This is a genomic window from Streptomyces sp. AK08-02 (assembly GCF_033795085.1).
In the GTDB taxonomy this organism is placed as follows: Bacteria; Actinomycetota; Actinomycetes; order Streptomycetales; family Streptomycetaceae; genus Streptomyces; species Streptomyces echiniscabiei.
Map to the genome: position 1 here is coordinate 1 of NZ_JARAZV010000033.1, position 57,671 is coordinate 57,671.

At 69.1% G+C, this 57,671-nt stretch carries 47 protein-coding genes and 2 tRNA genes (1 of these 49 running past the window's edge); 18 read left to right on the forward strand and 31 right to left on the reverse strand.

All coding sequences use genetic code 11. The annotated features are described in order from the left end of the window. Window positions 1-120 precede the first annotated feature (120 nt). From PV734_RS43835 to PV734_RS43885, 11 genes are all read right to left on the reverse strand, one after another. Window positions 121-2,073: a TIGR03960 family B12-binding radical SAM protein gene (locus PV734_RS43835; RefSeq protein ID WP_319294849.1), complete on the reverse strand. Its 1,953-nt coding sequence runs from the start codon at window positions 2,071-2,073 to the stop codon at window positions 121-123. Window positions 2,074-2,181: 108 nt separating this feature from the next. Continuing rightward, window positions 2,182-3,684 (reverse strand): CYTH and CHAD domain-containing protein, encoded by a 1,503-nt coding sequence (locus tag PV734_RS43840; protein ID WP_319294850.1) that lies wholly within the window; start codon window positions 3,682-3,684, stop codon window positions 2,182-2,184. 148 nt (window positions 3,685-3,832) lie between these two features. Next, window positions 3,833-5,032: a rod shape-determining protein RodA gene (rodA, locus tag PV734_RS43845; RefSeq protein ID WP_319089982.1), complete on the reverse strand. Its 1,200-nt coding sequence runs from the start codon at window positions 5,030-5,032 to the stop codon at window positions 3,833-3,835. After that, the gene (gene mrdA / locus PV734_RS43850) at window positions 5,029-7,278 is read right to left on the reverse strand and encodes a penicillin-binding protein 2 (protein WP_319294851.1); all 2,250 of its coding nucleotides are present in this window, start codon (window positions 7,276-7,278) and stop codon (window positions 5,029-5,031) included. The genes rodA and mrdA overlap by 4 nt, the downstream gene beginning before the upstream one ends. Window positions 7,279-7,385: 107 nt before the next feature. Further along, window positions 7,386-8,057, reverse strand: a complete 672-nt coding sequence (gene mreD / locus PV734_RS43855) for a rod shape-determining protein MreD (RefSeq protein ID WP_006375955.1) — start codon at window positions 8,055-8,057, stop codon at window positions 7,386-7,388. Window positions 8,058-8,071: 14 nt separating this feature from the next. Further along, entirely contained in the window at window positions 8,072-9,016 is a 945-nt protein-coding gene (mreC, locus tag PV734_RS43860) for a rod shape-determining protein MreC (RefSeq protein ID WP_319089984.1), read from the reverse strand. A 163-nt stretch (window positions 9,017-9,179) separates the two neighbouring features. Next, the gene (locus tag PV734_RS43865) at window positions 9,180-10,199 is read right to left on the reverse strand and encodes a rod shape-determining protein (RefSeq protein WP_006375952.1); all 1,020 of its coding nucleotides are present in this window, start codon (window positions 10,197-10,199) and stop codon (window positions 9,180-9,182) included. Between the two features lie 327 nt (window positions 10,200-10,526). Further along, on the reverse strand, window positions 10,527-10,940 hold the full coding sequence (gene ndk / locus PV734_RS43870; protein WP_006375945.1) for a nucleoside-diphosphate kinase: 414 nt from the start codon (window positions 10,938-10,940) through the stop codon (window positions 10,527-10,529). A gap of 67 nt (window positions 10,941-11,007) precedes the next feature. Beyond that, entirely contained in the window at window positions 11,008-11,370 is a 363-nt protein-coding gene (locus PV734_RS43875) for a DUF4233 domain-containing protein (protein WP_319089985.1), read from the reverse strand. 6 nt (window positions 11,371-11,376) lie between these two features. After that, window positions 11,377-12,861 carry a bifunctional tetrahydrofolate synthase/dihydrofolate synthase gene (folC, locus tag PV734_RS43880; RefSeq protein WP_319294852.1) on the reverse strand — a complete coding sequence of 495 codons (1,485 nt, stop codon included), beginning with the start codon at window positions 12,859-12,861 and terminating at the stop codon, window positions 11,377-11,379. 174 nt (window positions 12,862-13,035) lie between these two features. Continuing rightward, window positions 13,036-15,660, reverse strand: a complete 2,625-nt coding sequence (locus tag PV734_RS43885) for a valine--tRNA ligase (RefSeq protein ID WP_319294853.1) — start codon at window positions 15,658-15,660, stop codon at window positions 13,036-13,038. A gap of 136 nt (window positions 15,661-15,796) precedes the next feature. Here PV734_RS43885 and PV734_RS43890 point away from each other — a divergent pair, with 136 nt between their 5' ends. Beyond that, window positions 15,797-16,759, forward strand: a complete 963-nt coding sequence (locus PV734_RS43890; RefSeq protein WP_319089988.1) for a hypothetical protein — start codon at window positions 15,797-15,799, stop codon at window positions 16,757-16,759. Between the two features lie 94 nt (window positions 16,760-16,853). On the opposite strand, the gene clpX is transcribed toward PV734_RS43890, so the two are convergent. From clpX to PV734_RS43915, 5 genes are all read right to left on the reverse strand, one after another. After that, window positions 16,854-18,140 carry an ATP-dependent Clp protease ATP-binding subunit ClpX gene (gene clpX / locus PV734_RS43895; protein ID WP_319089989.1) on the reverse strand — a complete coding sequence of 429 codons (1,287 nt, stop codon included), beginning with the start codon at window positions 18,138-18,140 and terminating at the stop codon, window positions 16,854-16,856. Between the two features lie 194 nt (window positions 18,141-18,334). Beyond that, complete coding sequence (locus PV734_RS43900; RefSeq protein ID WP_319089990.1) at window positions 18,335-19,033, reverse strand: ATP-dependent Clp protease proteolytic subunit; 699 nt, start codon at window positions 19,031-19,033, stop codon at window positions 18,335-18,337. A 50-nt stretch (window positions 19,034-19,083) separates the two neighbouring features. Next, window positions 19,084-19,692 (reverse strand): ATP-dependent Clp protease proteolytic subunit, encoded by a 609-nt coding sequence (locus tag PV734_RS43905; RefSeq protein WP_319090669.1) that lies wholly within the window; start codon window positions 19,690-19,692, stop codon window positions 19,084-19,086. A gap of 442 nt (window positions 19,693-20,134) precedes the next feature. Further along, window positions 20,135-21,541, reverse strand: a complete 1,407-nt coding sequence (tig, locus tag PV734_RS43910; protein ID WP_319294854.1) for a trigger factor — start codon at window positions 21,539-21,541, stop codon at window positions 20,135-20,137. Between the two features lie 212 nt (window positions 21,542-21,753). Next, window positions 21,754-21,830 (reverse strand) — tRNA-Pro (locus tag PV734_RS43915). 140 nt (window positions 21,831-21,970) lie between these two features. Here PV734_RS43915 and PV734_RS43920 point away from each other — a divergent pair. Next, window positions 21,971-22,041, forward strand: a tRNA-Gly gene (locus tag PV734_RS43920). Between the two features lie 99 nt (window positions 22,042-22,140). Here the strand turns inward: PV734_RS43920 and PV734_RS43925 are convergent. The 3 genes from PV734_RS43925 to PV734_RS43935 form a co-directional block, all read right to left on the reverse strand. Continuing rightward, window positions 22,141-22,335 (reverse strand): hypothetical protein, encoded by a 195-nt coding sequence (locus PV734_RS43925; protein ID WP_006383514.1) that lies wholly within the window; start codon window positions 22,333-22,335, stop codon window positions 22,141-22,143. Window positions 22,336-22,510: 175 nt separating this feature from the next. Then, window positions 22,511-23,032: an HD domain-containing protein gene (locus PV734_RS43930; protein ID WP_319089992.1), complete on the reverse strand. Its 522-nt coding sequence runs from the start codon at window positions 23,030-23,032 to the stop codon at window positions 22,511-22,513. A gap of 118 nt (window positions 23,033-23,150) precedes the next feature. Next, window positions 23,151-24,329, reverse strand: coding sequence for a PP2C family protein-serine/threonine phosphatase (locus PV734_RS43935; RefSeq protein ID WP_319089993.1), 1,179 nt, complete (start codon window positions 24,327-24,329; stop codon window positions 23,151-23,153). Between the two features lie 162 nt (window positions 24,330-24,491). On the opposite strand from PV734_RS43935, the gene PV734_RS43940 reads away from it, so the two are divergent. Then, complete coding sequence (locus PV734_RS43940; protein WP_319294855.1) at window positions 24,492-25,742, forward strand: GNAT family N-acetyltransferase; 1,251 nt, start codon at window positions 24,492-24,494, stop codon at window positions 25,740-25,742. Between the two features lie 31 nt (window positions 25,743-25,773). Here the strand turns inward: PV734_RS43940 and PV734_RS43945 are convergent, their stop codons facing one another. Beyond that, on the reverse strand, window positions 25,774-26,583 hold the full coding sequence (locus PV734_RS43945; protein WP_319089995.1) for an Fpg/Nei family DNA glycosylase: 810 nt from the start codon (window positions 26,581-26,583) through the stop codon (window positions 25,774-25,776). Between the two features lie 158 nt (window positions 26,584-26,741). Then, complete coding sequence (locus PV734_RS43950; protein WP_319089996.1) at window positions 26,742-27,227, reverse strand: ribose-5-phosphate isomerase; 486 nt, start codon at window positions 27,225-27,227, stop codon at window positions 26,742-26,744. Between the two features lie 212 nt (window positions 27,228-27,439). Here PV734_RS43950 and PV734_RS43955 point away from each other — a divergent pair, with 212 nt between their 5' ends. Then, a complete protein-coding gene (locus tag PV734_RS43955; RefSeq protein WP_319089997.1) occupies window positions 27,440-28,894 on the forward strand; it encodes an amino acid permease in 1,455 nt (484 codons plus the stop codon). 111 nt (window positions 28,895-29,005) lie between these two features. On the opposite strand, the gene PV734_RS43960 is transcribed toward PV734_RS43955, so the two are convergent. Further along, window positions 29,006-30,889, reverse strand: a complete 1,884-nt coding sequence (locus PV734_RS43960; protein WP_415924377.1) for a protein kinase domain-containing protein — start codon at window positions 30,887-30,889, stop codon at window positions 29,006-29,008. A 230-nt stretch (window positions 30,890-31,119) separates the two neighbouring features. Here PV734_RS43960 and PV734_RS43965 point away from each other — a divergent pair, with 230 nt between their 5' ends. Then, window positions 31,120-31,842: a hypothetical protein gene (locus tag PV734_RS43965; RefSeq protein WP_319090670.1), complete on the forward strand. Its 723-nt coding sequence runs from the start codon at window positions 31,120-31,122 to the stop codon at window positions 31,840-31,842. 139 nt (window positions 31,843-31,981) lie between these two features. Here the strand turns inward: PV734_RS43965 and PV734_RS43970 are convergent, their stop codons facing one another. Beyond that, on the reverse strand, window positions 31,982-32,560 hold the full coding sequence (locus tag PV734_RS43970) for a biotin transporter BioY (RefSeq protein WP_319089999.1): 579 nt from the start codon (window positions 32,558-32,560) through the stop codon (window positions 31,982-31,984). Window positions 32,561-33,066: 506 nt separating this feature from the next. On the opposite strand from PV734_RS43970, the gene PV734_RS43975 reads away from it, so the two are divergent. The 8 genes from PV734_RS43975 (at window position 33,067) to PV734_RS44010 (ending at window position 40,948) form a co-directional block, all read left to right on the forward strand. Then, complete coding sequence (locus PV734_RS43975; RefSeq protein ID WP_319294857.1) at window positions 33,067-34,269, forward strand: ROK family transcriptional regulator; 1,203 nt, start codon at window positions 33,067-33,069, stop codon at window positions 34,267-34,269. Between the two features lie 318 nt (window positions 34,270-34,587). Continuing rightward, window positions 34,588-35,655, forward strand: coding sequence for an ABC transporter substrate-binding protein (locus PV734_RS43980; protein ID WP_319090001.1), 1,068 nt, complete (start codon window positions 34,588-34,590; stop codon window positions 35,653-35,655). A 5-nt stretch (window positions 35,656-35,660) separates the two neighbouring features. Then, window positions 35,661-36,569 (forward strand): ABC transporter permease, encoded by a 909-nt coding sequence (locus PV734_RS43985; protein WP_319090002.1) that lies wholly within the window; start codon window positions 35,661-35,663, stop codon window positions 36,567-36,569. Then, complete coding sequence (locus PV734_RS43990) at window positions 36,545-37,264, forward strand: ABC transporter ATP-binding protein (protein ID WP_319090003.1); 720 nt, start codon at window positions 36,545-36,547, stop codon at window positions 37,262-37,264. Before PV734_RS43985 ends, PV734_RS43990 begins: the two co-directional genes overlap by 25 nt. A 142-nt stretch (window positions 37,265-37,406) precedes the next feature. Further along, window positions 37,407-38,753, forward strand: a complete 1,347-nt coding sequence (locus tag PV734_RS43995) for an LLM class flavin-dependent oxidoreductase (protein ID WP_319294858.1) — start codon at window positions 37,407-37,409, stop codon at window positions 38,751-38,753. A 22-nt stretch (window positions 38,754-38,775) separates the two neighbouring features. Further along, the gene (locus tag PV734_RS44000) at window positions 38,776-39,675 is read left to right on the forward strand and encodes a TauD/TfdA family dioxygenase (RefSeq protein WP_319294860.1); all 900 of its coding nucleotides are present in this window, start codon (window positions 38,776-38,778) and stop codon (window positions 39,673-39,675) included. 147 nt (window positions 39,676-39,822) lie between these two features. Continuing rightward, the gene (locus PV734_RS44005) at window positions 39,823-40,464 is read left to right on the forward strand and encodes a superoxide dismutase (protein WP_319294862.1); all 642 of its coding nucleotides are present in this window, start codon (window positions 39,823-39,825) and stop codon (window positions 40,462-40,464) included. Window positions 40,465-40,696: 232 nt separating this feature from the next. Then, window positions 40,697-40,948 (forward strand): hypothetical protein, encoded by a 252-nt coding sequence (locus PV734_RS44010; protein WP_319090007.1) that lies wholly within the window; start codon window positions 40,697-40,699, stop codon window positions 40,946-40,948. Between the two features lie 13 nt (window positions 40,949-40,961). Here PV734_RS44010 and PV734_RS44015 read toward each other — a convergent pair whose 3' ends face one another. Continuing rightward, the gene (locus PV734_RS44015) at window positions 40,962-41,618 is read right to left on the reverse strand and encodes a DsbA family protein (RefSeq protein WP_319294863.1); all 657 of its coding nucleotides are present in this window, start codon (window positions 41,616-41,618) and stop codon (window positions 40,962-40,964) included. A 137-nt stretch (window positions 41,619-41,755) separates the two neighbouring features. On the opposite strand from PV734_RS44015, the gene pepN (PV734_RS44020) reads away from it, so the two are divergent. Both pepN (PV734_RS44020) and PV734_RS44025 read left to right on the forward strand, forming a co-directional pair. Continuing rightward, a complete protein-coding gene (pepN, locus tag PV734_RS44020; protein ID WP_319294864.1) occupies window positions 41,756-44,353 on the forward strand; it encodes an aminopeptidase N in 2,598 nt (865 codons plus the stop codon). A 348-nt stretch (window positions 44,354-44,701) separates the two neighbouring features. Next, window positions 44,702-45,772 carry a hypothetical protein gene (locus PV734_RS44025; protein WP_319294866.1) on the forward strand — a complete coding sequence of 357 codons (1,071 nt, stop codon included), beginning with the start codon at window positions 44,702-44,704 and terminating at the stop codon, window positions 45,770-45,772. 101 nt (window positions 45,773-45,873) lie between these two features. Here PV734_RS44025 and PV734_RS44030 read toward each other — a convergent pair whose 3' ends face one another. The 3 genes from PV734_RS44030 to PV734_RS44040 form a co-directional block, all read right to left on the reverse strand. Then, complete coding sequence (locus PV734_RS44030; protein WP_319294868.1) at window positions 45,874-47,022, reverse strand: serine hydrolase domain-containing protein; 1,149 nt, start codon at window positions 47,020-47,022, stop codon at window positions 45,874-45,876. Between the two features lie 158 nt (window positions 47,023-47,180). Beyond that, entirely contained in the window at window positions 47,181-48,950 is a 1,770-nt protein-coding gene (locus tag PV734_RS44035; RefSeq protein ID WP_319294870.1) for a TIGR03767 family metallophosphoesterase, read from the reverse strand. A 231-nt stretch (window positions 48,951-49,181) separates the two neighbouring features. Next, window positions 49,182-49,640, reverse strand: a complete 459-nt coding sequence (locus PV734_RS44040; protein ID WP_319090013.1) for an NUDIX hydrolase — start codon at window positions 49,638-49,640, stop codon at window positions 49,182-49,184. A 392-nt stretch (window positions 49,641-50,032) separates the two neighbouring features. On the opposite strand from PV734_RS44040, the gene PV734_RS44045 reads away from it, so the two are divergent. After that, on the forward strand, window positions 50,033-53,353 hold the full coding sequence (locus PV734_RS44045; RefSeq protein ID WP_319294872.1) for a S8 family serine peptidase: 3,321 nt from the start codon (window positions 50,033-50,035) through the stop codon (window positions 53,351-53,353). A gap of 81 nt (window positions 53,354-53,434) precedes the next feature. Here PV734_RS44045 and PV734_RS44050 read toward each other — a convergent pair whose 3' ends face one another. Next, window positions 53,435-54,256 (reverse strand): hypothetical protein, encoded by an 822-nt coding sequence (locus PV734_RS44050; protein WP_319294874.1) that lies wholly within the window; start codon window positions 54,254-54,256, stop codon window positions 53,435-53,437. Between the two features lies 1 nt (window position 54,257). Next, the gene (locus PV734_RS44055; protein ID WP_319090016.1) at window positions 54,258-54,794 is read right to left on the reverse strand and encodes a sigma-70 family RNA polymerase sigma factor; all 537 of its coding nucleotides are present in this window, start codon (window positions 54,792-54,794) and stop codon (window positions 54,258-54,260) included. Window positions 54,795-55,137: 343 nt separating this feature from the next. Here PV734_RS44055 and PV734_RS44060 point away from each other — a divergent pair, with 343 nt between their 5' ends. Beyond that, a complete protein-coding gene (locus PV734_RS44060) occupies window positions 55,138-56,157 on the forward strand; it encodes an aspartate-semialdehyde dehydrogenase (protein WP_319090017.1) in 1,020 nt (339 codons plus the stop codon). A 91-nt stretch (window positions 56,158-56,248) separates the two neighbouring features. Here the strand turns inward: PV734_RS44060 and PV734_RS44065 are convergent, their stop codons facing one another. Together PV734_RS44065 and PV734_RS44070 are read right to left on the reverse strand one after the other, a co-directional pair. Further along, window positions 56,249-56,596, reverse strand: a complete 348-nt coding sequence (locus PV734_RS44065) for a type II toxin-antitoxin system PemK/MazF family toxin (RefSeq protein ID WP_319090018.1) — start codon at window positions 56,594-56,596, stop codon at window positions 56,249-56,251. Continuing rightward, entirely contained in the window at window positions 56,583-56,813 is a 231-nt protein-coding gene (locus PV734_RS44070) for a ribbon-helix-helix domain-containing protein (RefSeq protein WP_319090019.1), read from the reverse strand. The genes PV734_RS44065 and PV734_RS44070 overlap by 14 nt, the downstream gene beginning before the upstream one ends. Window positions 56,814-57,074: 261 nt before the next feature. Between PV734_RS44070 and pepN (PV734_RS44075) the strand changes: the two genes are divergently transcribed. Then, window positions 57,075-57,671, forward strand: the 5' end (the start) of a protein-coding gene (gene pepN, locus PV734_RS44075; RefSeq protein ID WP_319294876.1) for an aminopeptidase N. The gene runs 1,986 nt beyond the window's last position; 597 of the gene's 2,583 nt are visible here — the first part of the coding sequence; it begins with the start codon at window positions 57,075-57,077; its stop codon lies off the right edge, out of view.

Consider the following 57,671-nt stretch of genomic DNA (forward strand, 5'->3'; position numbering starts at 1 on the left):
CAACGCGTCAACGTGCTGTTCGCGATGCTCCGCGACGGCACGTTCTACGAACCCAGAACCCCACGCCTCGCTTGACCAAAGACATAGAGGCACCCCCCCCCGGCACCTCACTCACTTCAGTCAGTGCACGTGCCCGCCGGCCGCAGCGCCCTGCTTGACCGTCAACGGCAGCAACTTCTTGCCCGTAGGTCCGATTTGGATAGAAGTGTCCATCTGCGGGCACACCCCACAGTCGAAGCACGGAGTCCACCGGCAGTCCTCGACCTCTGTCTCGTCGAGGGAGTCCTGCCAGTCCTCCCACAGCCAGTCCTTGTCGAGGCCCGAGTCGAGGTGGTCCCACGGGAGGACCTCCTCGTAGGTGCGTTCGCGCGTCGTGTACCAGTCGACGTCGACACCGAAGTCGGGCAGCGTCTTCTCCGCGCAGGCCATCCAGCGGTCGTACGAGAAGTGCTCGCGCCAGCCGTCGAAGCGGCCGCCGTCCTCGTACACCGCGCGGATCACCGCGCCGATGCGCCGGTCGCCCCGGGACAGCAGGCCCTCGACGATGCCGGGCTTGCCGTCGTGGTAGCGGAAGCCGATCGAGCGGCCGTACTTCTTGTCGCCGCGGATCTTGTCCCGGAGCTTCGTCAGGCGGGCGTCCGTCTCCTCGGCGGAGAGCTGCGGGGCCCACTGGAACGGGGTGTGCGGCTTGGGCACGAAGCCGCCGATCGAGACCGTGCAGCGGATGTCGTTCTGGCCGGAGACCCTGCGGCCCTCGGCGATCACGTTCGTCGCCATGTCGGCGATCTGGAGGACGTCCTCGTCGGTCTCCGTCGGCAGGCCGACCATGAAGTACAGCTTCACCTGGCGCCAGCCGTTGCCGTACGCCGTGGAGACCGTCCGGATGAGGTCCTCCTCGGACACCATCTTGTTGATGACCTTGCGCATGCGCTCGCTGCCGCCCTCGGGCGCGAACGTCAGACCGGACCTGCGGCCGTTCCTGGTCAGCTCGTTGGCGAGGTCCACGTTGAAGGCGTCCACGCGGGTGGAGGGGAGCGACAGACCGATCTTGTCCTCGGTGTAGCGGTCCGCGAGACCCTTCGCGATGTCGCCGATCTCCGAGTGGTCGGCCGAGGAGAGGGAGAGGAGGCCGACCTCCTCGAAGCCCGTCGCCTTCAGGCCGCGGTCGACCATCTCGCCGATGCCCGTGATGGAGCGTTCACGGACCGGGCGGGTGATCATGCCCGCCTGGCAGAAGCGGCAGCCACGTGTGCAGCCGCGGAAGATCTCGACCGACATGCGCTCGTGGACGGTCTCCGCGAGCGGGACCAGGGGCTGCTTGGGGTAGGGCCACTCGTCCAGGTCCATGACCGTGTGCTTGGACACCCGCCACGGGACTCCGGACCGGTTGGGTACGACGCGGGCGATCCGGCCGTCCGCCAGGTACTCCACGTCGTAGAACCCCGGGATGTACACGGACCCCGTCTTGGCCAGCCGGAGCAGGACCTCCTCGCGACCGCCCGGACGGCCCTCCGCCTTCCAGGCGCGGATGATGTCCGTCATGTCGAGGACGGCCTGCTCGCCGTCGCCGATGATCACCGCGTCGATGAAGTCCGCGATCGGCTCGGGGTTGAAGGCCGCGTGGCCGCCGGCCAGCACGATCGGGTCGTCCAGGCCGCGGTCCTTGGCCTCCAGCGGGATGCCCGCCAGGTCCAGGGCCGTCAGCATGTTCGTGTAGCCCAGCTCGGTGGAGAAGGACAGCCCGAACACGTCGAAGCCCTTCACGGGCCGGTGGCTGTCCACGGTGAACTGCGGGACATTGTGCTCCCGCATGAGCGCCTCAAGGTCCGGCCAGACGCTGTACGTACGCTCGGCGAGGACGCCCTCGCGCTCGTTCAGCACCTCGTAGAGGATCATGACGCCCTGGTTGGGCAGCCCGACCTCGTACGCGTCCGGGTACATGAGCGCCCAGCGGACGTCACAGTCCTCCCAGGGCTTGACCGTGGAGTTGAGCTCGCCGCCCACGTACTGGATCGGCTTCTGCACATGCGGGAGCAGGGCTTCGAGCTGCGGGAAAACCGACTCGGCAGACATCGCGGCGTTACCTTCGTGAGCTGACGGGGGATGACCACCAAGCGTAACCCGCCCGGAGGACTCCCCCGCCCGCGTGAAAACCGGCACCGAACCCGTGCGAACCGGGTGCTAGACCTCCATCGCGGCCCGAATCGTCCGCCACTCGCCGGGCAGCGCCTCCTCCACCCTCGCGGCCCGCCGCTCCTCACGCCCGTACAGCAGCCCGTACGTGAAGGTGTTCTCCCCCGCCGCGTGCGCCACGGCGGACAGCTCGCCCAGCGTGACGCGGACCATGACGCTGTCCTGGTGGTCGCCGAGCAGGCTCTGGAGGGACTTCATCGACTTGGTGAGCGCCTTTGCCGGACCGCCCAGGGCGGGGGTGGCCGCCTCGGCGGCGTAGCGGGTGCGTTTGGCCTTCTTGCGGGCCTCGTGCAGCCCGAGGTCGCGGTCGGCGCCGGGCGGCTGCTCCAGGGCCTCCTCGACCAGCGCGGCCACCTTCGCGAAGTCCTTTCGTACGGCCTTGGCGAGCCCCTTGTCGGGCTTCTTCGCCGCCGCCTTGAGGACCGGCGGGTCGGCGACCACGGCGTCCAGGGTGTCGAGGAGCGTCAGATAGCGCGGGGAGTCCAGCACGCCGAGCAGTCGGCGGCGCGCTCCGCCGTGCTCGGCCCTGGACCAGGTGCCCAGCCGGTCCCGGACGGGCCCGTGGAGGAGAGTGGGGGCCAGATCGTCGAGGGCCTCGCTCAGCCGTTCGGCAAGGACCTCCTGGTCACGGCCGACGCCCAGTTCGCCGGCGAGCCACTTCAGCTCGTCACCGATGGGGTCGGTGACCTTCCGGTCGAGGATCCCGGGGAACGACCTGAACGTGCTGCGCAGCCGGCGGGTGGCGACCCGCATGTCGTGCACCGCCTCCTCGGCGTCCTGACGCACGGCCGGGTCGAGGTCGAGGACGGCGTCCCGCTGGGCACGGACATAGGCGAGGACGTGGTCGCCGGCGGTGACGGGTTCGGCGGGTTCGTCCTTCGGCCGGGGCTGCCCGCCCTTGGTCTCCGCCAGTGCCCTGGCCAGCTTCGACGCGGACTTCGAGGGCCGTACGCCCGCCTTGCGGAGGCGTTTCTCCACCTTGTCCAGGACGCGCTGGTCCTCGCCGTCGGCGAGCTCGACCTCGATCTCGGTCCACTGGGCGGTGCCCTCACCGCCGAACAGCCGCTCCGCCCGTACGGTGTCCACGCCGACCTCGGCGAGCCGGCGGCCGTTGGTGTCGACGAGGTCGCGCAGGTCGCGGGTGGAGCGCAGCCGCACCACCGGCACGAGCCGGCCCTCTCGGACTCGGGCGCGGACCAGCCCTGTCAGTTCGTCGGGGACGGTGTCGGAGAGCGGGACCTGGATCTCGTCCCGTACGCCTGGGGCGACCGGGAGTTTCAGGTGCCAGCCGGCGTCGGAGCCGCCGGTGCGGCGGCGGAGCGTGATCGAGGCCGCGGCCAGCCGTAGGTCGGAGGTGTCGTAGTAGGTCGCGTCGAGTTCCGCGGTGCCCTTGTCGAGGACTTCCGCGACTCCGGCGACGCCGGTCAGGTCGGGCAGTCCGCTGTCGTCGGATTCATATTTCCGCTCGATTTCCCGCTTTGTGTCCGCCATGAATCGAATCTAGTCACGATCCGCCGCCGACGGCAGCCCCAGGACCCAGGTGCGCACGGGCGCCCTTCAGGGGCGCGGGGAACTGCGCGCCCAGCCACAACGGCGCCGCACCGCACCGACTGCGCCTCACCGCCGATCCCGCGGAGCGCTACGCCGACATCGGCCGCTCCACCCTGATCGACTGCAACAGCCCCACCGCCACCCACACGGCGAACATCGACGATCCTCCGTACGACACGAAGGGCAGTGGCAGACCGGCGACCGGCATGATCCCCAGGGTCATCCCGATGTTCTCGAACGCCTGGAAGGCGAACCACGCGATGATCCCGGCGGCGACGATCGTGCCGTACAGCTCGGTCGTCTCGCGGGCGATGCGGCAGGCGCGCCACAGGACGACGCCCAGGAGCAGGATGATCAGGCCCGCGCCGACGAAGCCCAGTTCCTCCCCCGCGACCGTGAACACGAAGTCGGTCTGCTGCTCCGGGACGAACTGGCCCGTGGTCTGGGAGCCGTGGAACAGGCCGGTGCCGGTGAGGCCGCCGGAGCCGATCGCGATGCGCGCCTGGTTGGTGTTGTAGCCGACGCCGGACGGGTCGAGTTCGGGGTTGGCGAAGGCGGCGAAGCGGTTGATCTGGTACTCGTCCAGGACGCCGAGCTGCCAGATCAGGACCGCGCCGAGGGCGCCCGCGCCGAGCAGGCCGAAGATCCAGCGGTTGGAGGCGCCGGAGGCGAGCAGCACGCCGAGCACGATGATGACCATGACCATGACCGACCCGAGGTCGGGCATCAGCATGACGATCGCCATCGGTACGGCTGCCAGGCCCAGCGCCTGGAGGACTGTGCGGTGGTCGGGGTAGGGCTTGTCGCCCGCGTCGACCCGGGCGGCCAGGAGCATGGCCATGCCCAGGATGATCGTGATCTTCACGAACTCCGAGGGCTGGAGCGAGAAGCCGCCGCCGAACACGATCCACGCGTGGGCGCCGTTGACGGTCGCGCCGAGCGGGGTCAGCACCATGAGGATCAGGAGGACGGAAAGGCCGTACAGGATCGGCACCGCGGTGCGCAGGTTGCGGTGGCCGAGCCAGACCGTGCCGATCATCAGACAGAACCCGATGCCGGTGTTCATGAGGTGCCGGATCAGGAAGTAGTACTGGTCGCCCTGGTTGATCTCGGTGCGGTTGCGGGTCGCCGAGTAGACCAGGATCGCGCCCATGAAGGACAGGGCGAGCGCGGACAGCAGTATCGGCCAGTCCAGCCTGCGGGCCAGCGAGTCGCGGGCCAGCAGGCGGGACAGGGACGAGCGTTCGGGGCCGTAGCCGGAGACGGAGAAGGTGTTCGCGCCGGTCATGTCGTCGTCCTCCGCGTACTGCGCTTACCGGGCCTGCGCCTGCGGTGGGCTCGGTCGGTGCCCGTGCGTTCGGACGCGACCGTGGCCGGCGGGAGCTGACCGCCCGCGAGCGCGAGCGTCTCCTCGGTGGCCTCCTTCGGCGGCACGTACGGCTTGATCTTCGGGGCGTCGATCGAGCCGTCCGACTCGATCTTGGGGAGGCCCTTCTGCGGGGTGGGCAGCAGCGCCTTCCTGTTGTCGATCTTGCCGTCCGGGGAGACGCCGTACAGAGCCTCGTATATCTTGCGGACGGCCGGGCCGGAGGCTCCGGAGCCCGTACCACCCTGGGAGATCGTCATGACGATCGTGTAGTCCTTGGTGTACGTCGCGAACCACGAGGTGGTCTGCTTGCCGTAGACCTCGGCGGTACCCGTCTTGGCGTGCATCGGGATCTTGTCCTGCGGCCAGCCGCCGAACCGCCAGGCCGCCGAACCGCGGGTGACGACGCCTTCGAAGGCACCGTTCATGTCCTTCAGCGTCGCCGGGGTGACCGGCAGCCTGCCGTGCGACTTGGGCGCGATCGCCTGTACGGACTTGCCGTCGGCGCTGACGATGGCCTTGCCGACGGTCGGGTCGTAGAGGGTGCCGCCGTTGGAGATCGCCGAGTAGATCGTCGCCATCTGTATCGGCGTGACGAGGATGTCGCCCTGTCCGATCGAGTAGTTGACGGAGTCACCGGCGCGCATGAGGTTGCCTTCGAGGCAGTTCTCGTACGCGATCTGCTGGGCGTAGGAGCCGCCCTTCTTGCCGTACTTGCACCAGGAGGCCTTGTTGGCCTTCCAGTAGTCCTGCTTCCACTTGCGGTCGGGGACGCGGCCGGCGACCTCGTTGGGCAGGTCGATGCCGGTCACGGCGCCGAGGCCGAACTTGTGGGCGGTGGTGTAGAACCAGTTCTTCGCGGTCTTCTTCGGCTTCAGACCGCCGTCCTTGACCCACTCCTGGTGGGCGAGGCGGTAGAAGACGGTGTCGCAGGAGACCTCGATGGCGCGGCCGAGGCTGATCGGGCCGTACCCCTTAGACTCGTAGTTCTTGAAGACCTGGCCACCGATCGAGTACGAGCTGGAGCAGTCGTAGTTTCCGTCGAAGGGGTAGCCGGCGTCGACGGCGGCGGCGGTGGAGATGGCCTTGAAGATCGAGCCGGGGGCCGCCTGGCCCTGGATCGCCCGGTTGAGCAGCGGGTAGTTGCTGTTCTTGCCGGTCAGCTTGGCGTAGTCCTTGGCGGAGATGCCGCCGACCCAGGCGTTCGGGTCGTAGGTCGGGTTGGACGCCATGGCGACGACCCGGCCCGTCTTGGCCTCCATGACGACGACCGCGCCCGCGTCGGCCTTGTAGTTCTCGCCGGTGTTGTCGTCGTGCTCCCGGCGGGCCAGCTTCATCGCGTGGTTCAGCTCGTACTCGGCGACCCGCTGGACGCGGGCGTCGATGCTGGTGACGAGGTTGGAGCCGGACTGGGCCGGGTCCGCCTCGGCGGTGCCGATGACGCGGCCGAGGTTGTCGACCTCGTAGCGGGTGACGCCGGCCTTGCCGCGCAGTTCCTTGTCGTACTCCCGCTCGAGACCGGACCGGCCGACCTGGTCGGAGCGGAGGTAGGGCGAGTCGGTGTCCCGCGCCTTGGTGATCTCCTCGTCGGTGACCGGGGAGAGGTAGCCGAGGACCTGGGCGGTGTTGGACCCGCCGGGGCCGGCGTAGCGGCGCACGGCCGCGGGTTCGGCGGTGATGCCGGGGAAGTCCTCGGAGCGCTCGCGGATCTGGAGCGCCTGGCGGGCGGTGGCCTCGTCGGTGATGGGGATCGGCTGGTACGGCGAGCCGTTCCAGCAGGGCTGCGGCGTCTTGGCGTCGCACAGCCGGACCTTGTCCTTGACCTCCTTGGGCTTCAGGCCCAGGACCCCGGCGAGCTTGGTGAGGACGGCGTCACCGTCGTCCTTCATCTTCAGCAGGTCGGTGCGGGAGGCGGAGACGACGAGACGTGTCTCGTTGTCCGCGATCGGCACCCCGCGCGCGTCGAGGATCGAGCCGCGTACGGCGGGCTGCACGACCTGCTGTACGTGGTTGCCGGACGCCTCCTTGGCGTAGGCGTCCCCCTCGCGGATCTGGAGGTACCACAGGCGGCCCCCGAGGGTGCCGAGGAGGGAGAGGACGAGGATCTGGATGACGACGAGACGGATCTGGACGCGTGGCGTCCGGCCGGTCTCGGGAATGTTGGTCACTGGTGCTGCCTCCGCCTCTCAGTGCGCGTGCGGGACGCGGACGTACGAGGCATACGAGTACACGAGCAAGCTGTGGGCGTGGGTGTCGGGGTTCGACCGACGGGCGTTCACAGGCGCTTGACCCCCTTGATGCGGCCGGCGCGGGCCGCCTTCGAGCGGGCGGCCTTCACCTTCAGGCCGCCGCGCTGGCTGCCGATGCGCAGGCCGGTGCCGGAGGACAGCCAGCCGGAGGAGATGTCGGTCTTCTTGGCCGCGGAGTTGGCCTCGGCCAGCGGGTCGTTCTCCGCTCTGCGGGCCAGGAACATGATGCCGGGGACCACGAAGGGCGCGAGCAGCAGGTCGTACAGCGCGGCTGTGAACAGCAGGCTGGGGAGGCCGACATGGCGGGCCGCGGTGTCGCCGACGAGGGCGCCGACACCGGCGTAGAGGAGGGTGGTGCCGACGGCGGCGGCGACCACGACGGCCATCGGCCCGGTGGCCGACTTGAGCCGGCCGTTCTCGGGTTTGACGAGACCGGCCAGATAGCCGACGAGACACAGCACGAGGGCGTAGCGGCCGGCCGCGTGGTCGGCGGGCGGGGCGAGGTCGGCGAGGAGTCCGGCGCCGAAGCCGACGAGGGCGCCGCCGACATGGCCGTACACCAGGGCGAGGCCGAGGACGGTCAGCAGCAGCAGGTCGGGGACGGCGCCCGGGAGGTGGAGGCGGGCGAGGACGCTCACCTGGATCACCATGGCGACGACCACCAGGGTGGTGGAGAGGAGCATCCGGTTGAAACGCATGCAGAGTTCAGCTCCTACTGCTCTTGCTGGTATTGGCCGTCGGCCGCCGACGGGGACGGTGTCACCGTCACGGTGACCGTCGGCGTGGGGGTCGGTCTCGGCTTGGCCGGGAGGACGGTGTCGCGCGGGTCGGTGCGCGGGGCCTCGACGACGACACCGACGATGTCGAGCTTGGTGAAGCCGACGAACGGCGTGACGTAGATCGTGCGGGTCAGGTCGCCGCCGGACGGATCGACCCGGGACACGAAGCCGACGGGGACGCCGGGCACGAACGGCTTGTCGGCCTGCGAGCCGAAGGTGACCAGCCGGTCGCCCTTGCTGACCTTGGCCTTGCCGTTGAGGAGCTGGACGCGCAGCGGCCGGTCGCCCTGCCCGGAGGCGAAGCCCAGTTCGTCGCTGCCCTCCATCCGCGTTCCCACGGTGAAGTCCGGGTCGTTGGCGAGGAGCACGGTCGAGGTGCCGGGGCCGACGGTGGTGACACGGCCGACGAGTCCGTCCCCGTTGAGGACGGTCATGTCGCGCTTGACGCCGTCGTTGGCGCCGATGTCGATGGTGACCGTCCAGGAGAAGCCCTGGGCCGCTCCTATGGCGATGACCTCGGCGCCCTTGATGCCGTACTGGCCGGCGCCGGCCGTCTTGAGCATCTTGTCGAGCTGGCCGAGGCGGCTGCGGTTGCGGTCGTCGCTGCCGAGGCGGGCCTTGAGCGCCGCGTTCTCCTTCTCCAGCGTGGCGAGCCGGTCGTGGCGGTCACCGGAGTCGCGTACCGCCGAGACGGCGTCGCCGACCGGGTCGACCACGGTGGCCACCCCGTCCTCGACCGGGCCGAAGACGGCTGCCGCGGCCTGCCGGGCACCGTCGACCGGTGAGTCCTCCCCACCGCGGATGTCCACCGTGATCAGCGCGAACGCGATGGCGATCAGCAGCACCAGGAGCAGCCGGCTCTCTCGTGTGTCCCTCACGTGCGGCGGCGTGCCTTCCTCAAGAGAGTTTTTTCGGGGCAGAAGAGTTCGGAAAAGAAAGGAGTTGGGGCAAGAAGAGTTGTTTGGGGGAGCTTATGCCTCTATACCAACGATCCGCCGCACGAGAGGGGATCATCTCGTACGGCGGAATCGAAGAGTTACGTCATCTGCGCGGCGACGCGTCCAGCACCTGCTGGAGCGCCTCGAACTCCTCCACGCACTTGCCGGAGCCGAGCGCCACGCTGTCCAGCGGGTCCTCGGCGATGTGGATGGGCATGCCGGTCTCACGGCGCAGCCGTTCGTCGAGTCCGCGGAGCAGGGCCCCGCCACCGGTCAGAACGATGCCGCGGTCCATGATGTCGCCGGACAGCTCGGGCGGGCACTTGTCGAGGGTGGTCTTCACGGCGTCGACGATCGCGTTGACCGGTTCCTCGATCGCCTTGCGTACTTCGGCCGCGGAGATCACGACCGTCTTGGGCAGGCCGGAGACAAGGTCCCGGCCTCGGATTTCGGTGTGTTCGTCAGCGTCGAGGTCGTACGCCGAACCGATCGTGATCTTGATCTGTTCGGCAGTCCGCTCACCCAGCAGGAGCGAGTACTCCTTCTTGATGTGCTGGATGATCGAGCTGTCCAGCTCGTCACCCGCGACACGGATGGACTGGGCGGTGACGATGCCGCCGAGGGAGATGACCGCGACCTCCGTGGTGCCGCCGCCGATGTCCACCACCATGTTGCCCGTGGCCTCGTGGACCGGCAGGCCGGAGCCGATGGCCGCGGCCATGGGCTCCTCGATGATGTGCACCTGGCGCGCGCCGGCCTGGGACGAGGCCTCGATGACGGCACGGCGCTCGACGCCCGTGATGCCCGAGGGCACACAGACGACGACACGGGGACGGGCGAGATACCGCCGCTTGTGAATCTTCAGAATGAAGTAGCGGAGCATCCGCTCGGTGATCTCGAAGTCGGCGATGACGCCGTCCTTGAGCGGGCGCACGGCAACGATGTTGCCGGGCGTCCGACCGATCATCTTCTTCGCTTCCGATCCGACCGCGAGAATGCCACCGGTGTTGGTGTTGATCGCGACGACGGACGGCTCGTTGAGTACGATCCCGCGACCCCTGACGTACACCAGCGTGTTGGCGGTCCCGAGGTCGACAGCCATGTCACGGCCGATGAACGACATTGAGTTCCCCATCAGGATTCGACTGGCCTTCCCAAGTGAAGCGTGTGATGGCTCTGGTTCGGGACGGCGAAGTGGGTGCGGTGACGAACAGGCTTGCAAGGCTTACATCGTAGTCGCGCCTGCACGAACACCACGCGAGGGTCTTCGCCATTGTCAGCATGCGATGTGCCGTCTCGCTTCTGGAGACGAGCGTTCGGGGGTAGGCGTTCCCCCGATCGGCGCGCATATGCCGCAGGACGGCCGGTTTTCGGCGGCCGTCCCAGGTCAGACATCCGTCAGACATCCGGGTGAGGTGACGATCCCTCAGTCGGCGGTTCGGGCCTCGGGTCAGTCGCGGCCGGGGAAGAAGATCTTCAGCTCGCGCTCGGCGGACTCCTCGGAGTCGGAGGCGTGGATCAGGTTCTCGCGCACGATCACGCCGTAGTCGCCGCGGATGGAACCGGGGGCGGCGGCGATCGGGTCGGTGGGTCCGGCGAGCGCGCGCACACCCTCGATGACCCGCTCGCCCTCGACGACGAGCGCGACGACGGGGCCGGAGGCCATGAACTCGACGAGCGGCTCGTAGAAGACCTTGCCCTTGTGTTCGCCGTAGTGCTGCTCCAGCGTCTCCTGGTCCAGCGTACGCAGCTCCAGCGCGGTGATCCGCCAGCCGGCCTTGCGCTCGATCCGGCCGATGATCTCGCCGGTCAGGCCGCGACGGACGGCGTCGGGCTTGAGCAGGACGAGGGTGCGCTGAGTCACGAGGGTGGCTCCATTCGGGTCACGTGTGTGCGGTGGTCAGAGGCTACAGGGCCGGTCCGGGCGGGAGTCACGCAGCGTCAGGGCTGGTGCCGGTCGGCTGGGCCTGCGCTGCGAATCTCGCCTTCGCCTCGTCGATCTTCCGGCCGTAGTGCACGGACGCCCACCACAGCGCGGCGAACATCGCGCCCATGAAGAACATGGTCGGCATGATGAAGCCGGACCCGATGAGCGCGATCTGCAGGGCCCAGCCGAGCTGCACCCCGCCGGGCCGGGTGATCACACCGCAGAGCAGCACACACAGCAGCATGGCGATGCCGCTGACCGTCCACACCGTCGACATGGACAGGTCGGGGTCCTTCATGGCGACGAGACCGGCGAAGCCGATCAGGAAGACCTCGCCGATGAGGGTGGAGGCGCAGAGCGTACGCACGGCGGATCAGCCCCTTCCCAGGAGCAGTCGGGCCTCGCCGACGGTGATGACGGAGCCGGTGACGAGCACACCGCCGCCCGAGAACTCCCCGTCCTCCTCGGCGAGGGTGATGGCGGCCTCCAGGGCGTCGTCGAGACGCGGCTCGACCTGGACCCGGTCGTCGCCGAAGACCTCGACGGCGATGGCGGCGAGTTCGTCGGCGTCCATCGCGCGATGGCTCGTGTTCTGCGTGATCACGACCTCCGCGAAGACCGGCTCGAAGGCCTCCAGCAGCCCACGTACGTTCTTGTCCGCGCTCGCCCCGACCACGCCGATGAGCCGGCTGAAGTCGAAGGCCTCCCCCACGGCCTCGGCCGTGGCCCGGGCGCCCGCCGGGTTGTGCGCGGCGTCGAGTACGACGGTGGGCGAGCGCCGTACGATCTCCAGCCGCCCCGGGGACGTCACCGCGGCGAACGCCTTGCGCACGGTCTCGGTGTCGAGGGGTTCCGGCCGCTGGGTGCCGACGCCGAAGAACGCCTCGACGGCGGCGAGGGCGACGGCCGCGTTGTGGGCCTGGTAGCCGCCGTGCAGGGGCAGGAAGATCCCCTCGTACTCCCCGCCGAGCCCGCGCAGCGTCAGCATCTGCCCGCCGACGGCGACCTGCCTGCTGACGACCCCGAACTCCAGCCCTTCCCTGGCCACCGTGGCGTCGACCTCGACGGCCCTCTTCAGCAGCACCTGGGCCGCGTCGACGGGCTGCTGGGCGAGGATGACGGTGGCGTCCTGCTTGATGATCCCGCCCTTCTCGACGGCGATCTCACCAGGGGTCTCGCCGAGCCGGTCGGTGTGGTCGAGGTCGATGGGCGTCACGACGGCCACGTCACCGTCGATGACGTTGGTGGCGTCCCAGCTGCCCCCCATCCCGACCTCGACGACGGCGACATCGACCGGGGCGTCCGCGAAGGCGGCGTACGCCATGCCGGTCAGGATCTCGAAGAAGGAGAGCCGGTACTCCTGCTGGGCGTCGACCATGTCGACGTACGCCTTGATGTCGTCGTACGTCTCGACGAACCGCTCGGCGGCGATCGGCACGCCGTCCAGGCTGATGCGCTCGGTGACCGACTGGACGTGCGGGGAGGTGTACCGGCCGGTGCGCAGGTCGAAGGCGCCGAGAAGGGCCTCGATCATGCGGGCGGTGGACGTCTTGCCGTTGGTGCCGGTGATGTGGATCGAGGGGTACGCGCGCTGCGGCTCCCCCAGCACGTCCATCAGGGCGGCGATACGGCTGACGCTGGGCTCCAGCTTGGTCTCGCCCCAGCGGGTGGCGAGGTCCGCCTCGACGGTGCGCAGCGCCTTGTCGACCTCGGGGTCCCGGGGTCGGCCCGGCAGGTCCGTGTCCGGGGCCTGGCCCTGGGTGCGGAGGGTGCGGCTGCCGGCCTCGATGACCGCGAGGTCGGGGTCGCGGTCGGTCTCGGCGTCGATGATGTCGTCGAAGGGGTTGGTGTCGCTCACGGGGGTCAGTCTACGGAGGGGGACTGACAGGGTGCCTACGGAGTGGGGTGGTGGAGGGTTCGTTGGCGGGTGCGGGTGCGTTGTGGCTGGTCGCGCAGTTCCCCGCGCCCCTGTAGGGCGCGACAGGCCCCCAGGGATCGAAGTCCCCGGGGGCCTGTCGCCGTACGAACCCTCTTACGCCTGGGGCAAGCCCTCCAACTGGGTCTGGATGCGGGCCATGTCCTCGTCGGCCTTGGCCAGGCGGCCGCGGATCTTGTCGACCACGTTGTCCGGGGCCTTTGCCAGGAAGGCCTCGTTGCCGAGCTTGGCCTCGGCCTGCTGCCGTTCCTTCTCCGCCGCCGCCAGGTCCTTCGCCAGGCGCTTGCGCTCGGCCTCGACGTCGATCGTGCCGGAGAGGTCGAGGGCGACCGTGGCGCCGGCGACCGGGAGGGTCGCGGTGGCGTGGAAGCCGTCCTCCTCGGGCTGGAGGCGGAGGAGCTGGCGGATGGCCGCCTCGTGCGCGGCGAGCGCGGTGCCGTCGAGGGTGAGGCGAGCCGGGACCTTCTGGCCGTCCTTCAGGCCCTGGTCCTTGCGGAACCGGCGGACCTCGGTGACGACCCGCTGGACCAGCGCGATCTCCTGCTCGGCGGCCTCGTCGCGGAAGCCGCTGTCCTTGGGCCAGTCGGCGGTGACGAGGGTCTCGCCGCCGGTCAGCGTCGTCCACAGGGTCTCGGTGACGAACGGGACGATGGGGTGCAGGACCCGCAGCATCACGTCGAGGACCTCGCCGAGGACCCGGCCGGAGACCTTGGCCTGCTCGCCGCCCGCGAAGAACGTGGTCTTCGACAGCTCGACGTACCAGTCGAAGACCTCGTCCCACGCGAAGTGGTAGAGGGACTCACTGAGCTTGGCGAACTGGTAGTCGTCGTAGAACGCGTCGATCTCGGCCACGGTCTTGTTCAGCCGGGACAGGATCCAGCGGTCCGTCGCCGACAGCCGCTCCACGGGCGGGAGTTCGCCCTCGACGGTGGCGCCGTTCATCAGGGCGAAGCGGGTGGCGTTCCAGATCTTGTTGGTGAAGTTCCGGGACGCCTGGACCCAGTCCTCGCCGATCGGGACGTCCGCGCCCGGGTTGGCGCCCTTGGCCAGGGTGAAGCGGACGGCGTCCGAGCCGTACGCGTCCATCCAGTCGAGGGGGTCCACCGCGTTGGGGTTGGACTTCGACATCTTCTTGCCGAACTCGTCACGGACGAGGCCGGTCAACGCGATGGTGTGGAACGGGGCTTCGCCGTCCATCGCGTAGAGGCCGAACATCATCATCCGGGCGACCCAGAAGAAGATGATGTCGTGGCCGGTGAGCAGGACATCGGTCTTGTAGAACTTCTCCAGGTCCGGGGTCTGTTCCGGCCATCCGAGGGTGGAGAAGGGCCACAGGCCGGAGGAGAACCAGGTGTCGAGGACGTCCTCGTCCTGCGTCCAGCCCTCGCCGGTCGGCGTCTCGTCGTCGGGTCCGACGCAGACGACCTGGCCCTCGGGGCCGTACCAGACCGGAATCCGGTGGCCCCACCACAGCTGGCGCGAGATGCACCAGTCGTGCATGTTGTCGACCCAGTCGAAGTAGCGCTTCGACATGTCCTGCGGGTGGATCGTGACCTGGCCGTCACGGACCGCGTCACCGGCCGCCTTGGCGAGCGGCTCGACCTTGACCCACCACTGCATCGACAGCCGGGGCTCGACGGTCGTCTTGCAGCGTGAGCAGTGGCCGACCGAGTGGACGTACGGCCGCTTCTCGGCGACGATCCGGCCCTGCTCGCGCAGCGCGTTGACGATCGTGGAGCGGGCCTCGAAACGGTCCAGGCCCTGGAAGGGGCCGTGGACGGTGATGATGCCGCGCTCGTCCATGACCGTCAGCGACTCCAGGCCGTGGCGCTGGCCGATGGCGAAGTCGTTGGGGTCGTGGGCGGGGGTCACCTTGACCGCGCCGGTGCCGAACTCGGGGTCGACGTGCGTGTCCGCGACGACCGGGATGGTGCGGTTGGTCAGCGGCAGCTTGATCCGCCTGCCGACGAGATGCGCGTACCGCTCGTCGTCCGGGTGGACCGCGACCGCGGTGTCACCGAGCATGGTCTCGGCGCGGGTCGTCGCGACGACGAGGGTGTCCTCGCCCTCGCCGTACTTGATGGAGACGAGCTCGCCGTCGTCGTCCTGGTAGTCGACCTCGATGTCCGAGATGGCCGTCAGACAGCGCGGACACCAGTTGATGATCCGCTCGGCGCGGTAGATCAGCTCGTCGTCGAAGAGCCGCTTGAAGATCGTCTGGACTGCCTTGGACAGCCCCTCGTCCATGGTGAAGCGCTCACGCGACCAGTCGACGCCGTCGCCGAGGCGACGCATCTGGCCCAGGATCCTGCCGCCGTACTCCTCCTTCCACTGCCAGACCCGCTCGACGAACTCCTCGCGCCCCAGGTCGTGCCGCGACTTGCCCTCCTCGGCAAGCTGCTGCTCGACCTTGTTCTGGGTGGCGATGCCGGCGTGGTCCATGCCGGGGAGCCAGAGCGACTCGTAGCCCTGCATGCGCTTGCGGCGGGTGAGGGCGTCCATGAGCGTGTGCTGGAAGGCGTGGCCCAGGTGGAGGGAGCCGGTGACGTTCGGCGGCGGGATGACGATGGTGTAGGCGGGCTTGTCGCTCTTCGCGTCGGCGGCGAAGTAACCCCGGTCCACCCAGCGCTCGTACAGCTTCCCCTCTACCTCGGCCGGCGCGTACTGGGTCGGCAGTTCGGTGATGGGCGCTGTTGGCTGCTGCTGAGCGTTCTCGGTCACCCGGTCAGTTTAGAGGCGTCACCGCCGTGTCCCGAAACACGTTTCTTTCGTAACGGTGGCACACCCGGGGCAACTCGGACTCCTGGCCTGCGCGAGGATGTCAGGAACACATAAGTATCTGGAGGGGAACCCAGAGATGAGCCACAACCAGCCGGGCCCGTACGACGGACCGCCGCAGCAGCCCGGACCGTACGGGCAGCCGGCCCAGCCGGGCCCTTACGGTCAGCCTCCGCAGGCACCTCCGGGTCCTCCGACGGCTCCCCAGCCGGGCTACGGCTACCCGCAGCAGACGCCTCCGCCGCAGCCTGGCTACGGCTATCCGCAGCAGGCTCCCCCGCAGCCCGGTTACGGCTATCCGCAGCAGCCCGACGCCTACGGCCAGCAGCCGCCGTACGGCCAGGCCCCCTACGGGGTTCCGCAGCCGCCGGCGCCGGGCGGGGGCAAGAAGAAGACGGGGATCGTCATCGGGGCGGTGGCTGTAGTGGCCGCCGTCGCCGTGGGGGCGTACTTCGTGCTGAGCGGCGGTTCGAGCGGCGGCTCCGACATCGCCGACGACGGCGCGCACAAGCTGACGGCGCCGGCGACGGTGCTCGACGGCGAGTACAAGAAGAGCGGGAACTCCGAGAGCGACGGGTTGACCGCGGACGAGATCAAGGACGCCGAGTCCTGGGGGGTGCAGAACCCCAAGGACGTCAGCGCCATGTACGCCTCGGGCGAGGGTCTCACCGCCAAGAACGTGATGTTCTCCGGCGTGTACGGCACCATCGACGACCCGGAGAAGGTCGTCGACGCGATGTTCGCCCAGATGAAGGCGGAGTCGACGAAGAGCGGGTCCGCCGACGACGGCAAACTCGTCGGCAGCCCGCAGGAGTTCACGCCGGCCGGGTTCGACAACGGCGTCATGAAGTGCCAGGAGATCGAGACCTCCGAGTCCGGCAAGACGACGAAGATGCCGTTCTGCATCTGGGGCGACCACAGCACCCTCAGCTACGTCCTGACGTACGACCTCGCAGCCCTGACCGTGGGCAAGTCCGCCACGATGGAGGAGGCGGCCGAGTTCGCCGCCAAGCTCCGCAAGGAAGTGCGCGTCAAGGCCTGACACGCCTCGGCGGCGACGTCAACTGCGGAGGGGCCCCGGTCTGTTGACCGGGGCCCCTCCGCAGTTCTGTCAATTCCCTTGTACCGCCCTGCCGTTACGCCGTCTTCTGCTCGCCCGGGCCGCGGCCGCGCGCGTCCCTCGGGATCAGGGTGGGGTTCACGTTCTTCAGGACGACGTCCACCGTGATGACGACGCGGGCCACGTCCTTGCGGGACGGGACCTCGTACATCACCGCCTGGAGGACCTCCTCCATGATGGCGCGCAGGCCGCGCGCGCCGGTCTGGCGCAGGATCGCCTGGTCGGCGATGGCCTCCAGGGCCTCGCGCTCGAAGTCCAGCTCCACGCCGTCGAGTTCGAAGAGGCGCTGGTACTGCTTGACGAGGGCGTTGCGCGGCTCCACCAGGATCTGGAGGAGGGCCTCACGGTCGAGGTTGTGGACCGAGGTGATGACGGGGAGGCGGCCGATGAACTCGGGGATCATGCCGAACTTCACCAGGTCCTCGGGCATGACGTCCTCGAAGCGGTCCTTCGCCTCCAGCTCCTTCTTGGAGCGGATCGTGGCGCCGAAGCCGATGCCCTTGGCACCCGCGCGGGACTCGACGAGCTTCTCCAGGCCCGCGAAGGCACCGCCCACGATGAACAGGACGTTCGTCGTGTCGATCTGGATGAACTCCTGGTGCGGGTGCTTGCGTCCGCCCTGCGGCGGGACGGAGGCCGTCGTGCCTTCGAGGATCTTCAGCAGTGCCTGCTGGACCCCCTCGCCGGACACGTCACGCGTGATCGACGGGTTTTCACTCTTCCGCGCGACCTTGTCGATCTCGTCGATGTAGATGATCCCGGTCTCGGCCTTCTTGACGTCGTAGTCCGCCGCCTGGATCAGCTTCAACAGGATGTTCTCGACGTCCTCGCCGACATACCCGGCCTCCGTCAGCGCCGTCGCGTCGGCGATGGCGAACGGGACGTTCAGCATGCGCGCCAGGGTCTGCGCGAGGAGGGTCTTGCCGGAGCCCGTGGGGCCCAGCAGCAGGATGTTCGACTTCGCCAACTCGATGGCGTCGTCACGGCTCTGACCACCGCCGTTCTCACCGGCCTGGACCCGCTTGTAGTGGTTGTACACCGCGACGGACAGGGCCTTCTTGGCCGACTCCTGACCGACTACGTACCCCTCGAGGAACTCGTAGATCTCGCGAGGCTTGGGGAGTTCCTCCCACCGGACCTCACTCGTCTCGGCGAGCTCTTCCTCGATGATCTCGTTGCAGAGATCGATGCACTCGTCGCAGATGTATACACCGGGGCCTGCGATGAGCTTCTTGACCTGCTTCTGGCTCTTGCCACAGAACGAGCACTTGAGCAGATCGCCGCCGTCACCGATGCGTGCCACGGTGTGCTTCCCCTTCGCCTGGGAGACGCCTACGTACAGCGGCTCCTGGTGCTGCCTTATGTCGACGGTACCTTGCCGGGCCCCTCGTTCGGGCCCCCCTTGGCACGGTTCACTTCGACGTGCGCCGAGTCGAACCGTGCCAAGGGGCGGCAGACGATACAGCTTCTCCGCCTACCAGTACGCCTACGAGTACGTCAGCGGACGCTGGCGTTGTTCATCTTCCGGGTGGAAATGATCTGGTCGATCAGTCCGTACGACAGCGCGTCCTCGGCCGTGAGGATCTTGTCGCGCTCGATGTCCTCGCGGATCTTCTCGATCGGCGTGGTGGAGTGCTTGGCCAGCATGTCCTCCAGCTGGGCACGCATCCGGAGGATCTCGTTGGCCGCGATCTCCAGGTCGGAGACCTGCCCGCGACCGGTCTCGCTGTACGGCTGGTGGATCAGCACGCGCGCGTTGGGCAGCGCCATACGCTTGCCCGGCGTACCGGCCGCGAGGAGGATCGCGGCGGCGGAGGCCGCCTGGCCCATGCAGACCGTCTGGACGTCCGGCTTCACGAACTGCATCGTGTCGTAGATCGCGGTGAGCGCCGTGAAGGAGCCGCCGGGGCTGTTGATGTAGACCGAGATGTCCCGGTCGGGGTCCATCGACTCCAGGCACAGCAGCTGCGCCATGACGTCGTTGGCGGAGGCGTCGTCGATCTGCACGCCGAGGAAGATCACACGCTCCTCGAAGAGCTTCGCGTACGGGTCGTACTCACGCACGCCCTGCGAGGTGCGCTCGACGAAGCGCGGGATGACGTAGCGGGATTCGGCGATGGGGCCGGTGTACTCCGCCTGGGCGGCCTGGGCGGCCCTCGTGCGGTCGTAGAGGCCGCTGCCGGGGAAGTCGTTCACGGTGTCTCCTGAAAGGGGCTTAGGCGGGGGCTGGAGGGCGTTGAGGGCACTTACACCCCCGTGCCGCCGCCGCCCGGGATGCCTGCGGCCGTGGCGATGACGTCGTCGATGAGGCCGTACGCCTTGGCCTCCTCGGGGTCGAACCAGCGGTCGCGGTCCGAGTCCCGGGTGACCTGCTCGACGGTCTGGCCCGTGTGCTGCGACGTGAGCTCGGCCATACGCTTCTTGGTGTGCAGCAGCCGCTCGGCGTGGATCTTGATGTCCGAGGCCGAACCCGCGAGGCCCGCGGAGGGCTGGTGGATCAGGATCTCGGCGTTCGGCAGGGCGAAGCGCTTGCCGGGCGTACCCGCGCTGAGCAGGAACTGGCCCATGGAGGCGGCGAGACCCATGGCGATGGTCACCACGTCGTTCTTGATGAACTGCATGGTGTCGTAGATCGCCATGCCGGCCGTGATCGAGCCACCGGGGCTGTTGATGTAGAGGTTGATGTCCTTGTCCGGGTCAGCCGCCGCGAGGAGCAGCAGCTGCGCGGTGATCTTGTTCGCGATGTCGTCGTCGACCGGCTGGCCGAGGAAGATGATCCGCTCGTTGAGCAGCCGGTTGTAGACCTGGTCGCCGAGGCCACCGCCGATGGAAGGCTCGCCGGCGGCGGAAGGCATCAGATTCGTCACGTCGTGTCCACCTGCTCGTCTTACGACGGCGCCGGGCCGTCTCACGTGTTCTGCCGGGGCGTGAAGCCGTCCGACGGTTGTCGGGGACTCCCCTGCCCTCGCTCTCATGGACCCTAACGCGCGGGTCCCTCCGGGGAATCCCGGGAAGGGAACTGTTCGCTGTGAGCGCATGTGCTCCGCGGGGTTGAGCAGGGTTTCCGGTCAGCGTCGGCTGTGCGGTGAGCGGGGTCTCGGCGAGCGTCACGGGGCTGTGCCCCGGGCCCCCTGGTGCTTCTCGCCGTGGCTCCGCCGGGAGTGGGTCGCCTGCGGCCCGTGGGGGCTTGTCGCGCAGTTCCCCGCGCCCCTTCAGGGCACGGACAGGCCCCCGGGGATCGAAGTTCCCCGGGGGCCTGTCCAGCTGCTTACGTGTGATTCAGAGGTGCCGTGGCTGTCAGGCCTCGGGCTTGTCCTCGGTGGCCTCGGTCTCGGCCTCGGCCTCGACGGCCGGGGTCTCCTCGGAGGAGGCCTCCGTGGTCTCGTCCTCTTCCTCGTCGTCGAGGTCGATGATCTCGCCGTTGGTGTCCTTGACCGTGGCGGCCTCGACGACGACCGCGAGGGCCTTGCCGCGGGCGACCTCGCCGACCAGCATCGGGACCTGACCGCCCTCGACGACCGCCTGGGCGAACTGGTCGGGGGACATGCCGGAGGAGGCCGCGCGCCGCATGAGGTGCTCGGTGAGCTCCTCCTGGTTGACGTTCAGCTTCTCCTTGTTGACCAGCTCGTCGAGGACGAACTGGGTCTTGATGCCCTTGACCGCGGCTTCCTTGGTCTCGGTGTCGAACTCCTCGGCCGTCTTGCCCTGGATCTCGAGGTACTTCTCGAGGTCGAGGCCCATCTGACCGAGCTGGTGGTGCTCCAGGTTGTGCTTGCGGGTGTTGACCTCTTCCTCGAGAAGCTTCTCGGGGACGGGCACCTCGACGAGCTCCAGCAGCTTCTCCAGGACGCGCTCCTGGGCCTGCGTGGCCTGGTCGTACTGCTTCATGTTCTCGAGGCGCTTGCGGCTGTCCGCGCGCAGCTCCTCCAGGGTGTCGAACTCGGAGGCGAGCTGGGCGAACTCGTCGTCCAGGGCCGGGAGTTCACGGGCGGCGACCTGGGTGACCCTGACGGTGACCTCGGCCTCCTTGCCGGCCGCCGAGCCGCCCTTGAGCTCGGAGGTGAAGGTGGCCTCGCCACCGGCCTCCACGCCCGTCACGGCCTCGTCGACGCCGTCCAGCAGCTCGCCGGAGCCGATGGTGTAGGACAGGCCGTTCGCGATGCCGTCCTCCAGCACCTCGCCGTCGACCTTGGCCTCCAGGTCCAGCGTCACGACGTCGCCGTCCGCGGCGGCACGCTCGACCGGGGAGGTGGAGGCGAAGCGCTCACGGAGCTGCTCCACCGACTTGTCGATGTCCTCCTCGGTGACCTCGATCGCGTCGACCTCGACCTCGATGCCGGAGTAGTCCGGGATCTCGATGGTCGGGCGGACGTCGACCTCGGCGGTGAAGTTCAGCGTCTCGCCGTCCTTCAACTCCGTGATGTCGACCTCGGGCTGGCCCAGGACGTTGAGCTCGGCCTCGTTGACCGCTTCGGTGTAGAACTTCGGGAGCGCGTCGTTGACCGCCTCCTCCAGGACCGCACCGCGGCCGAACCGCTGGTCGATGATGCGCGCCGGGATCTTGCCCTTCCGGAAGCCCTTCACCGTGACCTGCTGGTTGATCTTCTTGTACGCCGCGTCGAGGCTGTCCTTGAGCTCCTCGAAGGGCACCTCGATGCTGAGCCGAACCCGGGTCGGGTTCAGGGTCTCCACGGCGCTCTTCACGGTTCGGTCTCCTTGGGGGCTGACTTCTTGGGGTTCTGCTGCGGGTTCTGCTGATTGTCCTGTTGTCGGACGCGGCGGAGCCTCAGCGGATTCGCGGCCCTTGAGGGACGTAAACAACGCAGACACACGGGCGCGCAGTCTGCATAGTAGCCGCAGGCGGTACACGCCCCAAAAGGTGATCTTGAAGACGATGCTGCCGGTGGTCCGGCACGTGGTCGGGGTGGCGGGATTTGAACCCACGGCCTTCCGCTCCCAAAGCGGACGCGCTACCAAGCTGCGCCACACCCCGTCTGGTGCGACACGTAGGGTACATGCCCGCAGGCCCCGGGGTTGCCGCATTTCAGGACTGGAAACGCGGTGTGCGTCGAGGGGCCCCGAACCGCTACGATGGTTTCTGTGCCGCGGTCAGCTGACCTGCGGCGCACCTGTGCGGGCGTAGCTCAATGGTAGAGCCCTAGTCTTCCAAACTAGCTACGCGGGTTCGATTCCCGTCGCCCGCTCTGTTCTCGCCGCCGGCCCGGTTCCCTGGAACCGGGCCGGTCGCGTTTTCTCGCCGGCGGTCGGCCCCTGTGGCCGCACGGCCCGGCCGGGCCGCCTGGTCAGAACTGGATCTCGTTGATCGTGTCCGCTATCGAGTTCAGGAAGCGTTGGATGTCGTCGGCCATGCCCGTCGAGGCGAGGAAGAAGCCGAAGAGGATGGCGACGACCGCCGGACCCGCCTTGATCGTGCCTCCGCGAATCAGCACCACCAGGATGATTCCCAACATCAGCACCACTGACAACGAAATGGCCACACTGATCACACCCTATGGTCGGTTCGCACTACCGGCCCAGGGATGCTTTCCCTCGCACCCCCGCCAGATCCATCGTGCCACCAACGAGGCCGCCGTATGCGGCCGGTGACGCATCATCGGTCCCACCGGATCGTTTTGTCGCCATAGATAAACAAAGGGCACAGAAATGTGTTCCTTATGGGTGCTTGCGCTGATATTCACCTCTCTGGAGGCCGAGAAGTGTCCGCATCCTGGCGTATTTCCGGGTGAGGCGATCACGGGTCGGGGCGTCCAGGGCCGACAGGCGGGCCGGGTCCGCGTTGTGCGCGAGGTCCGACTCCTTGACCAGCAGCGCGCCCGGGGTGTCGAGGACGCGCCTGGCGTACGCCTCGGGGGTCTCCCCCGCGCGCTTGGTGACGGCCAGCACGATGTCCTTCGTACGGCGGGTCAACGCGGCCTCCTCCAGGTCGCGTTCGGCCAGCGCGTCGTCCTCCACGGCGTCGTGCAGCCAGGCCGCCGCGATCTGTTCGTCGTCACCCCCACGCGCGCGTACGCCCTCCGCCACGGCCTGGAGGTGCTCCACGTAGGGGCGGCCCGCCTTGTCCGTCTGCGCCGCGTGCGCCGCGCGGGCCATGGCCTCTACCTCGGCCAGGGTCAGGGGAGTTGGGGAGGTCGGGGAGATCGGAGGGGTCGGGGGGTGCGCGTGGGTTTCGTTCATCCGGCCAGTCTGGGGCTCGGCGCGGGTTTTCGGTCGCTCCGGTGGGCGTCCGGGATCGTTCGGTAGAGCGAGTGTTGGTGATTCCTTGACGTCATCTTGACCGTGGAGGAGGGGCGGGTCAGATCGTCGCCTGGGCTGTGGGGCCCTCTCGGCAGACGAGCAGGAGGGCCCTGTCGTCGTTGACGTCCTTGGCGACCGCCTCGATGAGGTGCCAGGCCGCACCGTGGAAGCCGCCGGCCACGTAGCGGTCGGCCTCGCCGGTCAGGCGGTCGATGCCCTCGACGATGTCCCGTTCCGACGTCTCCACCAGACCGTCCGTGAACAGCATCAGGACGTCTCCCGGGCGCAGCGATCCCTTCACGGGGTCGAACTGGGCTCCGTCGTACACGCCCAACAGCGGTCCCTCCGCCGCCTTTTCCTCCCAGCGGCCGGTGCCCGCGCTGAGCTGGAGGCCCGGCGGGTGGCCGGCCGAGAAGAGTTCGTAGTCGCCGGAGTCCAGGTCCAGGACCAGGTGGATCGAGGTCGCGAAGCCCTCGTCCCAGTCCTGGCGGAGGAGGTAGCCGTTCGCCGCCGGGAGGAAGGCGTGGGGCGGGAGGGAACCCAGGAGGCCGCCGAAGGCTCCGGAGAGGAGCAGGGCTCGGGAGCCCGCGTCCATGCCCTTGCCGGAGACGTCCGTCAGGACGACCTCCATCGTGCGGCCGCCGTTCGTACGGGCCGCCACCACGAAGTCGCCCGAGAACGACTGGCCGCCCGCCGGACGCAGCGCCATCTCCCGGTGCCAGCCCTGCGGCAGCTGCGGCAACTTGCTCTGGACGCGGATGCGTTCACGCAGGTCGAACAGCATCGTGCCGCCGCGCCGCCAGGGGACGCCCACTCTGCTGCGGAACTGGGCGATCAGCAGGCCGAAGAATCCGCAGGCCGCCACGACGAGGACCACACCCGGGGTGACCCTGGAGGGGCCCTCCGTGTACGGGCCCAGTTTCACCGACTCCACGATCAGTGCCGTCGCCGCCGCCCCGTACAGGCCCAGCAGGCTGGCCGGGCGCAGAAGGAGACCGCCGGCGACGATCGGGAGGACGAGCAGGGCCGGGGAGCACCACACCGAGTTGGCGAGGGTCATGGCCGCGATGACCGGGATCATGATGAGCAGTCCGGCGAGCGCGATCCAGTCCGAACCGTCGCCCCGGAAGTAGTCCACGGCGGATCTGCGCAGGCCGGTGCGGACCCGGTGAGCCTGCTTCTTCAACCGGGCCGTGAACGTCTCGGCCTCCGCGCGCCGCTCTCGTCCTGCTGCCATTAGTTCGGGACCCTATCCATCGGACCAGCTGCTTGGCACGGGAGGTCCCACTTGTCCCCCGTCCGAGCTTCAACTTCACAGTGAAACCCACCGAGGGCCGGTCCGAGGCCCCGAGGGGAAAATTCCCTCGCTCGTCCCGCATCGCCCTGGTACTCATGGTCCATGACGACCTCCAGGACCTCCGGCACGACCGACCTGCGGGTACTGTGGCCCGAAGACTGGGATCAGTGGTACGACAACCTGATCCGTGCCTTCGGTGGGGTGCCGGAGTCCGCCGAGGAACGGGAGTTGTGGAGATCACTCACCGAGTACGACCGCTCTGTCGGTGCCTGGGACGGTGACACGTGTGTGGGCAGTGCGGGTGCCTTCACTTTCCGGGTAACCGTACCGGGTGGTGCGTCCGTGCGGGCCGCGGGCGTCACGATGGTCGGCGTGGCCGGCACGCACCGTAGGCGCGGGGTGCTGACGTCGATGATGCGGCGGCAGCTGGACGACGTACGGAGCTGGGGCGAGCCGCTGGCCGTGCTCACGGCGTCCGAGCCCGCCATCTACGGGCGGTTCGGGTACGGGGCCGCCACCCACTCGCTGACCTTCGAGATCGACACGACGCGGGTACGCCTGGAGGCGCCGGCCGGCGCCGATGACGTACGGCTGCGGTACGCCGTACCGACCGAGGCCCTCGACGTCTGCGAGGCGGTGTACGCGCGGCGGGTGCCGGAGCGGCCCGGGATGCTGGCGCGGATGCCCGGCTGGGAGCGGGTCATGGTGCTCGACCCGGAGAGCGAGCGGGACGGCGCGTCGCCGTTGCAGTGCGTGGTCGCCGAGCGGGGCACGGAGGTTGTGGGGTTCGCGCGGTTCCGGATCAAGCCCGACTGGGACGTCACCGGTTCCAACAGCGCGGTCGTCGTCGAAGACGTGGAGGCGCTCGACGCCGCTGCCCAGGGCGCGCTGTGGCGGTTCCTGTTCGACATCGACCTGACGTCGAAGATCGTCTCGCGTGGGCGGCCGGTCGAGGAGCCGTGGCATCACATGGTGACGGACATCCGGCGGTGCGCGCTGCGCAGACGGGACGCGCTGTACGTACGACTGGTGGACGTGGGGGCCGCGTTGGAGGCCCGGACGTATCAGACGCCCGTGGATGTCGTGCTCGATGTCGAGGACGCGTTCTGTCCGTGGAACTCCGGGCGGTGGCGGCTGACGGGCGACACCAAGGGAGCCGTGTGCCGGCGTACGGAGGATGCGGCTGATCTCGCCTTGTCCGTACGGGAGTTGGGGGCCGCGTATCTGGGCGGGGTGCCGTTGGCCGGGCTGGCGGCTGCCGGGCGGGTGCGGGAGCTTCGGCAGGGTGCGTTGGCCGAGGCCTCGGTGGCGTTCGGGTCGGCGGTGGAGCCCTGGTTGTCCCACGGGTTCTGACTCCCGCGTCCCGGCGTCCGGTTGGGTGTTTTCAGCCTCGCTGGCAGGTGGGGCACCAGAAGAGGTTGCGGGCGGCGAGGTCGGCGGTGCGGATCTCGCCGCCGCAGAGGTGGCAGGGCAGGTTGGCCCTGCGGTAGACGTAGACCTCGCCGCCGTGGTCGTCGACGCGCGGCGGGCGGCCCATCGCCTCCGGGGTGTGTTCCGGGCGGACGGTGTCGATGCGGTTGTTGCGTACGCCCTCGCGCATGAGGGCGACCAGGTCCTTCCAGAGGGCGTCCCACTCGGCCGGTGTGATGTCCCTGCCGGGGCGGTACGGGTCGATGCCGTGCCGGAACAGGACCTCGGCCCGGTAGACGTTCCCCACGCCCGCGATGAGCTTCTGGTCCATGAGCAGGGCGGCGATGGTCGTCCGACTGCGGCTGACGCGGGTGTACGCGGCCTGGTGGTCGGCGTCCGGGCGGAGAGGGTCGGGGCCCAGGCGGTCGTGTATCGCCTGCTTCTCGGTGTCCGTGATGAGCGCGCAGGTGGTGGGACCTCGGAGGTCCACGTACGAGGTGCTGTTGGCGAGGCGCAGGCGGACGGTGTCCGTGGGCGGCGGGGCGGGGGCGTCGCCGAAGTCGACCTTGCCGAAGAGGCCGAGGTGGATGTGGACCCAGTCGGCTTCACGGAAGCGGAGGAAGAGGTGTTTGCCGTGGGCGTCGGCGGTGGTGAGGGGGGCGCCGGTGAGGAGGGCTGCCGCGTCGGTGAACTTGCCCTGCGGGCTGCTTACGGTGGCGGGTCTTCCTGCGAAGTGGGCGGCGTAGTCCTGGGCCAGGCGGTGGATCGTGTGCCCTTCCGGCACGCGCGGCTTCCTTTCGTGGTTTTTTGCCCACCCGCCCGCCCGTCTCGGTCTGTCGAGTAGGCGCCGTCGTTCTGGGGGCTGTGCCCCCAGACCCCCCGTCGGCCTGGACGGCCTCGTCCTCAAACGCCGGACGGGCTGAGAGGGGGCGGGGCCGGACCCTAGCTCTGCGGGTGGTGGGGCGGGATCTCCGGGAGTTCGCCCGTCGTCTCGTACGCCGTCAGCATGTCGATGCGGCGGATGTGGCGGGTGTCCTCCGAGAACGGCGTCGCCAGGAAGGTCTCCACGAACTTCGTCGCCTCGTCCTGCGTGTGCATGCGGGAGCCCACCGCGACCACGTTGGCGTTGTTGTGCTGGCGGCCCAGCGACGCGGTCTCCTCGCTCCAGGCCAGCGCCGCGCGCACGCCCTTCACCTTGTTCGCCGCGATCTGCTCGCCGTTGCCGGAGCCGCCGATCACGATGCCGAGGGCGTCGGGGTCCGCCGCCGTGCGCTCCGCGGCGCGGAGGCAGAAGGGCGGGTAGTCGTCGACGGCGTCATAGATGTGGGGGCCGCAGTCCACGGGGTCGTGGCCGGCCTCCCTGAGCCACTCGACGAGGTGGTTCTTGAGTTCGAAGCCCGCATGGTCGGAGCCGAGATACACGCGCATGGTCCGAGTGTGACATGTCTGTTTCGGGGAAGCAGCGCCGGGGGCTGATCTCGAAATCCTATGGCAATCCTGCGAAACCTCAAGAAAACCTCAAGTAACGATTTGGATTCAAAGGTACAAGAATCTCTACGCCTCCGATTCACTGGACCGAATGTTTACGCCGTCCCCACCGGCGCGCTAACCCCGTTCACCCGGCGCAAAGGAATTCCCCCATGACCTCGCAGCCGCCCTCCGGTCTTCAGGCCGGGCTCAAGAACCGACATCTCTCGATGATCGCCATCGGCGGTGTCATCGGCGCCGGACTCTTCGTCGGGTCCAGCTCCGGTATCCGTACCGCCGGGCCGGGCATCCTTCTCTCCTACGCTCTCGTCGGCACGCTCGTCGTGCTGGTGATGCGGATGCTCGGTGAGATGTCCGCCGCCAATCCGACCTCCGGCTCGTTCTCCGCGCACGCTGACCGGGCGCTCGGGCGCTGGGCCGGGTTCTCCATCGGCTGGCTGTACTGGTTCTTCTGGGTCGTCGTGCTCGCCGTCGAGGCGACCGCCGGAGCCACGATCCTCGAAGGGTGGATTCCCGCCGTACCGCAGTGGGCCTGGGCGCTCATCGTGATGATGGTGCTGACCGCGACCAACCTCGTCTCGGTCGGTTCCTACGGCGAGTTCGAGTTCTGGTTCGCCGGTATCAAGGTCGTCGCCATCAGCGCCTTCGTCGTCATCGGAGCCCTCGCCGTGTTCGGCGTGCTGCCCGGGGTCGACAGCGACAAGGCCGGGATCGGCAATCTGACCGACCACGGTGGGTTCCTGCCCAACGGGCCCGGAGCCATCCTCACCGGCGTGCTGCTCGTCGTCTTCTCCTTCATGGGGAGCGAGATCGCCACGCTGGCCGCCGGTGAGTCCGAGGACCCGCAGCGGGCCGTCACCAAGTCCACCAACAGCATCATCTGGCGTGTCGGCGTCTTCTATCTCGGGTCGATCTTCGTCGTCGTCACCCTGCTGCCCTGGAACGATCCCTCGATCAAGGAGAAGGGCTCGTACGTCGCCGCCCTCGACTCCCTGGGTATCGCCCACGCCGGTCAGATCATGAACTTCATCGTGCTGACCTCGGTGCTGTCCTGCCTCAACTCCGGCCTCTACACGGCCTCCCGCATGGCGTTCTCGCTCGGGCAGCGAGGTGACGCGCCCAAGGCGTTCGCTCGGACCACGTCCCGTGGTGTGCCGCTCGCGGCGATCGTCGCCTCTGTGGTCTTCGGCTTCGTCGCCGTCTTCTTCAACTACCGGTTCCCCGACTCGGTCTTCCTCTTCCTCGTCAACTCCTCCGGCGCCGTCGCCCTGTTCGTCTGGCTGGTCATCTGCTTCTCGCAGCTGCGCATGCGGAAGATCATCGAGCGTGAGTCCCCCGAGAAGCTCGTCGTGCGGATGTGGCTGTACCCGTATCTGACCTGGGCGACCGCCGCCCTCATCGTGTTCGTCCTCGGCTACATGCTCACCGACACCGAGCACGACGGCCGCGAGACCGTACTGCTCTCGCTGCTGGTCGCGGCCGTTGTGCTCGTCATCGCCGTCGTCCGGCAGAAGACCGGGCGCGGATCCGTGGTCGTCGACGGTGGCCGGGACACGAGCGTCGTCGATGACGGCGACGATGCCGAGGACGTCGTCAAGGTCGGCTAGCCAGGCCGACCAGGCAGGCAGACCGGGCAGGCAGACCAGTCAGGTCAGCCGGTCCGGTCGGCTGGTTCCGCGGTGGTCTCGCGGTGGTCTCGCGTTGGGTGAAGGGGTCGTTCACAGCACTGTGAACGACCCCTTCACCCGTTCGTACGTCCGTACCGCCTGATCCTCGATCTCCGGGTGGTACCAGGTGCTGATCTGGTAGGACTTCCCCTCCACGTCGAAGCCGAGCAGCCTGGCGTGCCAGGGGGTGCCGTCCAGGGTGAAGGTGTACTCCCAGACCACGGCCGGGTGATCCTGGTACGTCGTCTCCCCCAGGCTGATCTTCGTGTAGTCCTGGCCCTGGCGGGCGTTGCGTTCCGACTGCTCCCAGGTGGCCAGCAACTCGCCGCGTGCCAGGGAGGACTTGGCGAGGAGTTCCTGCCGGCCGTCGGGGGACGTGTAGTGCACCTCGGCGCCCGTCTTCACGTCCCGACGCCAGCCCCTGGGCGGCGCCCACGCGTAGCCGCCCGCCTCCTCGTGCGCGCCGGGCGGCAGGCTGCGCGGGCGGGAGGTGCCCTCGACGGTGGGCTCGGGAGAGGTCTCGGGGGAGGTCCGGGTGGGGGTGGCGGGCTGCGAGGTCGGCGGCGGAGGCGAGGGTGAGCGTGCGGACGACGACCCGGGAGTCGCTGTGTTCTTGTCGTCGGGTGAGCCTGCCGTCGCCGCCAGGACCAAGCCCACCACCGCCCCCACGGTGACCACCCCCGCGGCCAGCATCCCCAGACGGCGGCGACCGTGGGACTGCGGGGGGTGCGGGGGCTGTTCCGCCGGTCGTTTCTCCGTCAACGCCTGCGCCTGTGCTTGGGCCCGCGACTGTGTCGCCGTCACCGTCTGCGTCTTGGCTCGGATCAGTGGGACCCCGGCGCTGCGCGTGGGGATCGCCGAACCGGCCTCGGACCGTATCTCGGAGGGGACTTCGGTGGAGGCGTTGGACGCCTCGGGGGGCGGGGTTCCCAGGACCGGGGTGGCGATCGTACGCGCGACGGGTATCGCGTCCATCGGCGACGCGGGCTCGGGTTCCCGCCACTCCCGCTCCCCTTCCCGCTCCGGTTCCTGTTCCTCCGGTGACTGTTCCCAGGGCTCTCGCACGGCCCGTACGAGGGAGGCGTCCAGGTATGCGGGGGTCGGCGCATCCGCGGGCGCCCGTACGGGAGTTGGGGGCTCTGCCGATGACCGCGTCTCCGGTGTCTCCGGTTCCTCGGGAGGTTCCGGGAACGCCACCGGCCTCAGTGCCCGCTCAACGTCCTCCAGTGCGGGCCTGGCCGACGGTTCCTTCTCCAGGAGGGCGGCCAGGATGTCGTGCAACGGGCCTGCTGCGGCGGGGAGTTCGGGGTCCTCGTACAGGACCGCGTGCAGGGTCGCCAGGGTGGTTTCGCGGGAGAACGGGGAGCGGCCTCCCAGCGCCGCGCAGAGTGTCGCGCCGAGGGACCACACGTCGGACGGCGGGCCCTGGTACTGGCCCGACACCCGCTCCGGTGCCATGTAGTCGGGGGATCCCACGAGCATCCCGACCATGGTGAGGGCCTTCGCGTCCTGGATGGCGGCGATGCCGAAGTCGGTGAGGACGACCCGGCCCTCGCGTCGTTCCACGATGACGTTGCCCGGTTTGATGTCGCGGTGCAGTACGCCCCCGGCATGCACCTGGCGCAGCGCCGAGACCAGGCTGAGGCCGAGGCGAGCCGTGTCACCCGGGCCCAACGGGCCGTCCGCGACCAGCAGTTGTTCGAGGGAGCGGCCGTCGACCAGTTCCATGACGATCCACAGCCGCTCACCCTCGTCCACGACGTCGTACACCCGCACGACGTTCGGGTGGTCGATCCGGGCCGCCGCCCTGGCCTCGCGGAGCGTGCGTTCGCGACGGGTACGGGTGTCCTCCGCGTCGAGTCCGTCGATGCGCATTTCCTTGACCGCGACCGGCCTGTCGAGCATTTCGTCGACGGCCCGCCACACCCGCCCCATTCCCCCCTGACCGATACTTTCGACCAGCCGATATCGGCCCGTCACCACCAGCCCCGGAACTCCGCCGCCCATATTCCCCGGCAATCCCCTGCACCCCCTCAACGCACGCCCCACCAGAACCACAATGGTCACACTTCGTGCCGTACCAGCATAGTGGCGAGAAATCTTGTGGTACCTCTTCATGGACCGCGAATTCAGGCGCGGTCCAGGGGGATCCAAGGGGGACGAACATGAGTTCTGGTCGCACGACGGTCATCACGGGATCGCTGCTCACGGCATCTTTCTCGGCCGTGATGATCCTTTCCTTCGCCGCCGGCGCGGATGACCAGGGGCCCGGAAGCAGCAAGGGGGGAAAGGCCGTTGACGCGGCGCCGACAGGCGTCAGGTTGACCACACAGTTGCCGGAAAGTATCTCGGTCGACAACAGTTCGAAAGAAACGGCGCTCACCGCCACCGTGAAGAACGAGGGGAGCAAGGAAAGCGGTGACATCAGGCTTTTGGTCGTGGGATTCGACGGCCTGACGGTCAAGAACGTTCAGGGCTGTTCGGAAATCGCCGAAGGAGATCTACCGGAGGGATCGAACAGCGGTTTCAGTTGCGCCGTCGGAAATCTCGCGGCCGGCAAGTCGAAGTCGTACGACGTCGACGCGACGTTCGATCTGGGCAAGACCGGCAAGATCTGTCTGCCCGTCCAGACCGCCGACGGGTCGAAGACGTTCTGGCAGCAGGGCCCGGTCCCGTTCGGCACGACCAACCCCTCGCCGAACGCCCCGGCCACGCCGTTGCTGCTCGGCACCGACAACAAGCCGGTGGCGCCCGGCGGCGACGAACTGCCGAGGACCGGCCCCGCACGCGAGCTGCTTCCGCTCGGCGCGGTGGGCGCGGCGCTGCTGTCCGCCGGGGCGGCGGGCATGTGGTGGTCGCAGCGGCGGCCTCAGCAACCGCAGGGCTGATCGTCGGGCTCTGACCCGTGAACGGGTCGAGCGGCTGGAACGGGTGAGGGGAGGGAGCGCGGAGTCCGCGCTCCCTCCCCTCACCAACTCCCGGATTTTATCCCGGAATCCTTCGGAATCGCTCGGACTGTCTATCGGATCAGTCCTTGTCGACGAGCTTCCAGGCCGTCGGCAGGATGCCCATCGCCAGGGCCGCCTTCAGGGCGTCGCCGATCAGGAACGGTGTGAGGCCGGCGGCGATCGCCGCGCTCATGCTCATGTCGGCGGCCAGCGCGAGGTACGGGACGCCGATCGCGTAGATGATCGCCTCGCCGAGGAGCATCGCGCCCGCCATGCGCGGCATCGAGCGGTCCGCGCCACGGCGGGCCAGCGCGCCCACGGCGGCGGACGCGAGCATCATGCCGAGGATGTAGCCGAAGGACACCGAGGTGCCCGAGCCGCCCTCCGCGAACCACGGCACGCCGGCCAGACCGGCCAGGGCGTAGACGACGAGGGCGGCGAGGCCGCGGCCGGCGCCGAGCGCGGTGCCGACCAGCAGCGCGGCGAAGGTCTGCCCGGTCACCGGTACCGGCGAGCCGGGCACGGGGACGGCGATCTGGGCGGCGATCCCGGTGAGCGCGGCACCGCCGAGCACGAGCGCGGCGTCCCGGACGCGGGAGGCGGGGAGCAGGTCGGCGAGGACCTGGCCGGGGCGGGCGGGGGCGACGGCGGTTGCCATGGGGACTCCGCGAGGATGTGGGCGGCAAGGGACATCGCGACGCTATCCCAGCGTCCTCGGGCCGATCACCGTCAGCGCTCGACAAAGGGGGCGGCGACGGCTTGGTGGGCTCCCGACAAACGGTGGTTGTTACACCCGGTACGGCGTGATGCCCGTCACGGTGGTGAGGTGGCATGGGCTACGGAGGCACGGAGGGGGCCCTCTGTAGGTTTCCACCAAACGGGCCGCCGCGTGGAGACGGCGCCGGACGGGTGCCGTCTCGCCCGTCGGTCGCCGTCTGGGCAGGGGCGGGCCGTTTTGCTAGCTTCGGGTTCATGGTCGCCCAGTCCCGGTACTTCTCGTCGCGTCGCTATGTCGACCTGCGACGCGTGGGCACGGCCACCTGTCGCCGCCCCGGGTGAGGCGGCTCCGGCGCGTCTCGCTCCACAGGACTCCCGAGCCTTCACGGCTCCCCAAGCCCTCATGAGTCGGCGCAGTGTCGGACCCGTTCCCCGAGGATGATCGCCATGCCCCGTGCCTCGGCACCCACCCTTAGCTCTCCTTCCCACCTCTCGTCGCGGGTGCCTCGTGCCGCCGATTCCGATCGGCGCAGGACGAGCGCGAGTGTCGTCCTGCGGTCCGTGCTGGAGCACGGGCCCGTGGCGCGCAGCACCATCGCCCGGCTGACCGGGCTGTCGCCGGCGTCGGTGACGGACTACTGCGCGCGGTTCACGGAACTCGGTCTGATCCGCGAGGAGGCAGCGCCCCGGCGGTCGAACGGGGTGGGGCGCCCGCACGTCCCCGTCGTCCTGGACGCCTCGCGGTTCGTGGTCGCCGGGGTGCATGTGGCCGTGCCGTACACGACGGTGGCGCTGCTGGATCTGCGCGGCCGGGTGGTCGCCCGGCGTGAGCTGAAGCACGAGCACACCGATCCGGGGTGGGTGCTGGCACGCGCAGCGGACGGGCTGAGGGCGCTGTTGGACGACCTGCCCGGCTGCCGGGCCCTCGGTGTCGGCGTGGCGGTGGGCGGCTGGGTGGACCGGGAGTCCGGGACCGTCGTCGAGCACCCCATGCTGGGCTGGCGGGACGTGGCGGTGCGGGAGCTGCTCGGTGCCCGCACCGGGCTGCCGGTCCATGTGGACGGACACGCGCGGGCGTTGGTCAACGCTGAACGGCTGTTCGGGCCGGCGCGGGGCAGCGGAAGCGTGCTGCATCTGTTCGTCGGCAACATGGTCGACGCGGCGTTCGCGACCAACGACGAGGTGCACCACGGGCCGCGCTCCCGGGCCGGCGACATCGCCCATCTGCCGGTGCCGGGCGGTACGGAGGCCTGCGAGTGCGGGCGTACGGGCTGCCTGCAGGCCGAGTTGAGCGAGCGGACGCTGTGCCGACGGGGCTGGGAGGCGGGCATCGGCAACGGCACGAACCCCATGCATGTGGTCGCTGCGGCGGCCGAGGGTGATCCGGTCGCCGTAGGGCTGCTGGTGCGGCGGGCGGGTGCCGTGGGGCGGGCCGCGCGACTGCTGCTCGACGTGCTGAATCCGGAGGCGGTGGTCGTGACCGAGGTCGGGATCATCCACCGCGAGGACTGCCTCGCCGCGCTGCGCGAAGGGGTCGGCGCCGACCGCGCGGCCTCTGTCGTGCCGACGAGTTTCCCGGATTCGGTGCTCGCGGTGGCCGGCGGTTCGGTCGCGCTCGATGTGCTGTACCGGGATCCACTCGCCGCTTGACCTCAGGCTATTTAATTCAGAAACTCCGAATGTTGACAGGGACCACGGATGACCTGGAACATCTTCCTCATGAGCCCTTTCGTGAGCTGTCGCACCCTCTGTTGCTGACACGTCGCCACTGTTGCTGACACGTTGCCACGTGTGAAGCGCTCATTTCTTCCGAGCTTCGCGCTTTCCGCGCCCGCTGTTCCAGCTGTGCCCGCTGCTCTCGCCGGCCCGCTGCGTGCTCTGCCCTTTTGCGTGAATTCTGTTTCCGTGGCCCTGTCGTGCCCTGAATTCCGCATGCGTTCCAGCCTTCCGAACTCACGGAGTCCTCCCATGCCTTCTTCTCCCGTGCCGGGTGTCGACCGACGGCTCTTCCTCACGTCCCTGTTCGGCGCCGCCGCCGGCATCGCCGGGTTGAGCGGCTGCGCCAACAGCAGTGCCGCCGCCGACAGCAAGGGCGCCTCGACCGCCGCGCTCGCCGACAGGGTCCCGTCCGGTACGAGCCTGAAGATCTCCTCGTATTCGGGTACCCAGCAACTCCAGTTCAAGCTGGGCAAATTGGGGGAGCTGCCTTTCAAGGTGTCGAGTTGGGAGAACATCTCCGCCGGTCCCGATGTCATCAACGCCTTCCGCTCGGGTTCCCTCGACCTCGCCAACAACGCGGGAATTCCACCGATCCAGGCGCACTTCCAGGGTTTCGACGCGAAGATCGTCGCGATCAACATCACCCGTAAGCCGAACTATCTCTTCGCGACCAAGCCCGGCAGCGACATTCGTACGGTCGCGGACTTCAAGGGCAGGAAACTCGCCTTCTCTCAGGGGCAGGCCCAAGGCGTCGTCCTTCTGCGGGCGTTGGAGAAGGCGGGGCTCGCGTACGACGACGTGAAGCTCGTCCCGCTGACCAGCAACCAGTTCTTCACCGCCCTGCAGTCGGGCCAGGTGGACATCGCGCCGCTGGCCATCGCCCAGGCGCCCGCGTATTTCCAGCAGTACGGAGGCAAGGGTGCCCGCAGCATCGACACGGACGTGGTCGACCTGCTCAGCGTGCTGTGGGCGCCGGTATCCGTGCTGAACGACCCCGCGAAGTCCGCCGCCGTCGCCGCGTACATCCCGTACTGGGCCAAGGGCCTGGTGTGGGCGTACGAGAACCCCGACAGCTGGAACGAGGAGTTCTACGTCAAGACGCAGAACCTGACCCTCCCGCAGGCCCAGGCGATCACCAAGCTCGCCAACAAGCCTCTGTTCCCGCCGAGTTGGGCCGAGGCCGTCAAGTGGGAACAGGAGACCGCCGATCTGCTCGCCCAGGGAGGCTTCGTGAAGAAGTTCGACGTGAGCTCGCTCTTCGACCACCGCTTCGAGGGCATCGCGGCGAAGTCCGTGGCCGCGGAGTACCGGAGGTGACCGCCGTGACCACCAGCGCCTCCACCGCGGCCGATGCCGCCCCGCCCGAGGCCAACGCGTCCACGTCATCCGTATCGTCCGCCACGACGGCTACGGCCGCCACATCCGTCGAGGAGGCCGGCGGCCAGGTTCGCAGGCGCCGCCGGCTCTCCCCCGGCAAGCGGCTGCCCGGCGCTCCGCTCATCGGCCCGGCCCTCGTCATCGCCCTGTGGGCCGGTGCCTCCGCCGCCGGACAGCTCGACCCGGCCGCGATCCCGGCGCCCTGGACCGTGCTCAGGACCGGTGGACGGCTGTGGACCGACGGGACCCTGCCGTCCGACATCCTGACCTCCCTGCGTCGGGCCGCCTCCGGCTTCGCGATCGGGCTGGTCGGCGGCGTCCTTCTCGCCCTGGCCGCCGGTCTCAGCCGGGTCGGCGAGGCGCTGATCGACGGGACGGTCCAGCTCAACCGGGCGATCCCGGCCCTCGGGCTGATCCCGCTGTTCATCCTCTGGCTGGGCATCGGCGAGACGTTCAAGATCGCGATCATCGCCATCGTCGTCTACATCCCGATCTACCTCAACACCCATGCCGCGCTGTCCGGTATTGACAGCCGCTTCGTCGAACTCGCCGAGGTGCAGGGCCTGTCGAGGTTCCAGTTCGTGCGGCAGATCGTCGTTCCCGGTGCGCTGCCCGGATTCTTCGTGGGACTCCGGCTCGGCGTCACCGGCTCCTGGCTCGGCCTGGTCGTCCTGGAGCAGATCAACGCCACCAGCGGACTCGGCTACATGATGTTCCAGGCCCAGAACTACGGCCAGAGCGACGTCATCCTCGTCGGCCTGGTCATCTACGGCATCTTCGGCCTGGCCTCCGACAGCGCGGTCCGTCTCATCGAACGGAGGGTGCTGTCATGGCGACGCACACTGAGCAACTGACGACCCGGTCCGCCGTCCGACTCCGGGGCCTCACACGGTCGTTCGGCGGGCGCAAGGTCCTCGACGGTATCGACCTCGACATCCCGGCCGGTCAGTTCACGGCCCTGCTCGGACACAGCGGCTCCGGCAAGAGCACGCTGCTGCGGGCGGTCGCCGGCCTCGATCACGAGGTCGAGGGCAGCGGTCAACTCACCGCACCCGAGCGGGTGTCGGTGGTCTTCCAGGACTCGCGGCTGCTGCCCTGGCGCCGGGTGCTGGACAACGTACTGCTTGGAACGGACGGCAAAGAGGCGGCGACGAAGGGCCGGGAGGCCCTCGCGGAGGTGGGGCTGAAAGGCCGCGAACGCGCCTGGCCCAGCGAGTTGTCCGGCGGGGAGGCGCAGCGTGCGGCGCTGGCCCGGTCGTTGGTCCGGGAGCCCGAACTGCTCCTCGCCGACGAGCCGTTCGGCGCGCTGGACGCGCTCACGCGGATCAGGATGCACGGTCTGCTGCGGGAGCTGTGGGAGCGGCACCGGCCGTCCGTTCTCCTCGTCACGCACGACGTGGACGAGGCGGTCGCTCTCGCCGAGCGGGTGCTGGTGCTGGAGGAGGGGCGGATCGGGCTCGACCTGGAGATCGACCGGGAGGCGGCGGCGCGTGGTGAGTACCGGGGGTTGTTGCTCGGGGCGCTGGGTGTGACGGAGGACGTCCGGTGAACGTCCGTCGGCGTGACCGTCTGCTGGGGGCTGCCACCCCCAGGCCCCCGCTTCGGCCCTGAAGGGGCCTCGTCCTCAAACGCCGGACGGGCTGGATTGCCCGGGCCGGCGACGAAAAGCCGCTGCAAGCAAAGGAACCACCATGGCCCGCCAACTCCACCTCAACGCCTTCCTCATGACCACCGGCCATCACGAAGCCTCGTGGCGGCTACCCGAAAGCGACCCGTACGCGCACGTCGAGTTGGACCACTACGTACGGCTGGCCCGGATCGCCGAGCGCGGGACCTTCGACTCGTTGTTCCTGGCCGACAGCCCCCAGTTGTGGGGCAGTGTGGCCCAGCGCCCCGCGGGTGCCCTGGAGCCGCTCACCCTGCTGACGGCCCTGGCCACGGCGACCACGCACATCGGTCTGATCGCGACCGCCTCCACGTCCTACAACTCCCCCTACAACCTGGCCCGCAAGTTCGCCTCTCTCGACATCATCAGCGGGGGCCGGGCGGGCTGGAACATCGTCACCACCGCCGGTGCCGAGGCCGCCCGTAACTTCGGGCTCGACGCGGAACCCGCCCACGCCCAGCGGTACGCCCGGGCCGCCGAGTTCCTCGATGTCGCCCTCAAGCTCTGGGACAGCTGGGAGGACGACGCGATCGTCGCCGACAAGGCCACCGGCGTCTGGGGCGACGACGCGAAGGTCCATCCGCCGCGCCACCGGGGGACGTACTTCAGCGTCGAGGGCGCCCTCAACGTGCCGCGTTCGCCGCAGGGTTACCCGGTGCTGGTGCAGGCGGGGTCGAGCGAGGACGGCAAGGCGTTCGCGGCCCGGTACGCGGAAGCCGTGTTCACCGCCCAGCAGACCATCGAGGACGCGCAGGCCTTCTACGCCGACCTCAAGTCCCGTACTGCGGCGGGTGGTCGGGACCCGGACCACATCAAGGTGCTGCCCGGCATCGTCCCGGTGCTCGGCTCCACGGAGGCCGAGGCGCTGGCCAACGAGCAGGTACTGGAGGACCACATCGTGTACGCGCACGGCGTGGGCAACCTGGAGAACCTGCTCAAACTGCCCGCCGGAACACTGGAGTTGGACGCTCAGCTGCCGGCCGACCTGCCGCCCGAGAGCGCGATCGAGGGCGCCAAGAGCCGCTACACGCTCGTCGTCGAGCTGGCCCGGCGCGAGCGCCTCACCGTGCGGCAGCTCATCGGACGGCTCGGCGGCGGGCGCGGGCACCTCACCTTCGCCGGTACGCCCGAGCAGGTGGCCGACGAGATCGAGACCTGGTTCACGCGGGGTGCCGCCGACGGCTTCAACATCATGCCCGCGGTCCTGCCCTCCGGGCTGGAGGCCTTCGTCGACCAGGTCGTCCCGATCCTGCGTGCCCGCGGTCTGCTCCGTGAGGAGTACGGGCCCCGCCAGACCCTGCGCGAGAGGTACGGCCTCCCGCGCCCCGCGAACCAGTACGTCAGCAGCACACAGACCCCCGCCCTCGTCTGACGAACCCCGAAAGGATCCTCACATGTCCGGCATCGAAATCCAGAAGGTCACCGCGAACATCGGCGCCCGAGTCTCGGGCGTGGACATCTCCAAGCCGCTCGACGAGGTACAGGTCGCCGCTCTCCGCGAGGCCCTGGGCGTCCACAAGGCCCTGGTCTTCGACGACGTGAACCTCGACGACGAGGGCCAGCAGGCCTTCGTCCGCCACTTCGGCGAGCTGACCACCGCCCACCCGACCGTGCCGTCCGTCGATGGCGCCGCGAACGTCCTGCCGGTCGACAGCGAGCGGGGCCGCGCCGCCAACCACTGGCACACGGACGTCACCTTCGTCCTCAACCCGCCGCAGGCCAGCACCCTGCGCAGCATCACCGTCCCGCCGTACGGCGGCGAGACCCTGATCGCCAGTTCGGCCGCCGCCTACCGTGATCTGCCGGAACCCCTGCGGAAGTTGGCCGACAACCTGTGGGCCGAGCACACCAACGACTACGACTACGCGGTGCCGGACGAGAGCCTCGACGAGGAACTGGCCGCCCAGCGCGCCCAGTTCACATCCATCACGTTCCGTACGGCCCACCCGGTCGTCCGCGTCCACCCGTTGACCGGCGAACGCGGGCTGTTCATCGGCGGGTTCGCGCAGCGGATCGTCGGTCTGTCGGTAACCGAATCCCGCAAGATCCTGGATCTGCTCCAGGCCTACGTCACCCGTCCGGAGAACGTCCTGCGCCACCGTTGGTCGCCGAACCAGCTCGTCCTCTTCGACAACCGCATCACCCAGCACTACGCCATCGACAACTACAACGGCCTGCCCCGCCGTCTGCACCGGGTGACCATCGCCGGTGACATCCCGGTCGGCATCGACGGCAAGGAGAGCTACTCGATCACGGGAGACGCCTCGCACTACACGTCTGTCGCCCAGCCGTAGACCGCCCTGCCTCCTGCCCCGCCCTGCCTTACCTTGCCTCCTGCGTCTCTCCCGGAAAAAGACCCTCGCGCCATGCACGCGAGGGTCTTTTTGTTGCTAGCGTGTAGTTGCAAGTAATGTGCAATAAGAGGTCGAGGGGACCCCCGCATGCCCGTCTACACGCTCCCTGAGCTGCCGTACGACTACTCGGCGCTCGCGCCCGTGATCAGCCCCGAGATCATCGAGCTGCACCACGACAAGCATCACGCGGCGTACGTGAAGGGCGCCAACGACACGTTGGAGCAGCTCGCGGAGGCGCGCGACAAGGAGTCCTGGGGGTCGATCAACGGCCTGGAGAAGAGCCTCGCCTTTCATCTCTCCGGCCACATCCTGCACTCCGTCTACTGGCACAACATGACCGGCGACGGCGGTGGCGAACCGCTGGAGAAGGACGGTGTGGGCGAACTCGCCGACGCGATCGCCGAGTCGTTCGGCTCGTACGCCGGCTTCAAGGCGCAGCTCACCAAGGCCGCCGCGACAACGCAGGGTTCGGGCTGGGGTGTCCTTGCCCACGAACCGCTGAGCGGGCGACTGATCGTCGAGCAGGTCTACGACCACCAGGGCAACACCGGTCAGGGCGCCACCCCGATCCTGGTCTTCGACGCCTGGGAGCACGCCTTCTATCTCCAGTACAGGAACCAGAAGGTCGACTTCATCGACGCGATGTGGGCCGTCGTCAACTGGCAGGACGTGGCGAAGCGTTACACCGCCGCCAAGTCCCGTGCGGACGTACTGCTGTTGGCGCCCTGAGCGGATCGCGCGGACCGTGGCGCCCGCGCACAGCGCGCAGAGCTCGCCGACCACGGTGAAGCGTCCTGCCTCGTGATCGTCTTCTCACCGAACGCGACGGCAGGCGGAATGACGGGCGGCCCCCGCGAGGACATGACTCGCGGGGGCCGCCCCATTCCCTACGCCCGTGCGCGGACCTACTCTCGGGGGTCCGGGACATCTCCACCGGAACCCGCCACACCGGGAGGATCACATGCTGTCGATGCGGTGCGTGAACTGCGCAGGCACGGTCCAGGACTTCCGCCGACTGACCGACGCGGAGAAGACGTACGTCGCGGGGCAGAAGCCGAAACACACCCGTCTGGGGGCCTACTACCGCTGCACCCGCGAGGGCTGCCTGCGCTTCCAACGGCTGGGGAACCACAAGGACGGCGGCTCCTTCCCCAAGCCCGAGACCAAGGCTCCCAGCAAGGACTCCGAGCTGGAAGCCGAGGCCAAGGGCTGACGGGCCGGTCGCCCTACAGGTTGCTGAAGTCCGGGCCCGCCGTCCGCGAACGCTTGATCTCGTAGAAGCCGGGGACCGAGGCGACCAGCAGAGTGCCGTCCCACAGCTTGGCGGCCTCCTCGCCCTTCGGGGCCGGGGTGACGACCGGGCCGAAGAAGGCGATCTGTTCACCGTCGGCGCCGGGGACCGCGATCACGGGGGTGCCGACGTCCTGGCCGACCTTGGTGATGCCCTCCTTGTGGGAGGCGCGCAGCTCGGCGTCGAACTCGAAGTCCTGCTGCTCGGCGTAGTCGATCAGGTCGGCGGGCAGGCCGACGTCGGCCAGAGCGGCGGCGATCGACTCGAGGGTCAGACCCTCGCCCTTGTTGTGGACGCGCGTGCCCAGGGCCGTGTAGAGGGGGCCGAGGACGTCGGCGCCGTGCTTCTGCGCGGCCGCCGTCACGACCTTCACGCCCAGCCAGGCCCTGCCGGTGAGCATCTCGCGGTACTCGTCGGGCAGCTCGTCGAGCTTGTCCTCGTTGAGTACCGCCAGGCTCATGACGTGCCAGCGGACCTCGATGTCACGGACCTTCTCCACCTCCAGGACCCACCGGGAGGTCATCCAGGCCCAGGGACAGAGCGGGTCGAACCAGAAGTCGACGGGGGTCTTGGTCGAGCTCGTCTCGGACATGGGTCTCCTAGAGAAAGATGTGCTTTCAACAGGGAACGCATCCCCGGCACCGTCGCATTCCCGGGTGCCCGGTGCCATCGGCGCGTGGCAGGATCGGTGCTGGTCGGCCGTACTGATGACAATCGAGGGAGTGCTCCGTGCCCGGTGAGAATCTGTCCCGCGACGAGGCCCGCGAGCGGGCCGCCCTGCTGTCCGTCGACGGGTACGAGGTGTTCCTCGACGTGCGGTCCGCCCTGGGCGACTCAGCCAGTGGGAGTGGTAGTGGCGCGGGCGGGGCTCGGACCTTTCGGTCCGTGACCACGATCCGGTTCCGGTGTGCCGAGCCCGGTGCCGCCAGTTTCGCGGATCTTGTCGCGCCGAGCGTGACCGCCGTCTCCCTCAACGGCCGGGATCTCGACCCGGGGGCCGTGTTCGACGGCACGCGCATCCTGCTGGAGGATCTCGCCGCCGACAACGAGCTGGTGGTCGACGCCCAGTGCGCCTACTCCCGCACCGGCGAGGGACTGCACCGCTTCGTCGACCCCGAGGACGGCGAGGTCTACCTGTACACGCAGTACGAACCCGCCGACTCCCGCCGCGTCTTCGCCAACTTCGAGCAGCCCGACCTGAAGGCCCCCTTCCGCTTCGAGGTACGGGCGCCCGAGGAGTGGGTCGCGTGGAGCAACGGGGTGGGGGATCTGGTCGACGGCGTGTGGCGGTTCGCCGAGACCAAGCCGATCTCCACGTACATCACCACCATCCTCGCGGGGCCGTACCACTACGTCACCGACTCGTACTCCCGTACGTTCGCCGACGGTACGACCCTCGACATCCCCCTCGGCGCCATGTGCCGCAAGGGTCTCGCCCCCTACTTCGACTCCGACGACGTCTTCCTCGTCACCAAGCAGGGGCTGGACTTCTTCCACGACCACTTCGACTACCCGTACCCCTTCGGGAAGTACGACCAGGCGTTCGTGCCCGAGTACAACCTCGGCGCGATGGAGAACCCGGGGCTGGTCACCTTCCGCGAGGAGTTCATCTTCCGGGGCAAGGTGACGCAGGCGGCGTACGAGCGGCGGGCGAACGTCGTCCTGCACGAGATGGCCCACATGTGGTTCGGCGACCTCGTCACCATGGAGTGGTGGGACGACCTGTGGCTCAAGGAGTCCTTCGCCGACTTCATGGGCTCCTTCTCGCTCGTCGAGGCGACCCGTTTCACCAGCGGCTGGGTCACCTTCGCCAACAACCGCAAGGCCTGGGCCTACCGCGCCGACCAGCTACCCTCCACGCACCCCGTCACGGCCGACATCCGCGACCTGGAGGACGCCAAGCTCAACTTCGACGGCATCACCTACGCCAAGGGCGCCTCCGTACTCAAGCAGCTCGTCGCCTACGTGGGTCCGGACGCGTTTCTCGAAGGTGCGCGGCGGTACTTCAAGCGGCACGCGTACGGCAACACGCGCCTCGGTGACCTGCTGTCGGTGCTGGAGGAGACCAGCGGGCGCGACATGGCGTCCTGGTCGCGCGCGTGGCTCCAGACCGCCGGGGTCAACTCCCTCACCCCGGCTGTGCTGTTGAGCGCGGACGGGCTGATCACCGAGCTGGCCGTGATCCAGGAGGCCGCCGAGTCGCACCCCGAACTGCGGCCCCACCGCGTGGCCGTGGGTCTCTACCGGCGTTCCGTGGACGGGGTGTTGGAGCGGTACGCGCGTGCCGAGGTCGATATCGACGGGCCCCGCACTGTCGTCGCCGAGCTGGTCGGGAGCGAGGCCCCCGACCTCGTTCTCGTCAACGACGACGACCTGACGTACTGCAAGATCCGGTTCGACGAGGGCTCGTTGGCGACGCTGCGGGCGCACCTCGGCGACATCACCGACCCGCTCGCCCGTGCCCTGTGCTGGTCCGCGCTGTGGAACCTGACGCGGGACGCGCTGATGCCGGCTCGGGACTTCGTCGACCTGGTGCTGCGGTTCGCGGGGCGCGAGTCGGACATCGGCGTGCTCCAGATGCTGCACGCGTGGGCCGGCTCCGCGCTCACCCACTACGCGGCCCCCGACTGGCGGGCGGCCGGTGAACGCCTGCTCGCCGAGGGCGCGTTGAAGGAACTGCGGCTCGCCGAGCCGGGCAGCCAGCACCAGTTGACGTGGGCCCGATTCCTGGCGGCCGTGGCGTCGAGCGAGGCCGATCTCCAGCTGCTCCAGGGGCTGTTGGAGGGCACGGCGAAGATCGACGGTCTCGACGTCGACCAGGAGCTGCGGTGGGCGTTCCTGGAACCGCTCACCTCGCACGGCGTCGCCGACGAGAAGGCCCTCGCGGCCGAACTCGCCCGCGACGACACGGCGTCCGGCAAGCGCCACCAGGTCCGCTGCCTCGCCCCCCGTCCCTCGGCCGCCGTCAAGGCGCAGGCGTGGGCCCAGGTCGTCGAGTCGGACGCGCTGTCCAACGCCCTTGTCGAGGCCACCATCTCGGGCTTCGTTCAGGGTTCGCAGCGGGAGCTTCTCGCGCCGTACGCGGAGAAGTACTTCGAGGTGATCGAGCGGACGTGGGCCGACCGCTCGATCCAGATCGGGATGGACGTCGTACGGGGCCTGTTCCCGTCCCTCCAGGACTCACCGGAGACGCTGGCGACGACCGACGCGTGGCTGACGACCCACGCGGACGTGGCGCCGGCCCTGCGGCGCCTGGTCCTGGAGGCCCGGGACGACCTGGCACGGGCACTGCGGGCGCAGGCGTGCGATGGGGCGGCGGTGCGGTAAGAGGTTGGGTGCGTTGTCGGGTGCGGGCCCGGTGGGGCTTCTCGCGCAGTTCCCCGCGCCCCCAAAGACAAAGACCCGGCCCTGCGGGCCGAAAAGCACGGGGCGCAGCCCCTGCTTTTCAGGGGCGCGGGGAACTGCGCGACCAGCCCCCACCGGGCCCGCACCCACGACCCCACCGCCCCGCCGACCCCACCGTTACCGAACCCGCTCACTCACCCCCGTAACCCCCGGAGGGACCAGCACCTTTCGGCACTCGAACGCTTGCACTTTAGGGCGAGCTTGTCCGGAATTGTCGACGGGACTGTAACAGCGGTTAGGGGGCGGATCGGACACGGGAATGCCGGAGTCATGACCCACAACACCCCGCTCTCCCCGAGCACCCGCCCCCTCCGTCACCTGTCCCACGTACAGCGCCGGGTACTGACCACCGCGCAACTGCGGGCGAACGGCGTCCCGCTCGCCGAGGCGAACGAGCAGTGCCGGTCCGGCGGACCCTGGCAGCAGATCCTGCCGGGCGTGTTCCTGCTGCACCCGGGACCGCCCACCAGCGAGGAACGGCTACACGCGGCACTCCTGTACGCGGCGAAGGAGCGGCCGGCGACGGGGATCCCCGCCCAGCCCGACTCCGAGGAGCCCTACCGGGAGCGAGGCCGCCCGGTCTATGCCGAGGCCATGATCACCGGCCTCGCCGCGCTCGCCCTGCACGGCTTCGCGTCCGCGCCTCCACTGCTGTCCCTCGGCACCGTCGACGTCCTGGTCCCCCGGCTGCGCCGGCTCCGCTCGACGGGCTGCGTCCGCATCGTCCGTTCCTCGGCCCTGCCCACGCCCGAGCTGATCAACGGGCTCCCGGTCGCGCCGGTTGCCCGCGCCCTCGCCGACGCGGTGGCCGGACTCACGGACGCGGACACCGTACGCCGGCTGCTGACCGACGCGGTGCGCGGCGGTCACTGTGAACCGGCCTCGGTGGTACGCGAGTTGAGCCAGGGGCGGCTGCTGGGCCGACCGCATGTCGTGGACGCCGTCGACTCCCTGCTCGCGGAGGGCCGCGCTGTCGCGGAGGACCGGCTGTACCGGATGGTCCGCGACCACGGCCTCCCGGAACCCGTCTGGAACGTCGACCTGCGCCTGCCGGGCGGCCCGTGCCTCGGCGGCCTCGACGCCTACTGGCCCGACCAGGCGGTGGCCGTGGAGCTCGACACGCGCGCCCCGCGCCCGGGCAACCGGCAGGAGGACGACGCGCTCTGGTCGGAGTACGCCCGTAAGCGGGAGCATCTGGAGCGGCTGGGCATCACGGTCGTCCACATCACGCCGCGCAAACTGCGCGAGGCGATCGCGCAGCAGGCAACTGTCGTACGCACGGCTCTGATGGCGTCGGGGGACCGCGAGCCGGCCGCGTATGTCGTGGTTCTGCCCAGGTAGTGACGGACCGGGCAGTACCTGGAGGGGAGAGGAGGGGCCGCCGGGCGACCGGGGGCCCCTCCTCGTGTCTCCCGCGTTCTCCCTCGTTTCCCCGAGCGTGGCTACTCGGTCCCGCAGTACTCCGCCTCGACGATCTTCGCCGAGTCGCCGCTCCAGTCGCCGTTGAAGTTGAAGGCGAGGGAATGCCTGCCGTCGGCCGTGGTGACGGCGACCGAGCTGGAACCGTGGATGCCGCCGCTGTGGCCCCAGACGGTGACCCCGCAGCTCAGCTCGTTCTCGATGAGCCCGAGTCCGTAGCGCCCGTCGACCTGGTCGGCGGGGACGGTCGTCCTCATCTCGGCGAGTTGCTTCGCGGGCAGCACCTTGCCGCGCAGCAGCGCCGAGTAGAACCGGTTCAGATCACCGGAGTTGGAGATGATCTCGCCGGCGGAGTTGGCGACGGAGGGGTTGAGCTCGGTGACGTCGTAGATCCTGCCGCCGGGGTTCGCGGCGAGCGTCGAGTAGGCGCGGCTGCTGGTCTGCGGCACCTTGGCGCTCGTACCCGGCATGTACGTACCGTGCAGGCCGAGCGGCTTGATGACGCGCCGCCGGACCTCGTCGCCGTACGAGTTGCCGGTCACCTTCTTGATGACCATCCCGGCGAGCGTGTAGTTGGTGTTGGAATAGCTCCAGCCCGTGCCCGGGGCGAACTCGGGCTTGTGAGCCATGGCGATCCCGACGATCTCCTTCGGGGTCCAGGTGCGGTACCGGTTCTTGAAGAAGCCCTCCGCGAGGAATACCTCGCGCTGGAAGTCCTCGTCCTCGGTGTAGTTGAAGATGCCGCTGGTGTGGTTGAGGAGCTGACGGAGGGTGATCTTCCGTCCGTCGTGGCCGTTGCCCCGTACGACTCCGGGCAGCCACTTGTCGACCGTGTCGTCCAGGGACACCCGCCCCTCGGCCTCCAGTTGGAGCAGGACGGTCGCGATGAAGGTCTTGGTGATGCTGCCGGACCGGAAGTTGTCCTGGGCGCTGCGCGGCGCACCGGTCCTACGGTTGCCGACACCCGCCGTCGCCTTCCAGACGCCGTGGCCGTCCTTGGCCTGGAGGGCCACGCCGGGTACGCCGTCCAGGATCGCGGCGTCCATGGCCTTCCGGGTGGCCTCGTGGCCGCCGCCCCGTTCGGCCGGAGCCGCCACGGCGGGTGCCGCGAACGCGCCTGCCGCGACGGCGAGCGCCGCGACCATCCCGAACAGCCTCTTGTTGACTGACATCCGTTCCCCCTTGTTCTTCCCTGCTCGACCTTGCTCGTTGTCGCTCGTCCTGTTCTTGAGCGTCGGCAGGAGTGACACGACGGATGAGCGGGAGGTTGACAGGGGGGTGATGGTTGAGCGCCTTTCGGTCAATACCGGGAGTGCGGCGGGCCCGGCCGTCAGCCCTTCCGCAGCACCAGCTCCACGTTCCGGTCCCCCGCGCCTCCCGACAGGTCCATGTTCGCCCCCGGCGCGTTGAACGACAGCTCCCGGTACAGCGCCGCCAGGCCCGTCTGGGAGAGGTCGGTGTAGTCCGTCCTGTGCGGGGCCGCCGATTCGACCAGGGTCGTGAAGAGGGAGAGCGTGCCGTCCCTGTTGTCCACCAGCTCGATGACTCGGGCCAGTTGGGGGAAGTCGATGTGCGAGGCCGTCGAGATCTCCCAGAACGAGCGGTTGTCCGGGGCCGAGTGCGCCTTGATGACGTTACGGTGGATGTGGCCGTTCACCCAGGCCAGGACGTTGCTGTGGCTGGCGAGGAGAGCCACGACCGCCGAACCGTCGTAGCGTCGTTCGTCCGGGTGGGCCGGGTCGAGGTGGGTGTTGGTCATCGACTCGCTGGTGTGGTGGCTGAAGACGATCGCGTACGAGCCGTCCTTCGCGTGCTCGCGCAACGTCCGGTCCAGCCAGCGCACCTGGGCCGCGCCGATCGAGCCCTGGTAGTGGCCCCCGGGGTCGGTGGTGTCGATGCTGATGCCGACGACGTCGTCCGAGATACGGAAGGTGTAGTACTGGGTGCCGGAGTCCAGGTTGGCCGTCGAGTAGCCGTGGCCCACCGGGCCGACCCCCTTGTACGCCGGGTCCAGGTGCGCCTTCAGGTACTCGGCCCGGGTGAAGGGGGCCCGCTTCTCGTCCGGGGTGACCGAGCGCAGGTCGCGGGTGTGGGCCTGGATCAGCTCCCGGAAATGGATGCCCTTCGGGTCGTCGGAGCTTCTGATCTGGTCCTGGAGCGCCTTGCTGCGTGCCGTCGGCAGATCCATCAGCTTCTTGCCGCCGACCGCGAAGTCGGTGAGGAAGGGATCGCTGTGGGAGGCGTAGCAGCCGAGGGGCAGGGAGTCGTGGTTGCCGACCGTCGAGTACCAGGGAAGGTTCAGGCCGGGGCTGCGCACCTCCCGTATCGCCGCTTCGAGGAAGCCGTCGATGTGCGGGAAGCCGTCCTGCTTGTCGGAGTCGCGGGTGACGGAGTCCGGCTGCCAGTAGAGCGGGAGGCCGCTGTTCTGGACGCCCTCGTAGTGGCGCGGGTCACCGGTGTTCGGCGTCATGCGCCCGCCGCTCATCACCTTCATGAACCACTCCAGCTCGGAGTGCGCGTTGTTGTCCGTGTTGTCGCCGGTGGTCATCACGAAGTGGAGCGGCGAGCCGGTGACCGGCGCCCCGCGCAGCGCGTTGATCCGCTCGACCAGCGAGGTCGCGCCCTGCACCGACAGTGCCTCGTGCGGGCGCCAGGCGTGCCGGTCGGCCGAACGCATGTACTCCAGGCGCAGCGGGTGCTGTACGTCGGTCAGGTGCAGGTCCGTGAACTGGACGAAGGCCGCCATGGTGGTCCGGCGGGCGGCACGGCCGGAGCGGGGTTCGGCCAGTTCGCTCCGTACGACCCGCTGCCAGGCCGGGCCGTCGCCGAGGCGTCGGTAGCCGCCCGCGCCGAGGGGCGCGGAGACGGTGTCGAGCGTGGTGCCCCGGACGGACGGGGCGAGCGCGGCCGGCGCCGCCTGGTGGGGCACGGTCGCCGGGTTCTCGGCGGCTGCGGCTTCGGCCGACGTGGCGGCCTGGCTGTCACTGGGCCGCAGGGCGTAGCCGACGCCCGCCGAGACGGACACCGCCCCGGCCGCGGCGAGTACGGTACGTCGATTGGGACCCGGCGTGGGGCCGGCGACAGAGCGTGTGCGCGACATGGCGCGGTCTCCCCGAGTGCGAACGCGTCGGAAGTGGTCACGGGTGGTCGCAGGTGCGAACGTCCCGCTCACTCTGGATGCTTGGCACTGGGGATGACCTGCGCGTGAACGAGGCAGCAACGCGCGACGCCGATCTCCGTACGTGGATCTTGGGCCACCTCGCCCGTTCACGACCGCACCGCGAACGGCCCGGAGCCGGTCACTCCGCGTTCATCTGACGGGGTAGACGGGCTACTCGCCCGCCTGCACGACCCTCCCCGTGACCGGCCGTTCCCGCCACAGCTCCAGCCCGACGATCACCGTCCGTGCCCTCCGCAGCCCCGCCACCGCGTCCAGGTCGTGCCAGGCGGCGAGATCCGTGGAGCCGTTCGTCTCCGGGCGGAGTTCGCCGCCGGTGACCAGACCCTCGTAGACCAGCGCCAGACCCTGGTGGTCCACCGGGCGCCACCTGCGGTGGGTGAAGGTACGGCGGCGCGAGTCGATGCCCAGCAGGCCTGTCACGTCGATGCGATAGCCCGTCTCCTCCATGAGTTCACGGCGGACCGTGTCGTACGGATCCTCACCGTGCTCCATGCCGCCGCCCGGCAGTACCCACTCGTGGCCGCCCCGGCCGTCGGGGCTGCGGGCAAGCAGAATCTGGTCGTTCCGGACACAGACGGCGTAGGCCGCCACCCTCAAGGTCGTTCGCACACAAGGAAGTTAACGCGCCCGGCGGATTCCGGCGGCGAATTGTCCGGCCGGGGTCCAGATCGAGCCGTGGGCGGTGGCGGAGAGCCATGGGCCGTGCGGGAGAGCTGTTCGCGGCGGCCGACCGGTGCCGCGCCGCATCAGAGCGCACCCCTCGCTTCACCCCCTACCTGACCGGGTCACACAAGGTGTGAAAGGCCGCCATTTTGGCCATACCTCCTCATGGCAGATCGCGGGTTTTCCCCATCCATCCATATCGTTTCGGTCAACCTTCCCCAAACATCTGTCCCTTGAGTAAAGCTGGGCGATCATCCGGGGTCGTATCCGGACGATCGCGGCCAGGGTCGATCGACCTGGTCGCTCGACGCACGTTCCTTTACCTACAAGGGATGCCGATGACCTTCACGCCCGAGCGCGAACCGATAACGAGCGCGAGACGCCTGGCACGCATAGCCGTGGCCGCCGGACTGGTGGCCGCTCTCTCCGGGGCAGGGCCCATACCCATGGCCTTCTCCGCGGACACCGCGACGGGGGCGGCCCCGGCCGACGGCACCGTCAAGTCGGCGCACGACAAGCTCGGCTCCGACGACGCCGAGCTTCTCTCCGAGGCCAAGGCCGACGGCGACAAGAACGTCACGATGATGATCGCCACCGCTCCGGGCCAGACCGAGCAGGTCGCCGCGCAGCTGGACGCGGTCCAGGGCGGCCTCGTGGGCCGGACCTTCGACAAGGTCGGCTACGTCCGGGCCACGGTCCCGACCGCGAAGGCCGACGCGGCCATCAAGGCCGCCGCGAAGCTCTCCTCCGTACACGGGATCGACCTGCGCCAGGACATCCCGCTGGACGACCCGACCCCGAGTGCCGACACCGCCTCCGCCCCCCAGGCGAGTGCCGCCAAGACCAAGGCCAAGACCTACGCGGCGCCGGACAAGAACACGCCCGCCGCGAACCCGTACAACCCGTCCTTCGAGACGGGCGCCGTCGACTTCGTGAAGAAGAACCCGAAGGCGGACGGCCGCGGTATCACCATCGGCATCCTCGACTCCGGTGTGGACCTGGGGCACCCCGCTCTGCAGAAGACCACCACCGGTGAGCGCAAGATCGTCGACTGGGTGACGTCCACCGACCCGGTCTCCGACGGCGACGGCAGTTGGCTGCGGCAGACGAGGGCGGTCGCCGGTCCGGCCTTCGCCATCACCACGGCCAGCCAGGGCACCGAGAACTTCACGGCGCCGGTCGGCGACTACAAGTTCAGCTACTTCGCCGAGTCCGCCACCGCCGGCGGCGACCAGGCCGGCGACGTCAACCGCGACGGCGACAAGACCGACGTCTGGGGCGTGCTGTACAACGCCGCCGCCGGCACGGTCACCGTCGACGTGAACGACAACCACGACTTCACCGACGACACCCCGATGAAGCCGTACAAGGACGGCTACCAGGTCGGCTACTTCGGGACGGACAACCCGGCGACCGACGTCGTCGAGCGCATCCCGTTCGTCGTCGAGATCCGCAAGGACGTCGTCTACAACGCGGCCGGCGCCAAGGCCGACTACGCCAACATCGGCATGATCTCGTCCGAGCACGGCACCCACGTCGCCGGTATCACCGCGGCGAACAGCCTGTTCGGCGGCAAGATGAACGGCGCCGCGCCCGGCGCCAAGATCGTGTCGTCCCGCGCCTGCGTCTTCGGCCCGGGCTGCACCAACGTCGCGCTGACCGAGGGCATGATCGACCTCGTCGTCAACCGTGGCGTCGACATCGTCAACATGTCGATCGGCGGCCTCCCGGCGCTGAACGACGGCAACAACGCGCGCGCCGAGCTGTACACGCGTCTGATCGACACGTACGGCGTCCAGCTCGTCATCTCGGCCGGCAACTCCGGCCCCGGTGCCAACACGATCGGTGACCCCGGTCTGGCCGACAAGGTCATCTCCGTCGGCGCGTCCATCTCCAAGGAGACCTGGGCGTCCAACTACGGCTCGATCGTGTCGAAGAAGTACGCGATGCTGCCGTTCTCCTCGCGCGGTCCGCGTGAGGACGGCGGCTTCACGCCGACGATCACCGCGCCCGGCGCCTCGATCAACACCACGCAGACCTGGCTGCCGGGCTCCCCGGTCGCCCAGGCGGGCTACACCCTCCCGGCCGGCTACTCGATGCTGCAGGGCACCTCGATGGCGTCCCCGCAGGCCGCCGGCGCCTCGGCGCTGCTGCTCTCGGCCGCCAAGCAGAGGCACATCGCCCTCTCCCCGGCCGACCTCCGCACGGCCCTGGCCACGCACGCCGACCACATCGAAGGTGTGCAGGCGTACGAAGAAGGCGCCGGTCTCATCAACATCGTGGACGCGTGGAAGGCCATCACGGCCGGTGCCACCGCCCAGGACTACACCGTCAAGGCCCCGGTCGACACCGCGATCGACTTCGCGCTGAAGACCCCGGGCTTCGGCACCGGTCTGTACGACCGCGAAGGCGGCCTCAAGCTCGGCGTCAGCAAGACGTACGACGTCACCGTGACGCGTACGTCCGGTCCCGCCAAGGCGATCCGGCACGACCTGCGCTTCAGGAACAACATCGGTGGCACCTTCAGGATCGCCGGCAAGGAAGACGTCAGCCTGCCGCTGAACAAGCCGGTCACGATCAAGGTCGTCGCGAACTCGAAGACGGCCGGCATCAAGAGCGCGATCCTTGAGGTCGACGACCCGCAGACCGAGGTCGTCGACAAGCAGATCCTGACCACGGTCGTGATCTCGAAGCCGGTCAAGTACACGTTCTCCGCGTCGGGCTCGGTCCAGCGCAACAGCAGCAAGTCCTACTTCCTGACCGTTCCCGAGGGCGCCAAGACCCTTGAGGTCGCGATCAGCGGACTGGCGGCCACCAGCCAGACCCGGTTCATCTCGATCCACCCGTACGGTGTCCCGGTCGAGGACACGGGCACGCCGTACTGCTACAGCAACTACCCGAACACCAACGGCTGCGCGCCCGACGTGCGTTCGTACCCGAACCCGCAGGCCGGTGTCTGGGAGGTCGAGGTCGAGTCGCGTCGTACGTCGCCGCTGCTCGACAACCCGTACACGCTGGACGCCACCGTCCTGGGCGCGACCTTCGACCCGGATGTCGTGACCGTCCCCGAGGCCAAGGTCGGTACGCCGATCGCCGCCTCCTGGAAGGTGACGAACAACCTGGCCCCGGTCGACGGCAAGCTGGTCGGCGGTCCGCTCGGCTCCGCGCTGAACGCCCGTCCGACCATCGCCAACGGTGAGACCCAGACGACCACGGTCGAGGTGCCCGCGGGCGCCCAGTCCCTGGACGTCGCCATCGGCAACGTCTCGGACACCGCCGCCGACCTCGACCTGTTCGTGTACGACGCGGCCGGCAACGAGGTCGCCAACTCCGCCGACGGCGACTCGGAGGAGGCGGTCTCCATCGCCTCGCCCGCCGCCGGTACGTACACCGTGCAGGTCATCGGCTACGCGATCCCGGCCGGTACGACCGCGTACGACTACCAGGACGTCTTCTACTCGTCCGCCCTGGGCTCCATCCAGGTCGCCGGCACCCCGGTGAAGCTCGGCACGGGCGCCTCGGCGACCGTCTCCGGCAACATCATCGCCAACGCCCCGGCGCCCGCCGGCCGCGAGTTCTTCGGCCAGGTCGCCCTGGTGAACGCGCACGGCACGGCAGCCGGCATCGGCAACGTGAAGATCGAGAAGGTCACCCCGTAGCGGTAGGTACGACCGAAGGGCGGGCGTCCGGTACCTGGTACCGGGCGCCCGCCCCTTTGTCGTTCACTCGACAGACTCGGATCACTCGCACGCGAGGGTGCGGGACCCGGGCAGCGCCGCCGTGATCCAGGCCCGCTCGGCGGCGATCTCCTTCTCGTCGGTGGACCAGGTGTCGGGGGTCACGGCGTCCGTCGCGATACCGATCAGGGTGTGGACGCCCACCGTCAGCCGGGGGTCGACGTCCTGGTCCATCACGAACGTCACCTCGGCCGGGCCCTCGGCCGGCTTGTAGTAGCGGCTCACCCGCAGGGTGATCCGGTCCTGGTCGGTGCCGGGGCCGGGGTCGACGGCGGTGACAGTGCCCTCGACGACCAGACGGGCGCAGGCGAGATATCCCGTGTGACTCAGCGCACCCGTGCCACCCCCGGTCCTGACAGGCCCGCCGCTGTCCGGGTCGAGCGAGTGGGACGGCGCCGCGCCGGCCGACGGGGACGTCCCCACGTCGGCCGCCGAGGACGTCCCCGCGTCCTCGGCCCCGTTGCCTGCCTGCGAGAGCAGCCATCCCGACCCGGTGATCATGGCTCCGGCGGCGGACACCGCGGCGACACCGAGGGCGAGGGTGCGCAGCGGGCGCCAGTACGGCCGTTGCCGTAGCGGAGTCCGGGTCGGCGCCCGGACCGCGGCCTTGGCCGGACCGCGCACCGGCGCCACCGCGGGCTCCGTGTGTTCCTGCGCCGCCAGCGCGTCCCCGATGAGCCCCAACTGCTCGCGCAGCAGCGCCACATCGGCCGCCGCCGACCAGTGTTCGGCCATGAAGTCGGCGTCCGTGAGGGCCCCTTCGGGCAGCGGGTCGTCCGTCAGCGCGGCCATCAGCGCGTCCACGCCGTTGTGTTCGGCGGCCATGTCACACCACCTCGTCCTCGTGCAGGCGGGCACGCAGTGCCCGTACCGCCGTGTGCAGCCTGCTCTTGACCGTGCCCTCCGGGATACCCAGTTCCTCGGCGATCCCGCGTACCGGCAGGTCGGCGAAGAAGCGCAGGACCAGCACCTGGCGCTGCGGGTCGGGCAGGTCGTCGAGTCCTCGGGCGACGGCGAGGGAGAGCAGGCTCGTCTCCTCGCCGGAGGGGTGGGCCACCGGCTGGCGCAGGGAGGCGAGCCGCTCCCCCAGCCGTTCCTGGCGGCGCTTCGACCGGTGCCAGTCCATGGCGAGGTTGGAGGCGACGACCGCCGCCCACGCCGAGACGTCACGCGGTGCCTCGTGTCCGTTCGCGGTGCGTTCCAGCAGCCGCAGGCGGACCTGCTGTACCCCGTCCAGCAGGTCCGCCTGCGGCACGCCGCCGAGCGCGAGCACCGCTCGGACCCTGCGCTCCTGCGCCGTGTCCAGCGGGTCGCCGTGTTCGTCCTCCTGGACGCGCCGGGCCTTTCTGCGCAGCACAAGCACCCTCCCCCTCGCCGCGTTTTCTCTACGACGCCGAGGGCGCCCGAAACGTTCGACCTCGGCGGAGACGTACGTCACACCGTTATCGAAGCGAGACGAACGCCTCGCCCGTCCCCGGTCGGCCGGGCCCGTACAGCTTGCGCCCCACCGTCCTCGCGGAGCGGGTTTCTCCAGCTCGGCAGGGGTGCCACCGGAATATCGCGACCGTTCGCGGCTCGTGTCCTGTCCCAGTCCTCGGGCATGCCGGGCAAAGGATTGGACATGTTGCCCCGGGTGGGACGCATGATGGAAATGCGCCGGTCACGCAATCGGTCGCGCGATACAGCGCCATACAGAAGGAGTCGCCGTGAGGGTCGGAATCGTCGGAGCCACCGGACAGGTCGGCACGGTCATGCGCAGGATCCTTGTCGAGCGTGAGTTCCCGGTCACCGAGCTGCGGCTGTTCGCGTCGGCTCGGTCGGCGGGCTCGGTCCTCGACGGCGTCACGGTGGAGGACGCGGCCACGGCCGACTACGCCGGCCTCGACATCGTGCTGTTCTCGGCGGGCGGCGCGACCTCGAAGGCGCTCGCGGAGAAGGTCGCCTCGCAGGGTGCCGTGGTGATCGACAACTCGTCGGCGTGGCGGCGGGACCCGGACGTGCCCCTGGTCGTCTCCGAGGTGAACCCGCACGCGATCGTCGACCGCCCCAAGGGCATCATCGCCAACCCGAACTGCACGACGATGGCCGCGATGCCGGTCCTGCGTCCGCTGCACACGGAGGCGGGCCTCGACGCGCTGGTCGTCGCGACGTACCAGGCGGTGTCCGGTTCGGGTGTGGCGGGTGTGGCGGAGCTGCACGGCCAGGCGCAGAAGGTGATCGCCGACGCGGACAAGCTGACGCACGACGGTTCGGCGGTCGACTTCCCCGAGCCGCAGGTCTACAAGCGTCCGATCGCGTTCAACGTGCTGCCGCTGGCGGGCAACCTGGTCGACGACGGTTCGTTCGAGACGGACGAGGAGCAGAAGCTCCGCAACGAGTCCCGCAAGATCCTGGAGATCCCGGAGCTGAAGGTCTCCGGTACGTGTGTCCGTGTGCCGGTGTTCTCGGGGCACTCGCTGCAGGTGAACGCGCGGTTCGCCCGCCCGCTGTCGGTGGAGCGGGCCACGGAGCTGCTGGCGGGGGCGCCGGGTGTCGTCCTCTCGGACATCCCGACCCCCCTGGAGGCGGCCGGCCAGGACGCGTCGTTCGTGGGCCGGATCCGCGTGGACGAGACGGCGGAGAACGGGCTCGCGTTCTTCGTCTCCAACGACAACCTGCGCAAGGGCGCGGCGCTGAACGCGGTGCAGATCGCGGAGCTGGTGGCGGTGGAGCTGGGCGGGAGCTGACCCGGCCCACCGGTAGGAATGACGACCCTACCGCCAGTACGACTCATGGGGTGCCCGCCGGTGACTGGCGGGCACCCCTTCGCGTAGGGGCTCAAAGCGCCAAGTGCCGCCGCAGCGCCACGTCGATCTCGGCCATCCGCTGCCGGGGTACCGAGCCGATCGCGCGCAACAGCCTCTCGGGCGCGAGGGCCCGCAACTGCTCGCACTGGACCTTCGAGTCCTTGGGCAGGCCACACTCCTCCGCGGACAGCAGCACCTGGAAGGGGTACACACGCGAGGTGTTCGACGTGAGCGGCACGAGCGTCACCACGCCCAGCCCCGTCCGCGCCACCGCGGCGTTGGCCGCGTCGTTCGAGACGACAACGGCCGGACGCGCCTTGTTGGTTTCACTGCCGCGCGCCGGCTCGTAGTCGACCAGGTAGATGTCACCGCGCTTCATCGGTGAGCCCGTCCGCCGAGAACCGCTCCCAGAACGCCGCGTCCTCGCTGCCGTCCCATTCGGCGAAGGCCTCCGCGTACTCCTCCTCCAGCCGAGCGGCACGCAGGAGTTCGATCGCGTCGTGTATCACCGCGGAGCGCGACGCCGCCTGTGTTCTCTGTGCGTACTCGTCGACGAAGGAGACGTCCTCCTGGGGCAGACTCACACTGATCTTCATACCTCAACGGTAACAAGGTATGAAGAGAGCGGCTACTAGTAGTATTACCCTTCACCCTCCTTGGCGCTCCTGCCAAGGAGGGTGGGCGCGAAGCTCCCAGGAGCGGAACCATCCGGCCCCCCGAAGCGTCAGCAGAACGCACCCTCTGAGGGATCAGTGGACCACCGGTCCACCCGCGCTCACCGGCGGGTTCCGGACATCGCGTCGGCCCTGGGTCCCATGGAAGGATGACGCAACCCACACATACGAGGAGATGACCGCGTGCCTGGCACAAACCTGACCCGCGAAGAGGCGCAAGCGCGGGCGAAGCTGCTCACCGTTGACTCGTACGAGATCGAGCTCGATCTCTCCGGCGCGCAGGAGGGCGGCACCTACAGGTCCGTGACCACGGTGCGCTTCGACTCCGCCGAGACCGGCGCGGAGTCCTTCATCGACCTGGTGGCTCCGACGGTGAACGAAGTCACCCTCAACGGTGACACGCTCGACCCCGACGAGGTCTTCAAGGACTCCCGGATCGCGCTGACGGGACTGCTGGCCGGCCGCAACGTGCTGCGCGTCGTCGCCGACTGCGCCTACACCAACACCGGTGAGGGCCTGCACCGCTTCGTCGACCCCGTCGACCAGCAGGCGTATCTCTACACCCAGTTCGAGGTGCCGGACGCGCGGCGCGTGTTCGCCTCGTTCGAGCAGCCGGATCTCAAGGCGACCTTCCAGTTCACGGTGACGGCGCCGTCCGGCTGGACCGTCATCTCCAACTCGCCGACGCCCGAGCCCAAGGACGACGTCTGGCGCTTCGAGCCGACGCCCCGTATCTCCACGTACATCACCGCGCTCATCGTCGGCCCGTACCACTCGGTC

Bases quoted from the DNA above. Each gene is read 5' to 3' on its own strand.
- PV734_RS44035 (WP_319294870.1), bottom strand. From the start codon at position 48,950: ATGTCGCGCACACGCTCTGTCGCCGGCCCCACGCCGGGTCCCAATCGA.
- PV734_RS43970 (WP_319089999.1), bottom strand. From the start codon at position 32,560: ATGGCAACCGCCGTCGCCCCCGCCCGCCCCGGCCAGGTCCTCGCCGAC.
- PV734_RS44045 (WP_319294872.1), top strand. From the start codon at position 50,033: ATGACCTTCACGCCCGAGCGCGAACCGATAACGAGCGCGAGACGCCTG.
- mreD (WP_006375955.1), bottom strand. From the start codon at position 8,057: ATGCGTTTCAACCGGATGCTCCTCTCCACCACCCTGGTGGTCGTCGCC.
- PV734_RS44010 (WP_319090007.1), top strand. From the start codon at position 40,697: ATGCTGTCGATGCGGTGCGTGAACTGCGCAGGCACGGTCCAGGACTTC.
- PV734_RS43840 (WP_319294850.1), bottom strand. From the start codon at position 3,684: ATGGCGGACACAAAGCGGGAAATCGAGCGGAAATATGAATCCGACGAC.
- PV734_RS43950 (WP_319089996.1), bottom strand. From the start codon at position 27,227: ATGCGCGTGTATCTCGGCTCCGACCATGCGGGCTTCGAACTCAAGAAC.
- PV734_RS43935 (WP_319089993.1), bottom strand. From the start codon at position 24,329: ATGGCAGCAGGACGAGAGCGGCGCGCGGAGGCCGAGACGTTCACGGCC.
- PV734_RS43865 (WP_006375952.1), bottom strand. From the start codon at position 10,199: ATGTCGTTCATCGGCCGTGACATGGCTGTCGACCTCGGGACCGCCAAC.
- PV734_RS43960 (WP_415924377.1), bottom strand. From the start codon at position 30,889: ATGGGGCGGGTGTGGCGGGCCGTCGACGAAATGCTCGACAGGCCGGTC.
- PV734_RS43905 (WP_319090669.1), bottom strand. From the start codon at position 19,692: ATGCCTTCCGCCGCCGGCGAGCCTTCCATCGGCGGTGGCCTCGGCGAC.
- PV734_RS43980 (WP_319090001.1), top strand. From the start codon at position 34,588: ATGCCTTCTTCTCCCGTGCCGGGTGTCGACCGACGGCTCTTCCTCACG.
- PV734_RS43965 (WP_319090670.1), top strand. From the start codon at position 31,120: ATGAGTTCTGGTCGCACGACGGTCATCACGGGATCGCTGCTCACGGCA.
- rodA (WP_319089982.1), bottom strand. From the start codon at position 5,032: ATGACCGGCGCGAACACCTTCTCCGTCTCCGGCTACGGCCCCGAACGC.
- PV734_RS43990 (WP_319090003.1), top strand. From the start codon at position 36,545: ATGGCGACGCACACTGAGCAACTGACGACCCGGTCCGCCGTCCGACTC.
- PV734_RS44005 (WP_319294862.1), top strand. From the start codon at position 39,823: ATGCCCGTCTACACGCTCCCTGAGCTGCCGTACGACTACTCGGCGCTC.
- PV734_RS43995 (WP_319294858.1), top strand. From the start codon at position 37,407: ATGGCCCGCCAACTCCACCTCAACGCCTTCCTCATGACCACCGGCCAT.
- PV734_RS43890 (WP_319089988.1), top strand. From the start codon at position 15,797: ATGAGCCACAACCAGCCGGGCCCGTACGACGGACCGCCGCAGCAGCCC.
- PV734_RS43955 (WP_319089997.1), top strand. From the start codon at position 27,440: ATGACCTCGCAGCCGCCCTCCGGTCTTCAGGCCGGGCTCAAGAACCGA.
- PV734_RS43835 (WP_319294849.1), bottom strand. From the start codon at position 2,073: ATGTCTGCCGAGTCGGTTTTCCCGCAGCTCGAAGCCCTGCTCCCGCAT.
- PV734_RS44030 (WP_319294868.1), bottom strand. From the start codon at position 47,022: ATGTCAGTCAACAAGAGGCTGTTCGGGATGGTCGCGGCGCTCGCCGTC.
- PV734_RS44025 (WP_319294866.1), top strand. From the start codon at position 44,702: ATGACCCACAACACCCCGCTCTCCCCGAGCACCCGCCCCCTCCGTCAC.
- PV734_RS44070 (WP_319090019.1), bottom strand. From the start codon at position 56,813: ATGAAGATCAGTGTGAGTCTGCCCCAGGAGGACGTCTCCTTCGTCGAC.
- PV734_RS44065 (WP_319090018.1), bottom strand. From the start codon at position 56,596: ATGAAGCGCGGTGACATCTACCTGGTCGACTACGAGCCGGCGCGCGGC.
- PV734_RS44050 (WP_319294874.1), bottom strand. From the start codon at position 54,256: ATGGCCGCCGAACACAACGGCGTGGACGCGCTGATGGCCGCGCTGACG.
- PV734_RS44015 (WP_319294863.1), bottom strand. From the start codon at position 41,618: ATGTCCGAGACGAGCTCGACCAAGACCCCCGTCGACTTCTGGTTCGAC.
- PV734_RS43975 (WP_319294857.1), top strand. From the start codon at position 33,067: ATGCCCCGTGCCTCGGCACCCACCCTTAGCTCTCCTTCCCACCTCTCG.
- PV734_RS44000 (WP_319294860.1), top strand. From the start codon at position 38,776: ATGTCCGGCATCGAAATCCAGAAGGTCACCGCGAACATCGGCGCCCGA.
- PV734_RS43930 (WP_319089992.1), bottom strand. From the start codon at position 23,032: ATGAACGAAACCCACGCGCACCCCCCGACCCCTCCGATCTCCCCGACC.
- PV734_RS43940 (WP_319294855.1), top strand. From the start codon at position 24,492: ATGACGACCTCCAGGACCTCCGGCACGACCGACCTGCGGGTACTGTGG.